The organism is Nonomuraea sp. NPDC005730, assembly GCF_040630865.1.
Lineage (GTDB): Bacteria > Actinomycetota > Actinomycetes > Streptosporangiales > Streptosporangiaceae > Nonomuraea.
The window spans coordinates 1-56,243 of sequence record NZ_JBEXYK010000001.1; the positions used below are offsets into that span (position 1 = coordinate 1).

52 protein-coding genes and 1 pseudogene (1 of these 53 running past the window's edge) are annotated in these 56,243 nt (G+C 71.8%); 28 read left to right on the forward strand and 25 right to left on the reverse strand.

Annotated elements, in window-relative coordinates; genetic code table 11:
* Together ABZ444_RS00005 and ABZ444_RS00010 are read right to left on the reverse strand one after the other, a co-directional pair.
* A pseudogene (locus tag ABZ444_RS00005) lies at positions 1-185 on the reverse strand (IS982 family transposase); the annotation flags it as partial.
* A 372-nt stretch (positions 186-557) separates the two neighbouring features.
* Positions 558-932, reverse strand: a complete 375-nt coding sequence (locus ABZ444_RS00010; protein WP_357990371.1) for a hypothetical protein — start codon at positions 930-932, stop codon at positions 558-560.
* 323 nt (positions 933-1,255) lie between these two features.
* Here ABZ444_RS00010 and ABZ444_RS00015 point away from each other — a divergent pair, with 323 nt between their 5' ends.
* Positions 1,256-1,564, forward strand: coding sequence for a hypothetical protein (locus ABZ444_RS00015; RefSeq protein ID WP_357990374.1), 309 nt, complete (start codon positions 1,256-1,258; stop codon positions 1,562-1,564).
* Positions 1,565-1,760: 196 nt separating this feature from the next.
* Here the strand turns inward: ABZ444_RS00015 and ABZ444_RS00020 are convergent, their stop codons facing one another.
* Positions 1,761-2,408: an ankyrin repeat domain-containing protein gene (locus ABZ444_RS00020; RefSeq protein ID WP_357990377.1), complete on the reverse strand. Its 648-nt coding sequence runs from the start codon at positions 2,406-2,408 to the stop codon at positions 1,761-1,763.
* Between the two features lie 78 nt (positions 2,409-2,486).
* Between ABZ444_RS00020 and ABZ444_RS00025 the strand changes: the two genes are divergently transcribed.
* Positions 2,487-3,170 carry a DNA alkylation repair protein gene (locus ABZ444_RS00025; protein ID WP_357990379.1) on the forward strand — a complete coding sequence of 228 codons (684 nt, stop codon included), beginning with the start codon at positions 2,487-2,489 and terminating at the stop codon, positions 3,168-3,170.
* Positions 3,171-3,270: 100 nt separating this feature from the next.
* Positions 3,271-3,798 carry a DUF4240 domain-containing protein gene (locus ABZ444_RS00030; RefSeq protein ID WP_357990382.1) on the forward strand — a complete coding sequence of 176 codons (528 nt, stop codon included), beginning with the start codon at positions 3,271-3,273 and terminating at the stop codon, positions 3,796-3,798.
* 113 nt (positions 3,799-3,911) lie between these two features.
* Here ABZ444_RS00030 and ABZ444_RS00035 read toward each other — a convergent pair whose 3' ends face one another.
* Positions 3,912-4,370, reverse strand: coding sequence for a hypothetical protein (locus ABZ444_RS00035; RefSeq protein ID WP_357990385.1), 459 nt, complete (start codon positions 4,368-4,370; stop codon positions 3,912-3,914).
* Between the two features lie 214 nt (positions 4,371-4,584).
* Positions 4,585-4,821, reverse strand: coding sequence for a hypothetical protein (locus tag ABZ444_RS00040; protein WP_357990388.1), 237 nt, complete (start codon positions 4,819-4,821; stop codon positions 4,585-4,587).
* A gap of 473 nt (positions 4,822-5,294) precedes the next feature.
* Between ABZ444_RS00040 and ABZ444_RS00045 the strand changes: the two genes are divergently transcribed.
* Entirely contained in the window at positions 5,295-5,957 is a 663-nt protein-coding gene (locus tag ABZ444_RS00045) for a hypothetical protein (protein WP_357990390.1), read from the forward strand.
* 74 nt (positions 5,958-6,031) lie between these two features.
* Here the strand turns inward: ABZ444_RS00045 and ABZ444_RS00050 are convergent, their stop codons facing one another.
* The 5 genes from ABZ444_RS00050 to ABZ444_RS00070 form a co-directional block, all read right to left on the reverse strand.
* Positions 6,032-6,745 carry a DUF4097 family beta strand repeat-containing protein gene (locus ABZ444_RS00050; protein ID WP_357990393.1) on the reverse strand — a complete coding sequence of 238 codons (714 nt, stop codon included), beginning with the start codon at positions 6,743-6,745 and terminating at the stop codon, positions 6,032-6,034.
* Between the two features lie 118 nt (positions 6,746-6,863).
* Complete coding sequence (locus ABZ444_RS00055; protein ID WP_357990396.1) at positions 6,864-7,703, reverse strand: LLM class flavin-dependent oxidoreductase; 840 nt, start codon at positions 7,701-7,703, stop codon at positions 6,864-6,866.
* Positions 7,700-8,530, reverse strand: a complete 831-nt coding sequence (locus tag ABZ444_RS00060) for a GNAT family N-acetyltransferase (protein WP_357990399.1) — start codon at positions 8,528-8,530, stop codon at positions 7,700-7,702. The genes ABZ444_RS00055 and ABZ444_RS00060 overlap by 4 nt, the downstream gene beginning before the upstream one ends.
* Positions 8,531-8,639: 109 nt before the next feature.
* The gene (locus ABZ444_RS00065; RefSeq protein WP_357990402.1) at positions 8,640-8,987 is read right to left on the reverse strand and encodes an STAS domain-containing protein; all 348 of its coding nucleotides are present in this window, start codon (positions 8,985-8,987) and stop codon (positions 8,640-8,642) included.
* 34 nt (positions 8,988-9,021) lie between these two features.
* On the reverse strand, positions 9,022-10,464 hold the full coding sequence (locus tag ABZ444_RS00070; RefSeq protein ID WP_357970144.1) for an LCP family protein: 1,443 nt from the start codon (positions 10,462-10,464) through the stop codon (positions 9,022-9,024).
* Positions 10,465-10,546: 82 nt separating this feature from the next.
* On the opposite strand from ABZ444_RS00070, the gene ABZ444_RS00075 reads away from it, so the two are divergent.
* Complete coding sequence (locus ABZ444_RS00075) at positions 10,547-11,563, forward strand: glycosyltransferase family 2 protein (RefSeq protein WP_357990405.1); 1,017 nt, start codon at positions 10,547-10,549, stop codon at positions 11,561-11,563.
* On the opposite strand, the gene ABZ444_RS00080 is transcribed toward ABZ444_RS00075, so the two are convergent.
* Both ABZ444_RS00080 and ABZ444_RS00085 read right to left on the reverse strand, forming a co-directional pair.
* Positions 11,564-13,297: a CDP-glycerol glycerophosphotransferase family protein gene (locus ABZ444_RS00080; protein ID WP_357990408.1), complete on the reverse strand. Its 1,734-nt coding sequence runs from the start codon at positions 13,295-13,297 to the stop codon at positions 11,564-11,566.
* Between the two features lie 69 nt (positions 13,298-13,366).
* Positions 13,367-14,101 carry an IspD/TarI family cytidylyltransferase gene (locus ABZ444_RS00085; RefSeq protein ID WP_357990411.1) on the reverse strand — a complete coding sequence of 245 codons (735 nt, stop codon included), beginning with the start codon at positions 14,099-14,101 and terminating at the stop codon, positions 13,367-13,369.
* A gap of 91 nt (positions 14,102-14,192) precedes the next feature.
* Here ABZ444_RS00085 and ABZ444_RS00090 point away from each other — a divergent pair, with 91 nt between their 5' ends.
* The 6 genes from ABZ444_RS00090 (at position 14,193) to ABZ444_RS00115 (ending at position 19,988) form a co-directional block, all read left to right on the forward strand.
* Positions 14,193-15,608: a CDP-alcohol phosphatidyltransferase family protein gene (locus ABZ444_RS00090; protein WP_357990414.1), complete on the forward strand. Its 1,416-nt coding sequence runs from the start codon at positions 14,193-14,195 to the stop codon at positions 15,606-15,608.
* Between the two features lie 58 nt (positions 15,609-15,666).
* Complete coding sequence (locus ABZ444_RS00095) at positions 15,667-16,290, forward strand: DUF5941 domain-containing protein (RefSeq protein WP_357970156.1); 624 nt, start codon at positions 15,667-15,669, stop codon at positions 16,288-16,290.
* 77 nt (positions 16,291-16,367) lie between these two features.
* Positions 16,368-17,102: a phosphocholine cytidylyltransferase family protein gene (locus ABZ444_RS00100; protein ID WP_357990416.1), complete on the forward strand. Its 735-nt coding sequence runs from the start codon at positions 16,368-16,370 to the stop codon at positions 17,100-17,102.
* A gap of 29 nt (positions 17,103-17,131) precedes the next feature.
* On the forward strand, positions 17,132-18,172 hold the full coding sequence (locus tag ABZ444_RS00105; protein WP_357970668.1) for an iron-containing alcohol dehydrogenase family protein: 1,041 nt from the start codon (positions 17,132-17,134) through the stop codon (positions 18,170-18,172).
* The gene (locus ABZ444_RS00110; RefSeq protein ID WP_357990419.1) at positions 18,150-18,917 is read left to right on the forward strand and encodes a CDP-alcohol phosphatidyltransferase family protein; all 768 of its coding nucleotides are present in this window, start codon (positions 18,150-18,152) and stop codon (positions 18,915-18,917) included. Before ABZ444_RS00105 ends, ABZ444_RS00110 begins: the two co-directional genes overlap by 23 nt.
* Positions 18,918-19,103: 186 nt before the next feature.
* Positions 19,104-19,988: a glycosyltransferase gene (locus ABZ444_RS00115; RefSeq protein WP_357990422.1), complete on the forward strand. Its 885-nt coding sequence runs from the start codon at positions 19,104-19,106 to the stop codon at positions 19,986-19,988.
* Here ABZ444_RS00115 and ABZ444_RS00120 read toward each other — a convergent pair.
* The 5 genes from ABZ444_RS00120 to ABZ444_RS00140 all read right to left on the reverse strand — a co-directional run bounded on the left by ABZ444_RS00120 (position 19,985) and on the right by ABZ444_RS00140 (position 26,444).
* Positions 19,985-20,692, reverse strand: coding sequence for an acetoacetate decarboxylase family protein (locus ABZ444_RS00120; protein WP_357990424.1), 708 nt, complete (start codon positions 20,690-20,692; stop codon positions 19,985-19,987). The genes ABZ444_RS00115 and ABZ444_RS00120 overlap by 4 nt on opposite strands.
* Positions 20,693-20,730: 38 nt before the next feature.
* Positions 20,731-21,693 carry a glycosyltransferase gene (locus ABZ444_RS00125; RefSeq protein WP_357990427.1) on the reverse strand — a complete coding sequence of 321 codons (963 nt, stop codon included), beginning with the start codon at positions 21,691-21,693 and terminating at the stop codon, positions 20,731-20,733.
* 56 nt (positions 21,694-21,749) lie between these two features.
* Complete coding sequence (locus tag ABZ444_RS00130; RefSeq protein WP_357990430.1) at positions 21,750-22,949, reverse strand: acyltransferase family protein; 1,200 nt, start codon at positions 22,947-22,949, stop codon at positions 21,750-21,752.
* Positions 22,950-23,121: 172 nt separating this feature from the next.
* Complete coding sequence (locus ABZ444_RS00135) at positions 23,122-24,747, reverse strand: LCP family protein (protein ID WP_357990433.1); 1,626 nt, start codon at positions 24,745-24,747, stop codon at positions 23,122-23,124.
* Positions 24,748-24,890: 143 nt separating this feature from the next.
* Positions 24,891-26,444 (reverse strand): hypothetical protein, encoded by a 1,554-nt coding sequence (locus ABZ444_RS00140; RefSeq protein ID WP_357990436.1) that lies wholly within the window; start codon positions 26,442-26,444, stop codon positions 24,891-24,893.
* 65 nt (positions 26,445-26,509) lie between these two features.
* Here ABZ444_RS00140 and ABZ444_RS00145 point away from each other — a divergent pair, with 65 nt between their 5' ends.
* From ABZ444_RS00145 to ABZ444_RS00160, 4 genes are read left to right on the forward strand one after another with little or no spacing between them, the layout of a single operon-like run.
* Positions 26,510-28,534: a glycosyltransferase family 39 protein gene (locus ABZ444_RS00145; RefSeq protein ID WP_357990439.1), complete on the forward strand. Its 2,025-nt coding sequence runs from the start codon at positions 26,510-26,512 to the stop codon at positions 28,532-28,534.
* 33 nt (positions 28,535-28,567) lie between these two features.
* Entirely contained in the window at positions 28,568-29,395 is an 828-nt protein-coding gene (locus ABZ444_RS00150) for a hypothetical protein (protein WP_357990442.1), read from the forward strand.
* A gap of 58 nt (positions 29,396-29,453) precedes the next feature.
* Entirely contained in the window at positions 29,454-30,383 is a 930-nt protein-coding gene (locus ABZ444_RS00155; RefSeq protein ID WP_357990445.1) for a glycosyltransferase family 2 protein, read from the forward strand.
* A 3-nt stretch (positions 30,384-30,386) separates the two neighbouring features.
* On the forward strand, positions 30,387-31,451 hold the full coding sequence (locus ABZ444_RS00160) for a glycosyltransferase family 4 protein (RefSeq protein ID WP_357990448.1): 1,065 nt from the start codon (positions 30,387-30,389) through the stop codon (positions 31,449-31,451).
* Here the strand turns inward: ABZ444_RS00160 and ABZ444_RS00165 are convergent.
* On the reverse strand, positions 31,352-32,311 hold the full coding sequence (locus ABZ444_RS00165) for a lysylphosphatidylglycerol synthase transmembrane domain-containing protein (protein ID WP_357990451.1): 960 nt from the start codon (positions 32,309-32,311) through the stop codon (positions 31,352-31,354). The genes ABZ444_RS00160 and ABZ444_RS00165 overlap by 100 nt on opposite strands.
* Positions 32,312-32,401: 90 nt before the next feature.
* Between ABZ444_RS00165 and ABZ444_RS00170 the strand changes: the two genes are divergently transcribed.
* The 7 genes from ABZ444_RS00170 to ABZ444_RS00200 all read left to right on the forward strand — a co-directional run bounded on the left by ABZ444_RS00170 (position 32,402) and on the right by ABZ444_RS00200 (position 41,852).
* Entirely contained in the window at positions 32,402-33,229 is an 828-nt protein-coding gene (locus ABZ444_RS00170) for a class I SAM-dependent methyltransferase (protein WP_357990454.1), read from the forward strand.
* Positions 33,226-34,134, forward strand: coding sequence for a lysylphosphatidylglycerol synthase domain-containing protein (locus tag ABZ444_RS00175; RefSeq protein WP_357990456.1), 909 nt, complete (start codon positions 33,226-33,228; stop codon positions 34,132-34,134). Before ABZ444_RS00170 ends, ABZ444_RS00175 begins: the two co-directional genes overlap by 4 nt.
* Before the next feature lie 97 nt (positions 34,135-34,231).
* Positions 34,232-35,350: a glycosyltransferase family 1 protein gene (locus ABZ444_RS00180; protein ID WP_357990459.1), complete on the forward strand. Its 1,119-nt coding sequence runs from the start codon at positions 34,232-34,234 to the stop codon at positions 35,348-35,350.
* Positions 35,351-35,370: 20 nt separating this feature from the next.
* Complete coding sequence (locus ABZ444_RS00185; RefSeq protein WP_357990461.1) at positions 35,371-36,462, forward strand: NDP-sugar synthase; 1,092 nt, start codon at positions 35,371-35,373, stop codon at positions 36,460-36,462.
* Between the two features lie 63 nt (positions 36,463-36,525).
* Positions 36,526-37,419 (forward strand): DNA-3-methyladenine glycosylase 2 family protein, encoded by an 894-nt coding sequence (locus tag ABZ444_RS00190; RefSeq protein WP_357991592.1) that lies wholly within the window; start codon positions 36,526-36,528, stop codon positions 37,417-37,419.
* 51 nt (positions 37,420-37,470) lie between these two features.
* Entirely contained in the window at positions 37,471-40,023 is a 2,553-nt protein-coding gene (locus ABZ444_RS00195; protein ID WP_357990464.1) for a bifunctional FO biosynthesis protein CofGH, read from the forward strand.
* Positions 40,024-40,139: 116 nt separating this feature from the next.
* The gene (locus ABZ444_RS00200) at positions 40,140-41,852 is read left to right on the forward strand and encodes a substrate-binding and VWA domain-containing protein (protein WP_357990467.1); all 1,713 of its coding nucleotides are present in this window, start codon (positions 40,140-40,142) and stop codon (positions 41,850-41,852) included.
* A gap of 32 nt (positions 41,853-41,884) precedes the next feature.
* Here the strand turns inward: ABZ444_RS00200 and ABZ444_RS00205 are convergent, their stop codons facing one another.
* The 4 genes from ABZ444_RS00205 to cofD all read right to left on the reverse strand — a co-directional run bounded on the left by ABZ444_RS00205 (position 41,885) and on the right by cofD (position 45,377).
* Positions 41,885-42,310, reverse strand: a complete 426-nt coding sequence (locus tag ABZ444_RS00205; protein WP_352349226.1) for a DoxX family protein — start codon at positions 42,308-42,310, stop codon at positions 41,885-41,887.
* A 16-nt stretch (positions 42,311-42,326) separates the two neighbouring features.
* Entirely contained in the window at positions 42,327-43,070 is a 744-nt protein-coding gene (locus ABZ444_RS00210; protein WP_357990471.1) for a lytic polysaccharide monooxygenase, read from the reverse strand.
* A gap of 100 nt (positions 43,071-43,170) precedes the next feature.
* Complete coding sequence (locus tag ABZ444_RS00215) at positions 43,171-44,442, reverse strand: coenzyme F420-0:L-glutamate ligase (RefSeq protein ID WP_357990474.1); 1,272 nt, start codon at positions 44,440-44,442, stop codon at positions 43,171-43,173.
* Positions 44,439-45,377, reverse strand: a complete 939-nt coding sequence (cofD, locus tag ABZ444_RS00220) for a 2-phospho-L-lactate transferase (protein ID WP_357990477.1) — start codon at positions 45,375-45,377, stop codon at positions 44,439-44,441. Before cofD ends, ABZ444_RS00215 begins: the two co-directional genes overlap by 4 nt.
* A 181-nt stretch (positions 45,378-45,558) precedes the next feature.
* On the opposite strand from cofD, the gene ABZ444_RS00225 reads away from it, so the two are divergent.
* The 4 genes from ABZ444_RS00225 to ABZ444_RS00240 all read left to right on the forward strand — a co-directional run bounded on the left by ABZ444_RS00225 (position 45,559) and on the right by ABZ444_RS00240 (position 52,981).
* Positions 45,559-48,183, forward strand: coding sequence for a hypothetical protein (locus ABZ444_RS00225; RefSeq protein WP_357990480.1), 2,625 nt, complete (start codon positions 45,559-45,561; stop codon positions 48,181-48,183).
* A gap of 321 nt (positions 48,184-48,504) precedes the next feature.
* The gene (locus tag ABZ444_RS00230; RefSeq protein WP_020546325.1) at positions 48,505-48,765 is read left to right on the forward strand and encodes a WhiB family transcriptional regulator; all 261 of its coding nucleotides are present in this window, start codon (positions 48,505-48,507) and stop codon (positions 48,763-48,765) included.
* A gap of 104 nt (positions 48,766-48,869) precedes the next feature.
* Positions 48,870-51,677 (forward strand): glycosyltransferase family 2 protein, encoded by a 2,808-nt coding sequence (locus tag ABZ444_RS00235; RefSeq protein ID WP_357990483.1) that lies wholly within the window; start codon positions 48,870-48,872, stop codon positions 51,675-51,677.
* The gene (locus ABZ444_RS00240; RefSeq protein ID WP_357990486.1) at positions 51,674-52,981 is read left to right on the forward strand and encodes a DUF5719 family protein; all 1,308 of its coding nucleotides are present in this window, start codon (positions 51,674-51,676) and stop codon (positions 52,979-52,981) included. Before ABZ444_RS00235 ends, ABZ444_RS00240 begins: the two co-directional genes overlap by 4 nt.
* Before the next feature lie 8 nt (positions 52,982-52,989).
* On the opposite strand, the gene ABZ444_RS00245 is transcribed toward ABZ444_RS00240, so the two are convergent.
* From ABZ444_RS00245 to ABZ444_RS00255, 3 genes are all read right to left on the reverse strand, one after another.
* On the reverse strand, positions 52,990-53,349 hold the full coding sequence (locus tag ABZ444_RS00245) for a metallopeptidase family protein (protein WP_357990489.1): 360 nt from the start codon (positions 53,347-53,349) through the stop codon (positions 52,990-52,992).
* Between the two features lie 141 nt (positions 53,350-53,490).
* A complete protein-coding gene (locus tag ABZ444_RS00250) occupies positions 53,491-53,979 on the reverse strand; it encodes an SRPBCC domain-containing protein (protein WP_357990492.1) in 489 nt (162 codons plus the stop codon).
* The gene (locus ABZ444_RS00255; RefSeq protein ID WP_357990495.1) at positions 53,976-54,314 is read right to left on the reverse strand and encodes a metalloregulator ArsR/SmtB family transcription factor; all 339 of its coding nucleotides are present in this window, start codon (positions 54,312-54,314) and stop codon (positions 53,976-53,978) included. Before ABZ444_RS00255 ends, ABZ444_RS00250 begins: the two co-directional genes overlap by 4 nt.
* Positions 54,315-54,521: 207 nt before the next feature.
* Here ABZ444_RS00255 and ABZ444_RS00260 point away from each other — a divergent pair, with 207 nt between their 5' ends.
* Positions 54,522-54,890 carry a DUF3499 domain-containing protein gene (locus tag ABZ444_RS00260; protein WP_352323386.1) on the forward strand — a complete coding sequence of 123 codons (369 nt, stop codon included), beginning with the start codon at positions 54,522-54,524 and terminating at the stop codon, positions 54,888-54,890.
* A 42-nt stretch (positions 54,891-54,932) separates the two neighbouring features.
* Positions 54,933-56,243: the 5' portion of a phosphomannomutase/phosphoglucomutase gene (locus ABZ444_RS00265; RefSeq protein ID WP_357990498.1), read on the forward strand. The gene runs 39 nt beyond the window's last position; only the first 1,311 of its 1,350 coding nucleotides appear in the window; it begins with the start codon at positions 54,933-54,935; its stop codon lies off the right edge, out of view.

Sequence of the window (56,243 nt, forward strand, 5' to 3'; positions counted from 1 at the left end):
TGCTGAGGCAGGCAGGGGAACATGCCGCGCAGTTCGGCGTGCGCGTACCGCAGCCAGCGGCGCTCGCAGTGGTAGCCCAGCAAGGCCGACAGCACTGCCAGTGTCACCAACTCGGCATCACTCAACGCAGGGGCGAACCCTAGCCGCGGCCTCCATGGGGCCAGTTCCGGCGCGCTCTTCAGCAGGTCGTCGACCCTCGCATAGAGTGCGGTTGCGAGGGTGGCCAGTTCGGTCGTCACAACCCGAGAATGGACATCCTCGCCCTATCTCCGCAGCTACGCCTTGGACTCATTCATCTAGCCTGGCGTAGCTTGCTCCAAGCACGGTTTGGTCTCCTGGCAGGGGCTTGCTGCTGTAGGGTCTCCGGTCCTGAGGCCTGCCAGCCCTGCGATGCGAACCCGCATCATCGGGGGACGTGGTGCTCTCCCGCTCGGGCTGAGGACATACAGGAGACGATCTTCTCCGATATGGACTGCCCCTACGCCGTTAGCCCAGCTCAACATGTCTGAAGAGCTGAAGAAGCGCACGCTCTCCTAAACCGGTTGTCTTCGAGCCGGTCATCTCCGCATGAAGGAGACCGCGTAGGAAGGCGGCTGGCCGTTCATCGCCTCCGTCAGGTCGTCCTCGGTCAGGCGGAGAGTAAAGGCGTTGCCTGTTTGGTGTGGATCCCAGCCGTGGTCGAGAGCTTTGCGGATGGCCGCCGACACGAGTGCGGGTCGTACGGCCATCGCCCGTTCCCCGAGCCGGGCGTCGGGCCGGGAGCAGGGAAGTAACACCAGGAGAACGCGCCGCGGCCCATCGGTCGGCTCCACCGCGAAGGTCAACGGTCCCCAGCTGTTCGCCTGGCAGTACGTGGGCTTGCGGCGGATCCGCCAGCGGTAGGTGACGCCGTCGACCGTGTTGAGCCGCGAGCCCTTCTTGGGGATCGACATGAGGGCGGCCTCCTGCTCTGTTCCGTCGCTGTTCCGTGGGAGAGGCGAAACCAGTGACAAGTGACGCGAGACGTCCGCAAGCGTAATCCCTGATCAGCGACATGATCGAGCTGTTTTCGCAGGTAGTCAGACATGGGGTCGGAGATCACCCAGATCTACGAGGGCACCAACCAGATCCAGCGCATGGTGATGGCCCGCCAGCTCCTCAAGTAGGCATCCGACCCGCAGAACCCGAGACCGTGGGGGTGCGGTCCCGGGTTTTCGCGGGGGAGGCGGAAGAGCCGCCGGACGGTCGCAACTCGATGGACGGCTCCGCTTCAGGGGTGAGCAAGCACGACCTCGAACTGGTCGACGAATCCCTTCTGCGCTGCCAGGTGACGACGTGGACCGATGGCGAGACGTACGAGCTCCGGCCGAATCGCGCGGGCGCTTCGTCGATCAGGGTTCGCTCGTCGGCCGACTTCGAAGACGCGTTGCGGCGGCTGAGAGCAGAGCTGGAGCGGCAGAACCTGCTGTTGCTCTGCACCAGGTACCGTCGCGATGCGTTCGTCACGTCGAATGAGCGAGGGCCTTTCGTGCTACGTGGCGTCGCCGGGGAACCCGTATCGCCGGAACTGCTCGTCAGTTTTTGAACGGTGTTCAGCCGAGTAGGTGCTTCCGGCAGCGATAGGCGTGGCGGTGATGAGTCGCGAACCCTTTTTTCGGGATCGCCATGAGAGACCTCCTGCCCCGTTCCGTCGCTGTTCCGTGGGAGAGCCGAGAACGGCGGGAGTCGCGCCGCGAGCTGTGGCGACCTTGGATTCTGGGTTTTGTCGGTCAGACGAAGCCTTAGGCGACGAGACGTGTGCCGTGTTCGTCGATGATGTGGCGTTGGCCCGAACCTCCGGCGATGCGGCACCAGCTCTCCACGGTCAGCTGGGTCTGCTCCAGTCGGTAGTTGAAGCCGCCGTACATGCCGGGGACGGCGAACCAGCAGGCCGGGTGCCGTTGCTCGGTGAGTGGTTCCAGTTCGGGCAGGCGTAGCCGGTGTTCGGTGACCAGGTCGTCGGCGCGTTCGTGGATCAGCGCGTGGAAGTGGCGCTGGATCGACCTCAGGGTTTCGGCCGGCAGGTGGTGATGGATGACCGGGGTGAGTGGCGTCAGGAGATGGAGGTGTCCCCGGCGGGTGGCGATGTCGATCGCCCGCTCTCCTTGAGCCGTGCGGAGCGTGCGCCAGGCGCCGCGGGCGGTCAGCCGGTGCACGACGTCGGCGTCGGCGCCGTGCCAGGCGGCCTGATGGAGTGGGGTGTATCCGCTGGTGCCGCCGACTCTGCCGCCGTTGACCCGGTCGGGATGTTCTTCGAGCAGCTCGAAGACTGTGGACCAGGCGCCGTCACGTGCGGCGTCGGCCAGTTTGTCGCGTCCTTCGACCAGCCGGTCCTGGTAGGTCGACCGCAGAGTGACGCCGTCCCACGTCGAAGCCTTGTCCTGGTCCATGCAGCCCCTGTCCGCTCGGTCACGGAGACACACCAAGGTACGTCACGACGCGTCTAGGCTGGAGCTGCTTCCGAGGAGGTGGCCGGGGTGACGTTGACCGAGGTGCTGGCCGAGCTGGCCGGGCTGGAGGATCCCAAGGCGCGCGAGGTGAACGAGAGACACGGCGACGATCACGGCGTGAACCTCGGCAAGCTGCGTGCCCTCGCCAAGCGGCTGAAGACGCAGCAGGAACTCGCGCGCGGCCTCTGGGAGACGGGTGACACCGCGGCGAGGTTGCTGGCGACGCTGGTCTGCCGTCCGAAGGCGTTCGAGCGGGACGAGCTGGACACGATGGTGCGCCAGGCGCGTACGCCCAAGGTGCGCGACTGGCTCGTGAACTACGTCGTGAAGAAGAGTCCGTACGCCGAAGAGCTGCGGGTGGCCTGGTCGGCCGATCCGGATCCGCTGGTCGCCAGCGCCGGGTGGGCGTTGACCGTCGAGCGCGCGGCTAAGAGGCCGGAGGGGCTCGACCTGGTGAGGCTGCTCGACGTCATCGAGGCGGAGATGAAGGACGCCCCCGATCGTCTGCAGTGGGAGATGAACAACTGCCTGGCGCACATCGGGATCGAGCACGCCGAGCACCGCGCCCGTGCGATCGACATCGGCGAGCGCCTGGAGGTGCTCAAGGACTATCCGACCTCGCCGGGGTGCACGTCGCCGTTCGCGCCGGTGTGGATCGCGGAGATGGTACGCCGGGAGCAGGGCGGGGCGGCGGCTCCTTAGACGACGGGCCTCAGGCGGTCTTCATGCTGCTTCGCGCGGGTGTCAGCATGGCTCACCATGGACATCGACGGCTTCCGGGAACTGATCCGCCCATTGGTTCGTGTTCGGCAGTGGTTCGCTGGACGGGTTCGAATACTTCGTGAGCTGGCTCATCGGCCTCGGGCGAGAATCGTTCGAGAAAGTCGCCGACTGCCCCGACCTGCTCATCGAACTGCCTCAGGTGTCACGTTACCTGGATTTCAAGAGGGAATATTCCAGCTCGAAGAGGGCTCGCTCGCGGGACATGCGGCGTCGTCTTGAGGAGGAGTGGCCGGAATTCGAGCTGCCGGCCTACGTCGCGCACGAAGCCTACGAGAGGATCACCGGCTCAGGTTCGGGGGCATTGTACGAGGCCGTTCATGGGCACGGCGTTTTCAGCGGCTTCCCTTTGATTCCGGCGCTCGGCGGCGTCCCGGACGGCGAGCAATGGGATTTCGACGACCCGCGGGAATTTGCGCGGAGAGTGCCGCGCACGGCTCGTCATCGTCAGGCGGGCCCGCCGGCGTTCCTCGCGGCCGCCGTCGCCCTGCCGGTCGGCCGGTGTGGAACCGAAGGCGGGTCTGACGTCGGCGAGCGCGGCCGGCCGTAGTTCGCGCCGGAGCGGCCAGTCGTCGGGCTCCAGGATGCGTATTCGACCATTTTTCGACCTCGCCCGCCGACGGCGGGGACGGGCAACGGGATTCGCCGCCGGAGGGAGCCGGGTTACGGCGTGCGGTCGGTGCCGGCGCTTTCGCGGCTCCAGATCTGCCTGGCGCGGGGGAGGTCCCTGATGGTGCCGCCTTCCGGGATCATGCCCCAGAGGAAGGGGATCAGGTAGGCGGGCGGGCCGCCCAGGAGTTCGGTCAGGTCGTGCTCGGTGACGGCGAGGGTGAACCGGGGGCCCGGTCGTGCGGGGGCCCAGCCCTGTTCGAGTGCGCGGCGGACGCATGCGGCGACGAGCGGCGGGCGGATCGCGATCGTCCGGGCTCCCCGCCAGTTGTCCGGCCGGGCGCAGGGGAGTGACACGAGCAGGACGCGGCCGGGGGCCTCGTCGCGTTCGACGACGAAGGTGAGCGGGGCCGCGGTACTGCCGTCGCCGAAGGCGGGTCGGTGGCTGACCCGCCAGCGGAAGGCGGTGCCGTCGACCATGATGAGCCGCGAGCCCTTCCTGGGCATCGCCATGGGGGCCTCCGGATGCTGCTTTCGCGACAAATGCGTGCGGGTCGGTCGCCAGCGTAGCCCGCCGCCGTCTGCGGGCAGGTGCGGTCCGGGGGAGGTGTGGACCGGTGCGGGGTCTCCGACCGGCCCTCGGTGCGTTCGCCGTCCGTGCGGTTGCGGGACGTGCCGGGGTGCGGGGGTGTGCGGTTGCGGGACGTGCCGGGGGTGCGGGGCGGGGTCAGCCGCTGGTGTCCTCCGAGGGGGTCTCGGGCTTCTGGGAGTTCAGCCAGGTGTGCACGGCCGAGGTGCCGGTGATCCAGAGCGCCGCGAAGCCGCCGGAGGCCGTCGCGCCCGCCATGATGGCGCCCGCGACCGTGCTGCCGTTCCCGGTGGCGAGCAGGCCGGCGACGACACCCACGAGCAGCGCGAGCAGGGCGCCGCTGACCGCCGACCAGATGAGGGTTGCCTTGCTCATTCATGTCCCCTTGCCGTACGGGCTTGTTCGTTGACGTAGGAGTACCAGCGGGACTTGGGGGCGCGTCCGCGCAATTGATCGTTCCGGCCATGATCGCGCTTGCCTCGGACGTATTCGGACGACATCGGATGGATTCGGCTGAGAAGGGCTGAAGGGGCGGATGTGAGTGATGCGCCTGGCACCCCGACAAGACCGACTTATGGCACTATGGCTGCTTATCTCAACGCAACGAGAGGGTGGCGCCTGCCCGCCTTCTCGAAATGCCACTTCCACTCTTAAACCGGACAACGGTGTCCGAACCGGGGCGGCTCATGAAAGATGTCGATCAGGGCGAAGATCACCTTGCTGTGCTCGTGACACGTCTGAACAGATTGCGTGAAATCGAATGCGGAAACCCCTCGCTGAAACGGATCGAAAAAGTCGCGCTCGCCCTTTTGGCCGAAGACCCCGAACGGAACAGATGGTGCCGGCCGTTGCCGAAGTCGACCGTGTCCGACCTGCTGAACGGCAGGTCGCAGAAAGTGCCGGATTTCATGCTGATGCGGACCATCGTCGAGGTGTGTCAGGTGATCGCGGTGAAGTCCGGCATGCCCATCGAGCCCGTGGAGGAGCTGACCGCCGAGTTCAGCGCCCTGTGGCAGGCCGCCAAGGCCGAGGAGGGGGAGGCGGCGCGACGCCGGAACGGGTCGCCGCCCGCCGCCCGGACCGGCGGGGACGTCCTGGAGCCCGCGCCCGGCGAGCAGTCGTCCTGGCGGCCCTCGCCCACGGAGCTGCGGGTTCCGCTGCATTGGGGACGTCTGGGCATGTTCCGGTTGCGCTCGGCGGAGAGGGGTGACGCCAGGGCCGCCCACGAGCTGGCCGTCCTGCTGGCCTGCGAGGCGTGTGGCGCGGGCGGGAAGGAGGCCGAGCACTGGCGGCGGCTGGCCACGTACTGGAACCACCGGGCGCTCGGCGCGGTGCCGGAGGCGGCGGGCTTCCAGCTCCGCGGACGCCGGCTGGTGGTGATGGCCAGGGCGCTGGCCGAGAAGTACGCCGAGGCGGGCAAGCCCAGCTCGACGTACTTCTGGAAGGCCGTGCGGCAGGCGGAGACGTCCGTGCGGACGGTGGAGGCGCGGCAGGAGGCGGAGGTCGGCTGACGCCCCCGGGAGGCCGGCGCGCCTCTTCAAGCCGGCGCCTCCGGAAGATCGACGCGCCCACGGCCGGAGGGTGGTCAGCGGGTCAGGACGCGCACGTTTCCATACGTGCTGCGGGCGAGGATGGTCCTGGAGCTGGACTTCGTGCTCTTGATGTCGGAGTGTTCGGAGCCGTCCGCGCTCTCGACCTTCACCTGGTAGGAGTCCTTCGGCACGCGGACGGTCACGCCGCCCTCGCGCGACTTCAGGTCCAGGTCCGCGGGCGGCGCGGCGAAGGCCAGGGAGATCGAGCCGTCCAGGGTGCGTCCGCGCACGCTGGGCGACCGCAGCCCGACGCCCTGGATCGTGCCGGAGTCGGTCAGCAGGCGCAGCTTGCCCGAGGTGTCCTTGACCTCGATGCGGTCGCCGCTGGAGACGTCGACGTCCTGGGTGAGGCCGTTCAGGATGACGCCGTCGGGGGAGTCGACCGTCAGCCGCACCCCGGCCGGGACCCTCACGTGGTAGCGCGCGCCGCAGTCGCCGACGATGAGGGTGCAGTCGGCGCTGAGCCGCAGCACGCCGTCGCGCAGCGACCAGGAGGGGCTGGTGGACGCCTTGCCGCGCGTCCAGCGCCGCACCTCGACGGCCGGGCTGGTGGCGGGCAGCACCCGCACCCCGCCCAGCGAGGACGTGATCTTCAGTTCGGCCCCCGTGAACGGGAACGTCCGGACGGCGGGCACCTCATCGCTGTCGAAGCGCACACTGCACCCGGTGACCGCCAGGATTGCCACGATTACCAGCAAAAGCCTCATGGAAACGATCGTGGCGAAGCGACGGCGCAGGCCCATCGGCCGTTCGACCGATGGGCCTCCGCCATTCGGCCATTGGACCCGCAACCCCGACGCCCGCGCGCCGGTGAAACGACAGCCCCTACAGCGCCGACAGCAGGGCGTGCACGTGCGGCAGGGGATCGCGCCCCAGCGGCCGGACGACCACCGTCCGCGCACCCGCCGCCCACATGCTCCTGACCTGGTCCGCCGCCTGCTCGGGGGTGCCGGCCGCCATGACGACGTCGTGCGGCGACACGCCCAGGAACGCCGCCTGGTCCCGGACCACGGGATGGGCGAGCCGGTCCGCCTCCTCGCCGATGTGCAGGAAGGTGAAGACGCCCAGCTCGTGGTCGTCGCCCCCGGCGATCCGCTCGACGATGCCGGGCAGCTGCGCCGGGCCGACGCCCTCCGGCACGATCGTGCCCTGCGCGACGCGCCCCGACAGCGCCAGCGAGCGCGGCCCCTTCACGCCCGCCAGGACGGGCGGCGGCACGGCCGGCGGATGCACCAGCGACACGCCGTCGAGGTGCACCGCCTTGCCGTGCAGGGTGACCGTCTCGCCGCGCAGCAGGGCGCGTACGGCCGTGATCGTCTCCTCCAGCAGGGCGAGCGGCGACGGCACGGCGGCGCCCGCCTGGCGCATCCACTCCTGCACGCCGTGCCCGATGCCCGCGGCCAGCCGGCCGGGATGCACCCGGGCCAGGTTGCCGATCTCCATCGCCAGCAACATCGGGTTGCGCAGCGGCGCTGGGGTGATGCCGATGCCGACGCGCAGCCGGGACGTGACGGCCAGCGCGGTGGCCGCCGCGGAGACGCCGCCGGTCCAGCCCAGGTCCTCCACCACCCACAGGTCGTCGACGGCGGTCTCGTCGAGCGCCCGGGCGAACGGGATCAGCTCCTCGGGCGGCAGGTCCCGGTCGAACATCACGCCAAGTCTCACGAAGCCCTCCAGTAGTAGCGGAACAGCCGGCCGACCTCCGAGTATCCGGCACGCAGGAAGGCGTTCGCGGTGGGCGTGTTGCCCACGTCGGTCCCGGCGACGATGCGCCGGACGCCGGCCTCGGCCAGCGTGCGTGTGCCGTGCGCGAGCAGGTCGTCGACGTAGCCGCGGCCGCGGTGCTCGGGCACCACGCCGATGTAGGCGATGGAGTGGTCGTCGGGCGCGACCAGGCCGACGGGCGAGCCGCCGAGGTGGCCGATGACGAACCAGTCGGGCTTGGCCTTGCGGTTGACCAGGTCGTCGTACATCCAGCGGGCCTCCTGCGCGGCGCCCGCGGTGGCCAGCTCGACCTGGGTGTCGTGGTCGAGTGAGCCCTCGGAGATGCGCATGAGCAGGGCGAGCACCTCGTCCGGATGCAGGTCGCGGGCCGGCCGGTACGTCAGCCGGCCCGGATCCGGCGGCACGTCGGTGCCGGCCGTCCAGGCGAGCGTCAGCCGTTCGACCTCCATGACGAACCCGGCCTCGGTCAGCGCCTCGTGCTCCACCGCGCGGTCCACGACCGGGGTCAGGCCGGGCGGGAGCGAGATGTCGTGCATGATCTTCCCCAGGCCCGTCTCGCGCAGGCCGCGGCGCAGCAGCGCGGCCGCCGCCGCGGGGTCGGGGCCGGGCTCGAACTGCCAGACGATCACCGGGTCCGCGCCCGCGAAGGGGGCCCAGAACGCCAGGCGCGCCCGCCCTTCCGCGAAACACCACTCCGGCCGGGTCCTGCCCTCGGCGAAGGCCGCGGCGAGCTGGGAGCGGGCAGGCTCGGGGAACTCATCGAACAACGTGCGGGCCTCCGGACGTGAGAGGGATCTTCCCGCGAGCCTACGAGCCGACGGCTCCGGGAAGATGTGCCCTCAATGACATCACGTCCATGATCCGGGCCGAACGCCGTCAGGCGGCCGGATCGAGGGCGGCACGGGCCTCGCCGAGCGAGGTGCTGGTCTCGAAGTGCCGGTCGAGATTGGTGATCGTCAGCAGGTGGCGGAGCATGCCGGGCCCGAGGACGAGGATCATGCGTCCTCTCATGTCCTGGACGTGGCTGAGCGTCGCCACCAGGACGCCGAGGCCCACCGAGTCGCAGAAGGGCACCTCGGTCAGGTCCATCACCAGATTGAACGGATCAGCCGCCGCCAGCGCCTGATCGAGTTCGGCGCGAAGCCGAGGAGCGCCCGCCACGTCGAGATCGCCGACGACGTGCAGGACGGTGCAGGGGTCCTCCCGCCATGACTTGACCACCATGACAATCACGTGCCCTGGCTTTACCTAGTTATGCCTATTTCTTGCATATGTTCTCCATGGCGGTCTTGGTGGTCGGCGTGGCGCTCGGCTTGCTCGCCGGGGTGTCGGGCTGCTTGAGTTTCTTGATCTTCGGCTGGTCGCTGCCGGCGATCACCTCGACGCCCTCGACGTCGGCCTGCCGCAGCTCCGCCCCCGGGATGACGGACGCCACCAGGCGCGCGGCCGCCTCCTGGCCGGCGGCGTACCGCACGAGGGTCTGCTTGTGGTCCTTCTTTCCGGTGTTGCCCGGCTCGCCGGGCACCTTGAACCCGGAGGCCACCAGCGCCGACTTGGTACGCGCCCCCAGCCCCGTGATGAGCGTGCCGTTCATGACCTTGACCGTGACGCTCTCCGGCGGGACCACGGTCTTCACCGGCGACGGCGTGGCCGTCTTGGTCGGCACGGGCTTGGCGAGGTCCTGGTCGGCGTCGATGCGGCGGAACATGTCGCGGGCCGCCGGCCGGTCCCACAACACCGCCGACTCGCCGGTCGGGGCCTTGAAGTCGACGTTCGCGAGCGGCACGTCGGCGAAGCGGACGTCCTCCAGCGAGACGTCGCGCAGCTGGGTGGCCAGCCCGATCAGCCCGTCGTCGGGGTCGACCTTCACCGTGCTCAGCGTGGAGTTGACGAACGCGGCGAGCTTGGCCGGGTTGGCCAGCGTGTCGGCGCTCAGCGCCCGGTTGAGCAGCGCGGAGATGACCTGCTGCTGCCGGTCGATGCGGTCGAGGTCGGAACGGGCGGTGGCGCGGGTGCGGGCGTAGCCGAGCGCCTGGGCGCCCTGGAGCTGGTGGGTGCCCGCGAGCAGGTTGAGGCCCGTCTTGGGATCGTTGATCGGGATGGGCGTGCAGACGGTGACGCCGCCGAGCGAGTCGACCACGTCGATGAAGCCGAGGATGTTCACCTCGATGTAGCGGTTGATCTCCAGCCCGGTGGCGGCCTTGACGGTCTGCATGGTGAGCTTCGGCCCGCCGAACTGGTAGGCCGAGTTGATCTTGTGATCGCCCTTGCCGGGGATCGTCGTCCAGGTGTCGCGCGGCAGGCTCACGACGGTGACGCGCTGGTGGTCCTCCGACAGGTGGATGACCATCATCGTGTCGGTGCGCTGGCCGGACTCGCGGCCCAGCTTGAGCTGGTTCTGCTGCTGCCGGGTCAGGTCGTCGCGCTTGTCGACGCCGACCAGCAGGATGTTCTCGGCCCCCTGGGACTTGGGGGCGGTCACGCCCGCGTCGACCGTGCCGATCTGGCGCGGGGTCGCCCACACCACGCCGGTGGTGACCAGGATGCCCGTGGACAGCAGGCCGGCGACGATCACGTTGCGGCGGCGGGCCTTGGCGCTCCGCACGGGCCTGCGTGGACGGGTGGCAGGAGTGAGCTTGACGCCGCCGTAGGCGTCGCCGCCCACCAGCACGCCGCCGTCCTCCTCGCCCGCTTCGCGCATGCCCTCCTCCTCGGATCCGCCGGGGACACCGGGGCTTTCGATTGCCCTTCTCCCCTGGTCGTACAGTAGCGTGAGCCCCGCCATGAAGCAGTTCCCCGACTCGCCGCACGCGCCCGCGGAGACGCGCGGCTGGCCCCCCATCTCCGTCGTCATGCCGGTCCTCAACGAGGAGCGGCACCTTCGCGAGGCCGTCGACCAGGTCCTCGCCCAGAGCTACCCCGGTGAGATCGAGGTCGTCCTCGCCGTGGGTCCGTCCCAAGACCGCACCCAGGAGGTCGCCGACGCCATCGCGGCGGCCGACCGCCGGGTGACCGTGGTGCCCAACCCGACCGGTCGCACGCCCAACGCGCTCAACGCCGCCATCGCCGCCGCACGCAACGGCATCATCGCCAGGGTCGACGGGCACGCCATGCTGCCCTCCGACTACCTGCGCGTCGCCGTCGAGACGCTGGCCGAGACCGGCGCCGACAACGTGGGCGGCGTCATGGCGGCCGAGGGCGTCACACCGTTCGAGCAGGCCGTGGCCTGCGCCATGACCTCCAAGATCGGCGTCGGCGCCGCGGCCTTCCACGTGGGCGGCACCGCGGGCCCGGCCGACACCGTCTACCTCGGCGTGTTCCGCCGCTCGGCGCTCGACCGGGTCGGCGGCTACGACGAGCACTTCCAGCGGGCTCAGGACTGGGAGATGAACCACCGCATCCGCCAGACCGGCGGGCTGGTCTGGTTCCAGCCGCGGATGCGGGTCACCTACCGTCCGCGGCCCAACGTCAGGGCGCTGGCCAAGCAGTACTTCCACTACGGCCGCTGGCGGCGCGTGGTCGCGCGCACCCACGAGGGCACGATCAACCTGCGTTACCTGGCGCCGCCCGCCGCGGTGCTGGCCATGGCGCTGGGGCTGGTGCTGTCGCCGTTCCTCCCGCTCACGCTCGTCGTCCCCGGCGGCTACGCGCTGGCCATCGTGGCCGGCTCGGCGGTCACCGGCAGCGGGCTCCCGGGCGCGGTCAAGCTGCGGCTGCCTCTCGTCTACGCCGCCATGCACGTCTCGTGGGGGTGGGGCTTCCTCACCAGCCCGCGGAGGTTGTCCAGGCCGCCACACTGATCACGAGCCCGCGAAGACCCGCTCGACGGCCGCGTCGAAGCGGGTCAGCGCGTCCGGGTACTCCGGCCCGAGCAGGTAGCTCCTGAGCTTGATCCTGGCTCGGGCCAGGGTGTCCTCACCGTCCAGGAAACCGGCGAGGGCCGCGAGGTCCTCGCCGAGGAGCACCCCCGCCTCGGTGCTCGGGTAGCGCTCGTGGAAGGCGCGCTCGGGCAGCCCGGCGACGTTCGTCACGGCGTACGGCTTCTCGCTGGCCAGGAAGTCGGCCACGACGCTGGAGATGTCGCTGATCAGCAGGTCGCACTCGTTGAAGCAGTCGTACAGGTGCGGACTGTCGCCGGTGACGATCAGGTGCCTGATCTCCGGCGCCCCGCCGGGGCTCGACGGATGCCTGGCCTTCGACTTCGCCAGCTCGGCCGCCTCGATCATCGACACGATCCTGCGGTGCGCCCGCGCGGCGCTCTTGTCGCGGTGGCCGGTCAGCGGGTGCGGCTTGTAGATGATCCGCAGCTGCGGGTCGTGGTCCAGCAGGGCGCGCACGATGCGCGGGCCCATGGTGATCAGCGACGTGTGGAACAGGTCGTCGTTCCAGCCCTCCCAGGTGGGGGCGTAGAGCACGGTCCGGTACGGCAGCCCGGGGCCCTCGGTCGAGATGCCTTCGAGCTGCGGGCGGCCGACCTCGTGGATGCTCTCGTCCCGGACGCCCACGCGGGCGCGCCGGTAGCGGTCGCGACCGGCCGGCCCGGCCACCCACACCTCGTCGTACACCCGCGAGAACGGGTTGAACGACGCCTCCTTGTCGCTGTCGCCGTGGTTGAGGAACACGCTGCGCAGGGTCGGGATGCGCAGCATGTGGACGTTGCGGCCGACGTTGGAGACGTACAGGCAGAGCTTGGCGCCGAACAGGGCGCGGAAGCTCATCAGGTCGGCCGAGGACGGGATGCAGACCATCGGCAGCGTGGTCGACTCCAGGTGCCTGGCCATGCCGCGCTCGCGCAGCACGACGATGGCCCGCCTGCCGATGCGCTCCAGGGTGGGCAGCCACATCCTGGCCTGGTAGGCGGCGGCCGTCGCGCCGGAGAAGTACAGGATGACCTCCGGGTCGTAGGCCCTGACCTGCTCGCCCACGACCTCCAGCACCCTCGCCCGGTCACCGAGCGGCCGGGTGCGGCGCACGTACGGGAGGAGCGCCAGCACGCCCGCCACGCCGAGCAGCAGCGCCACGCCCGCGCCGGCCGCCCCGGCCGCCGCGCCGAACGTCGCGCCGAGCACCGGCAGGGCGTCGAGCCCGAGGAAGCGCACGCCGCGGTGGCCGCCCAGGAACGGGGGCGGCATCTTGGGGATGCGCAGCGCGGACACGTCGAGGTTGCGGGTGGTCACCGGCATGCTGCTCAGCGTCTGCCGCAGGCGGATGGCCAGGCACGAGTGCGCGGCCCGCGCGCCGTGCAGCGCGAACAGCCCGGCGGCCAGCGCCACGAACCACGGCGAGTCGGCTCCCGACACCCGCGCCACCAGCAGCAGCGCGGCCGTCTCCCTGGCCGCGAAGCGCAGCGTGGTCCCCAGGTGCATCCGGCCGAGCAGCTCGATCAGCCCGCCGTCCAGGCGTCCCGCGGCGAACTCGATGGCGTAGGAGACCACGGCGACCAGCCCGAACAGCAGCGGCGCCGGCCACAGCGCCGACGCCAGCAGGACGGGGTAGCAGCCGAGCAGCGCGCCGATCGCCAGCAGTCTTCTCATGCGACCGCACGGTAACAACCCGCAGGTCAAGGGCCTTCCACGCGAACGTCTACGACATGCCCGGACACGTCAGGAGATGGACCCCCTGATCGCGAAGAGCTGCTCGGCGATCCGCAGGTCGTCCGGATGGGTGACCTTGATGTTGCGCTCGCTGCCGGGGACCAGGTGGATGGGCACCTCGGGCAGGTAGCGCAGCACCACGCCGCAGTCGTCGGTGGCCGGGCGCTCGGCGAAGCCCGGGTCGGCCAGGGCCCGCTCGTACGCCTCGCGGATCACCGAGAGCCGGAAGCACTGCGGCGTCTGGCTGCGGCGCAGCCGCGAGCGGTCGAGGACCTCGCCGATCACCTCGCCGTCCGGGCCGGGCACGGCCACCAGGACCGTGTCGGAGCTCGGGATCGCCACGTTGACGGCCCGGTGGGTACGCAGCGCCGCCACGCACTCGGTGATGATCCGCGGCTCCAGAAGGGGCCGTACGGCGTCGTGCAGCAGCACGTCGCACTCCTGCGTGCCCAGCGCCCGCAACGCCCGCCACGTGCTCTCCGTACGGCTCCGGCCGCCCTCCACGATCTGGGTGACCTTGCGGTGGCCGCCGTTCGCCACGATCTCCTTCACCCGGTCGGTGTAGCCGGGCGTCATCAGCACCACGATCTCGTCGATCTCCGGCGCCTGCTCGAACACCGCGATCGAGTGCTCCAGAATCGTCCGCCCGGCTACTTCGATGAGTTGTTTGGGTATCTCATGTCCGACCCGCTGCCCCACGCCTCCCGCGAGGAGCACTCCGACCGACCGCAGCGCTGCATCCATGTCGGCAGCGTAACGGTCCTGTTCCGTGATATCGCGCGCCCCTGTCGCTACGCTGTGTCCACGCACTCCCTACCGGGAGGAGACCTGCGCTTTGCCCGACTCACTCACCCGCGAGGGCACGACCACCTCGGTGGTGCTGCTCGCCACGACCCCGGCGTGCCGGCTCTCCTGCGCCGACGGCACGCTGCTCGACCGGCTGAGCGACCAGTTCGCCGCGCTTCCCGTCCGTGACGTCCAGGTGGTGACGCCCGGTGGCGGGCTCGGGGCCGACCTGCGCGGGGTGGCCAAGATCGCCCGGGTCTCCTCGGGCACGGTCGTGGTGCTCCCCGCCGACCTCGTCGCCCACACCGAGGCGCTCGCGCTGCTGCTCGAACATCCCGCGCGCGACACCGGGGCGCTGGTCTCCCACGACGACGCCGCCGCCCCGATGCGGCCGCCCGTACGCGTCGAGTCCGGCCGGGTGGTCGCCGCCGGCAGCTCGTTCCACACCGTCCCGGAGGCCAACGCCACCTTCAGGGGCGTGCTCCAGACCGGCGAGGCCGACCTGGCGTCCCTGGCCGACCTCGCCGAGGAGCTGGCCGAGCTGGCCGACCTGGGCAAGCTCGGCCCGGTCACCCCCGTCGAGGCGGTCGACCTGCTGCTGGTGGGCCTGGTCAGAGCCGGCGTACGGGTGCGCGCCGCCTCGATCGGCCCGCTGCACGCCGACCGCGTGACCGGCCAGCACGCCGCCGACAGCGCCCTGACCAGGCTCGCCGAGGTCGACGAGGCCAGGGTCCGGCTCGACACCTCGGTCAAGGAGGACGACGGCTTCTTCGCCACGTTCTTCGTCTCGACCTGGTCGCGCCACCTGATCAGGCCGGCCGTCAGTCTCAAGCTCACCCCCAACGCCGTCACCGGCGTCTCGATCGGCCTGGCCGCGCTGGCCGCCGTCTGGTTCTCGGCCGGCACCCAGGCCGGGCGGGCGGCCGGGGGCGCGCTGTTCCTGATGTCGTTCGCGCTCGACTGCCTCGACGGGCAGCTCGCCCGCTACACCCGCACGTTCTCCCCGCTCGGCGCCTGGGCCGACGGCATGGCCGACCGGCTGAAGGAGTACCTGGTCTACGTCGGGCTCGCCTTCGGCTACGGCGGGACCGCGATCTGGTACCTGGCCGCCGCCGCGATGATCACGCAGGTCGTCCGCCACTCCATCGACTACTCCTACGCCGGGGCGGTGGCCGACGCGGGCCGCGTCGGCGCGCTGTGGGCCAGGCCCGCCCGGTCGCTGCTGGAGCCGGCCGACGCGCGGCACGCCCACGGGATGCTCGGGCTCGCCCAGCGGCTGGAGCGCGACTCGCTCGCCCGCTGGCTCAGGAAGATCGTCGTGCTGCCCATCGGCGAGCGGACGGTGCTGATCGCCGTCACCGCCGCCGTGTGGGACGCCAGGGTGACGTTCGTGGCCCTGCTGTGCTGGGGCGGGGTCGCCGCCCTCTACCAGCTCGCCGGGCGCCTCGCGAGGTCGGCGCGGTGAGGGTCGCCGGGGCCGGCGTGCCGAGGGCGGCGGTTCGCCGGATCGGGAGGTGGGCAGCGTGATCTCCGTGCACATGACCCCCGTGCCAGAGAGCAAGGTCGTCGCCTACCGCGACGACGGGCCGCTCTCGCGCGCGATGGGCCTGCTCGTGGCCGGGCAGCTTCCGCCGCTGCCGCCGGTGATCGCCGGCACGTTCGTCACCGGCGTGCTGCTGCTGATCGGCGTGGCCGGGTCCGACGGGCTCGCGGTGTTCGCGCCCGCCGTGACGCTGCTGCTGGCCGGGCCGGGCAGCACCCACCCGCACGACGGCCGCTTCGACTGGCTCGTGCCGCCGATCCTGCGGCTCATCGAGTACAGCTTCGTCGCCGCCTGTGGCTTCGCTCACGGGCTGCCGCCGGTGCTGACCTTCCTGCTGCTCGGCGCGCTCGCCTTCCACCACTACGACCTGGTCTACCGGCTGCGCCAGCGCGTCTACCCGCCAGCCTGGCTCTCGACGCTCGGCCTCGGCTGGGACGGCCGGATGATGGCGGTCTCCCTGGCCGCCCTGGCCGGCTGGATGACCGCCGGGTACGTGCTGCTGACCCTCTACCTGTGGGCGCTGTTCGGCTGGGAGAGTGTCACGTGCTGGCTGGCCGCGCCCCGATCGGGCGCCGAGGCGAGCGAGATGGGAACGCAAGACTAACGCCGGATTACCCGCGAAGGGGCCAAAGGCAACTAACCTTTGGGCACACGTAGTCATGCTCGACCGAGGAGTGCACGTTGCTGGGAATGGTTCTGGCCGCCGGGGCCGGACGACGCCTGCGGCCGTACACCGACACGCTGCCCAAGGCGCTCGTGCCGGTTGACGGCGAAACCACGATCATGGACATCTCGCTGCGCAACCTCGCCGAGGTGGACCTGCGGGAGGTCGTGGTCGTCGTCGGTTACGCGGCGCAGGCCGTGCACGACCGCAAGGAGGAGCTGGAGAGGCGCCACGGCGTCAAGCTCACCCTCGTGCACAACGACAAGGCCGAGGAGTGGAACAACGCCTACTCCCTGTGGTGCGCCCGCGACTACTTCGCCCAGGGCGTGCTGCTGGTCAACGGCGACACCGTCCACCCCGTCTCGGTCGAGAAGACGTTGCTGGCCGCCCCTGAGACGAGCGACGTCCTGCTCGCGGTCGACGACGTCAAGAAGCTGGCCGACGAAGAGATGAAGGTGACCCTCTCCCCGGAGGGCTCGCTGCGCCGCATCACCAAGCTGATGGACCCGGCCGAGGCGTACGGCGAGTACATCGGCGCCACGCTCATCAGGCCCGGCGCGGCCGAGCGGCTGGCCGACGCGCTCAGGACGACGTTCGAGCGCGACCCCCAGCTCTACTACGAGGACGGTTACCAGGAGATGGTCGAGCGCGGTGAGGCGATCCACGTCGCGCCCATCGGCGACGTCGACTGGGTCGAGGTGGACAACCACGACGACCTGGCCAAGGCTCGCACCATAGCCGTTCGCTACTAGAGGGAGCGCGCATGCCGCTTCTAGCGAGGATGCTGCCGGCGCCCCTGACCATGGAGGTCAGGCGTGGCGCCGTCGCCGAGCTCGGCGCCCTGCTGGCCGACAGCCGCGTGGCCACCTCCGGCCGGGTGGCCGTGGCCGTCGGGCCCGGCCAGGGCGACCACATCGAGCGCCTGATCGCCCCCACCCTCGACGAGGCCGAGGTGTTCAGGGTCAGCGACGGGTCGGTCGAGGCGGCCGTCTCACTCGGCGCCGACCTGCGCAAGGGCGCCTACGAGGTCGTCGTCGGGGTCGGCGGCGGCAAGACGATCGACGCGACGAAGTACGCCGCCTCCCTCGCGGGCATCCCGATGGTGGCCGTGGCCACCAACCTCTCCCACGACGGCATCTGCTCGCCCACCGCCTCCCTCGTCTACGAGGGGGGCAAGGGCACGTTCGGCGTGCCGATGCCGCTGGCCATCCTGGTCGACCTCGACTTCGTGCACAACGCGCCCAAGTCGCTGGTCAGGGCCGGCATCGGCGACGTCGTCAGCAACCTGTCGGCGATCGAGGACTGGCAGCTCGGCAGCGTCGAGCGCGGCGAGCCCATCGACGGCCTGGCCTGCTCGATGTCCCGCACCGCCGCCGAGGCGCTGGTCGGCCGGAGCGACGGCATCGAGTCCGACGCGTTCCTGACCGTCCTGGCCGAGTCGCTCATCCTGTCCGGCATGTCGATGGTCGTCGCCGGGTCGTCGCGGCCCGCGAGTGGTGGAGATCATGAGATCCTTCATGCCGTGGATCAGCTCTTCCCCGGCACCTCCAACCACGGCGAGCTCGCCGGCATAGGTGCCGCCTTCTGCTTCTTCCTGCGGGAGGACGCCGCCAGGGTGGCCCAGGTCGTCGACTGCCTGCGCCGGCACGAGCTCCCGGTCGTGCCCGCCGACATCGGGCTGACCGGCGAGCAGTTCGCCGAGGTCGTCGCGCTGGCGCCGTCGACCCGTCCCGGCCGTTACACGATCCTGGAGCACCTGCGCATGCAGGACTCCGAGATCCGCGATCGGGTGGGGGACTATGTCCGGGCCTTCGGTAGCTGAGCTGCGGCGGGTCGCCCAGCCCGAGGGCCATCTCGACCGCAGGAACGGCGAGCACTGGGCAGGCGTGCTCTACATGCGCCGGCTGTCCATCTACGTCACGTGGCTGACGAGCAAGACGTCGATCACGCCCAACCAGCTCACCTGGGTGATGACGGTCGTCGGGGTGGCGGCGGGCTTCGTGCTGGCCCTGCCGGGGCTGTGGGCGGCCGTGCTGGCCGCCCTGCTCGTCCAGGTCTACCTGCTGCTCGACTGCTCCGACGGCGAGCTGGCCCGCTGGACGGGCAAGACGTCGCCGGCCGGGGTCTACCTCGACCGCGTCGGGGCCTACTTCACCGAGGCCGCCGTGCTGGCCGGGCTCGGCTGGCGGGCCTCGGCCGTCCTGCCCGACTGGTACACCGTGCTCGGCTTCGCCGCCGCGCTCGGCGCCATCCTCATCAAGGCCGAGACCGACCTGGTGGAGGTGGCGCGGGCCAAGGGCGGGCTGGGCGCGTCCTCCGAGGCGTCGGCGGTGCAGTTCCGTTCGGGGCTGCTCGGTCTGGGCAGGAGGGTGCTGGCGGCGACGAAGTTCCATCGGATCATGCAGCCGATCGAGCTGTCACTGCTCGCGGTGGCGGCCGCGGTGATCGACCTGGCGACCGGCACGCTCGGGGCCTCCCGCGTGCTCATCGTGGCCTGCGCGATCGCCGCCGCGCTGCAGACCGTGCTCCATCTGATCAGCATTATGGCGTCGAGGCGGCTTGGGTGATCTCATGTCGGAACCGGAGGAGCTTCCCGTCCGTCGTATTGATCGGACGTCCGCCGTTCGGTGGGGGTTCACCATCGGTTCCGATACGCTTAGCTCCACCATTGTCAACAAGATGCAGACCAGCAGACTCGGTGATCATGAAAGAATGCTCCGCTCGTGTCCTCAACGCGTCAGGACGATGACCCGTTGAAGATCTCGTGCGTCATCCTCACCATGGGCAACCGGGTCGCGGAGCTGAACCGGGCCGTCGAGTCCGCGCTCCACCAGGTCGACGGCGACGTCGAAGTGGTGATCGTGGGCAACGGCGCCGACGTGCCCCAGGTGTCGGCCACGCCACCCGAGGGCTCGGCCGCGGTCGTGAAGACGATCCGGCTCGACCACAACACCGGCATTCCCGCCGGCCGTAACCGCGGCGTCGAGGAGTGCTCCGGCGACGTCGTGCTGTTCCTCGACGACGACGGCTGGTACGCCAACCAGAAGGTCGTCGCCCACGTGCGCGACCGGTTCGCCACCGAACCCGACCTCGCGGTGATCTCCTTCCGGGTGATGGACCCCGAGGGCGGCGTCGGCCAGCGGCGGCACGTGCCCCGGCTGCGCGCGGGCGACCCGCAGCGCTCCTCGCCGGTCACCACGTTCCTCGGCGGCGCCTCGGCCGTGCGGCGTTCGGCCTTCCTCCAGGTCGGCGGCCTGCCGGAGCGGTTCTTCTACGCGCACGAGGAGACCGACCTGGCCTGGCGCCTGCTGGGCGAGGGCTACCGGATCGAGTACGACGCCGAGACCGTCATGTACCACCCGCAGGTCCCGCCGACCCGCCACGCGCAGTTCTACCAGCTCAACGCCCGTAACCGGGTCTGGCTGGCGCGGCGCAACCTGCCGTGGCCGCTGGCGTTCCTCTACCTGACCAACTGGGTGGTGCTCACCTTGATCCGCGAGCGCCGTTCGGGGGTCGCGATCAAGGCGTGGTTCTCCGGCTTCTTCGAGGGGCTGCGCACGCCGGCGGGCGAGCGCCGTCCGATGGCCTGGCGCACCGCCTGGCGCATGGTCAAGCTCGGCCGCCCGCCGATCGTCTAGACCGCCTCCGCCTCGCCGAAGGTCATCGAGGCATGGGAGACGGTCGAGGCGAACAGCGCCCGCCTGGGCAGCCCCAGCTCGCTGAGCTCCTTGGCGATGGGGTGGTTGCCCAGGCGGATCAGCGCGCCGCCCGGCCGCACGCGCGTGCCCCCGGCCCGTACGGACCAGGGGATGCGCCGGGTGACGCCCTCCAGATGGGTGAAGGCGTCGAGCGGCGCCATGGCGGCCGGCGCCGGCACGCCGGGCCTGATCAGCAGGTCGAGCACGAGCCTGCCGTCCTTGCGCAGCACACACCGCTTGTACGGCGACCCGAGCCGCAGCTCGATGTCGGCCAGCTCCTTGGGGAAGCCCCAGATCGTCCGCCCCGCCTCCAGCGTGAACCGCTGGTCGACGGGCAGCCAGTGGACGAAGACGCCCGCGCCGCGCAGGTCACCGAGCCCGACCGAGCCGGCCGCCCCCGGCCGCCGGATCAGGAAGGCCATCCCGAACTCGTGGTAGGTGTCGAGGTCGCCCCTGCGGTAGTCGACGAACAGCAGCACGCACACGGCCTTGCCGGGGAACACCTCGGCCACGTCGAGGCCGGAATAGGCGATCACCGCCCGCGCCGCGTCGGCCCGCACCGCGTAGAAGGCGCTGCAGACCTCCGCGTCCTCCACTCGCACAGGCATGCCCACCGTCCGGCCCTGGATCAGATGCGATGCCATGGGTCCAGTACATCAACCCGGGAGCCCGCTGGCCATTCCTACACCGCCAGCGCGTGTTCGGGCAGGCCCGCCCACGACTCGGCCAGCCTGACGAAGTCCGCCGCCCGGTCGGGCCAGTGGTGGCGCAGCCGGGCCTCGGCGTGCCCGACCGCGCCCAGGTCGGCCCGCCGCACGGGGTCCTCCTTGAGGTCCAGGACGGCGTCCAGCAGCGCGTCCACGTCCCGGGGCACCACCAGGCCGCAGCCGACGGCCCGCACCAGCGAGGCGGCCTGCGGGGTGGCGATCACCGGCAGGCCGCGGCCCATGTAGTCGAGGATCTTCGTGGGCGGCTCGGTCACGGTGTCGGCGGCCAGGGACAGCCCGGCCAGCGCGCCCTCGGACATGCGCAGGGCGTGCCGGTTGGGCACGTACCCGAACCAGTCGAGCAGGCCGACGCGCTGGGCGTCGCGCAGCAGCGGGCGCACGTCGCGGTCGGCGGCGCCGATGAGGTCCATCCGGATGCCGTGCGGCGCCAGGCGTCCGGCCAGGGCGATCAGCTCGGCCACGCCGCGCTCGGCCGACAGGCGGCCGATGTGCACGACCCTGGTGTCGCCGGGAGGGGGCGGGCTGGGCGACACCAGGGTCGCTTCGGGCACCTCCGCGGAGGTGATCACGTGGTGCCGCCTTTCCGCGCGAGCCCGCCGCCTGGGCGAGACGTCCTCGCGGACGTCCCAGACGACCCGAGGGCGCCGGTGGGGCAGCGCGCGCAGCAGCCGGTGGTCGTGCACGATCAGCAGGTCGGCGTCCCGCACGCCGCGCCTGAGCGCCGCGCGGGCCTTCCCGTACGGGGCCTGCCGGGCGACGTCGACGGCGGTGAGCCCGACGGCCGGGGTGACGTTGTAATAGGTGAACGGCGCGACGTAGGTCACCTCGTGGCCCGCGTCGAGCAGCGCCCTGATCTGCCGGTGCATGATCCGGGCGTCCTCGGGATGATGGACGGTGGTGGCGACACATGCGCGCATGCGTCGATGCTCCGCGCCCACCAGGTCAAGGGCGTTAACTCAGGTGGAAGGGCCGCTTAACTTCCAGAGGGGCGGCGATAGAGCCAGGTCAGGCGGGGTTCGAGCACCCACTTGAAGACCGTGCGCGTCTCCGGCAGGCACAACACGATCGCCAGTGCGAACGAGCTGCACGCGATGGCGAGCACGCCGAGCGGCCCGTGCAGCCACGGCAACGCCAGCCAGCCCTGGTCTTTGGCGATCAGGACGGGGATGCCGTGGAGCAGGTAGCAGTAGAGCGTGCGGGTGCCGAGGTCGGAGTACCAGGTCTCGCCGCGCGGCACCAGCGCCAGCACCGCGAAGGACATCGCCAGGGCGCAGACCAGCAGCCCGGCCTTGAGCAGCAGGCCCATCCACCAGGACAGGTCCATGTCCTGGAAGCTGTTCTTGAAGTAGAACGGCGCGAGCGGCGCCTTGGGCGCGATGACGATGGCCACGGCCGCCGCGCAGAGCAGCGTGACCCCCGAGACGATCTTGATCCACAGCTTGTTGAGCATCTCGAAGTGCTCGGGCTGCATCACCAGGCCGATCACGAAGAACGGCAGCAGGCCGAAGAAGCGGTCCATGCTGAAGTCGCCCGCGATCTGCGAGAACCCGGCGAACATGTAGATCACGATGGCCACCGGGACCGGGTGCTTCATCCGCTTCCACACCGGTGTGGACAACCGCCAGAACAGCAGCGCCAGCAGGTACCAGTTGAGCCACGCCGGATCGATGATCGTGAGGCTCCACTTCTGGCCGAGCCCGTAGCGGACGGCGGCGTAGCCGATCTCCACGATCACGTACGGCACGACGAACGTGTCGACGAGCTTGTTCGTCTTCGCGTTGGAGTTCCAGAAGTTCCTGGACAGGTAGCCACTGATCAGCACGAACAGCGGCATGTGGAACATGTAGATGTAGATGTAGAGCGCTCTGGAGGAATGGGCCGAGAGCGTGGGCACCAGCGAGTGACCCAGCGGCACCAGCGCGATCAGGATGAACTTGACGTTGTCGAGGTAGGGGTCGCGCCGGCGCTTGGGCGGCTCGGGCTCCTCGGCGGGCTCCTGCCGCTCCTCGGGGCGCTCGGCCGTCGCGATGCCGTGAGGGTCGGTCTGGTTGCCCCAGGCGGACTCTTGGGGCAGGGGCCAGCGAGCTCCAGTGTTCGCCGGCCCGCCTTCCTCGACGGGGCCGTCAGGGCTCCGCGGGGTCGTGACCGGTGGGGAGAACTTTGTGTCAGACACTGGGGAGCTCAGCTTCGCTAGGGGCCGGGGTGCACGACGCAACTCTGACATTTCATGCTTACAACCGCCTTAACAGCGGCCGTGTCGCGCTGCGTCGCCGACCCGCAAACATTATCCCGATCTAGTGGTCCCTGTCTCACGAGAGGTCCGGTTCCACAGGGAACTTGGAGCCTCAGGTGCACACGTTCTTCTGGTCGGCGGCGGTGATGGTGCTGTTGTTCACGCTGTCAGGAAGCTTGGTCACCTTGACCGACTTGAAGTCGGCGCCGACGACGAGCTGGATCACCGGGGCGCCCTTGCCGCCCGCGCCGGCGGCCGTGCCGGTGGTGCCGGAGGTGTAGGGCTGCGGGTTGGTCGCGGTGACCTTGCCCGCCGTGGGAGCCGGCTTGGGCAGCACCGCGCCCGACAGCACGGCCGCGTAGTCGGCGCCGGTGGCGGCGCCCTTGGCGTAGTGGATCTCGCTGGAGGGCAGGCTGGCGCCGTCGGCGGCCTGGTAGTTGCCCACGCCGACCACGTTGAAGCCCTGCTTGGCCAGCTCGTCGGCCACCAGGCGGGCCTTGCCCGGCGTGGTGGTGCCGTTGAGCACCTGGACCTTCACCTGCTCGGGCTTCGGCGTGACCTTGGGCTTGGTGCTCGCGCTGGCGCTCGGCGAGGGGCTCGCGACCTCGGTGTCGCTGATGATCGAGGCCCACAGCGCGGAGGCGTCGGGCTCCTTCCAGATCACCCGGTTGGTGTTCTGGGGGTCGGGCAGCCACGGGATCGTGGTGAGCTGCACGCCGCCCGCGGTCAGCTCCTTGGCGCTGGTGGCGATGTCGATGAGCTGCTGGGTGTCGTTGGCCAGCTCGGGGTCCATGGTGACCGAGCCCGCCGCCGCCTTGATGAAGCCGGTCAGCTTGCCGATGTCGGTGAGCAGCTCGCTGCTCGTGGCCTTGGCGATGACCTTGCTCAGGAAGATCTGCTGGCGCTTGATGCGCTGGATGTCGCTGCCGTCGCCGTAGTGGCGCAGACGTACGTAGCCGAGCGCCTTCTCGCCGTTGAGCAGGCTCTTGCCCGGAGGCAGGACGAGATGGGACGCCTTGTCGTTGACGCCGGACTTGAGGCAGATCTCGATGCCGCCCAGGGCGTCGACGATGTTCTTGAAGCCGCTGAAGTCGACCTCGACGAAGTGGTTGATGCGGATCTGGGTGAGCGTCTCGATCGTGGAGATCGTGCACGCGATGCCGCCGGAGTTGTACGCCGAGTTGATCATGTCCCGGCGGGGCGGCATCTCGGCCTTGGTGGTCTCGTTCTTGCACTTCGGGATCTGCACCATCGAGTCGCGCGGGAAGCTGATCAGGCGCGCCTTGTCCCGGTTGGGGGAGATGTGCATGACGATGATCGTGTCGGTGCGCTTGCCGCCCGCGTCGGCCGTCCTGGCGAGCTGCTGGCCGTATTTGGAGTTGCCCTTGCCCGCGCGGGTGTCGGAGCCGACGAGCAGCACGTTGAGCGCGCCCGTGTCGCGCGGACGCGGGTTGATGATGTCCTCTTTGACGCTCTTCTGGGTGATGTTGCCGAAGGCGTCGCGGTAGACGGTGTAACCGGTCAGCGCGCCGGCCACCATGACCGTGGTGGCGGCGATGCTGACCCAGGCCAGCACCCGCATCTTGCCCTGACCGCCGCCGTCGCCGCGGTGGCCGCGCGTGGGCCGGTCGTCGGGCGGGGGAGGCGGGGCGCCCGCGGCCCTTCGCGCCATCCGGCTGCCCGGAGCGCTGGGGGCGACCCTGGCGTCCTGGACGGACGCGCTCCTGTAGTCACTCATACGCCCCCTAGCCTCGTTCCTTGCGCCAACGCGCCGGCTTGGTCGCTCCGCGCCACGAGATTAGGTCACGTACGGCGTGCCCGGTGCCATGACCGCCGGAAACGACCGTGACCCGGGCGTGATGTTTCCGCGGCACAGCATACTCAGAGCCGGACATTTCGTGGAATATCATTGCCAAAGTCTTTCCCGCCTTCTGACCGTCTCCGCAGGTCAGGCCGGATACTCAGGGCCCCCGCGAGGCAGGCCAGAGGCACGGCCGGGAGCACGTACCGGTAGTCGAACTCGGCCACGGCGGGCGGTGTGACGAGCAACACAACGGCTGCCGCCCAGGGCACCGGCCACGTCGGCGGACCGGCGTGCCGCAGGCCCCGCGCCCGTCGCACGGCGGCCGCGACGGGCGGCGCGAGCAGGAGCGCCAGCAGCACCGGGCCGGGCAGGCGCACCACGCTCTGGTAGCCCCGCAGCCATCCGGCGTAGGGCTCGACGATCTCCGTACCGATCGCACCCTGCTCGTAGAGCTTGGCATAGTCGGCGCCGACCTGCGCGGGATAGCGGCCAGGTGGTCCGGGCGGGGTCACCGGGAACTCGTAGTAGGCGTAGACCTCCGCGTCGGGGTAGACCGGCCGCCCCCACGCGAACGTGCGGGCCAGCTCGGCCAGCACCGAGCCCGCGTAGTCGAGCGGCTGGCTGGTGACGGCCAGGGTCGCAAACCTGGAGGCCAGGTCGTCGTTCGCCGTCGAGAACGTGATCCCCGGCAGCTTCACCAGCGGGGAGTCCTTGCTCCAGATGTACTCCTGCGACGGCGGGCGCAGCTCCGGCGGACGGGGGTCGCACAGCACCCGCAGGTCGGCCGGCGGGTTCATCCTGGCGCAGTCGGCGAAGGACATCGTGCGGGCGTAGAGGAAGACGCCGTTCGCGCCCACCAGGCCGACGCGGTGGTAGGTGGCGTAGAACCAGCCGCCGTAGGCGATGACCGGGACCAGCGCGGCGGCGAGCAGCACCCCGGCCAGGCCCACGCGCCTGCGCAGCACGAACCACGCGGCCAGGACGACGATGAGCGGCTGGCCGACGGTCCTGGTCAGGGTGGCGGCGGCCAGCAGCAGGCCGACGGCGGCGACGGTGGCGCGCTTCTCGGTCAGGCTCAGCGTCACGGCGGCCACGACCAGGAACAGGAACAGCGTGTCGGAGACCAGCAGGTGCTCCAGCTCGATCTGGTACGCGTCGAGCAGCACGGGGACGGCCGCGAGCGTGCGCGCCCAGCGCGGGGCCCGGCGTGCGGCCACGTAGACGAGAACGCCGGTGGCCAGGCCGAGCAGGTGTTGCGCAGCGGTGACCGCCCAGAAGCCGTGGAAGGGCTCCAGAAGCTTCATGAACATCGAGTAGCCCGCCGGGCGCACCAGGTCGGGGCGCGGCCGGAAGACGGTGACGACGTAGGTGTAGGAGTCGGGGAACCACAGGGCCGGGCGGTAGCCGAGCATGGCGAGCGCGCGCAGGGCCGCGCCGACCGCCAGGACCCCGGCGAACCAGCCGTGCCGCCGCCACCATCCGGGCTCCCGGACGCGCGCGGCGAGCCGCCACCAGGAGGACTGCCGGACACGGGAGGGAAGCCGCCGCCCGCCGGAAGGCGTGCCGTCGCGGGTGGGCGTCCCCGCGCGCGGCTCCGGATTCACCCGCTGGTCATCCCGCTCCTCCTGCACCTCGCGTACGCTACCCGCGTTTCCGCGGACGTCGTGACTGCGGTGTTGGATACGCTCGCTCACCGATGGAACGTGATCGATCGGGCCGCGTACTGGCCGCGTTGTCGGTGTCGCCCGCGCTCGCCCTGGCCGGCTGGCTGCTCGTGGGCCTGCCGCTGCTGCTGGCCGGCCGGTTCGCGCCGCTGCCCGCGCTGCTGCTCGGAGTGCCCGCGGCGGCGCTGTCGTGCTGGGCGGGCACGCGCGGCGTCCTGCGCGGGACGCGGGGCGCGGGCCAGGGCGTCCAGGCCACGCCCTGGCAGGTGGCGGGGGTCGTGGCGGTGGCCGCCGGGTCGGGCGTGTTCAACGTCGTCATGCATGCCGAGCAGCTGCTCGTCCGGCGCGACCCGGCGACCTACGCCCAGTACGCCGCCTGGATCGCCGGGCACGGCTCGCTGCCGATCCCGGACCAGGCGGCGGCGTTCGGCGGCCACCACTCCTCCCTGTACTTCGACAGCGTCGGCACGTACCCGGTGGACGGCGGGGTGGTGCCGCAGTTCATGCCGGGGCCGCCGCTGGTGTTCGCGATCGGCGACTGGCTGGGGGCGCCGTTCGCGGTCCCGGCCGTGCTGGGGGCGCTGGCCGTGCTGACGGTGGCCGGCGTGGCGGCGCGGCTGGCCGGTGGCCGGTGGGCGGTGCTCGCGGCGGCGGCGTTCGCGGTGAGCCTGCCGATCCTCTACACCTCGCGCACGACGTTCAGCGAGATCCCGTCGCTGATCCTGCTGTTCGGCGGGCTGGCGCTGGCCCAGGACGCGGTCGAGGCCGAGCGGCCCGGCTGGCGGCAGGGGCTGCCGGCCGGGCTGGTCCTGGGGCTGGCGGTGCTGGTCAGGGTCGACGGGCTGCGCGACGTGCTGCCGGTGCTGGCCTATGCGGGGCTGCTGGTCGCGATGCGGCGCTCCGGCCGGCCGCAGGGCGCGGTGGGGGTGCCGCTGCTGGCGGGGCTGGTGGCGGGGGCGGGGCTCGGGCTGCTTGCGGCGTACGTGCTGGCCCGGCCGTATCTGGAGTATCTGTCCGGGTCCGTGCGGCCGCTGCTGCTCATCTGCGCGGTCGTCCTCGTGCTCACGCCGGTCGGCGTGGCCGCCGCGCCCGCGCTGGCCAGGTTCCGGCCGCCGCGGTGGTTGCCGACGGCGGGGGCAGTGCTGGCCGTGCTGGTGATGGCCGGTCTGTACGCCCGCCCCTGGTTCCAGACCGTGACCAGGAAGGCCACGAACGTCGAGGACGCCCGCACGGCCGAGTTCATCGCCCAGATCCAGCAGGCGAACGGCCTGCCCGTCCAGGCGGACCGGCTCTACTTCGAGCTTTCGCTCCACTGGGTGACCTGGTACATCGGCATCCCGGCCGTCGTCCTGGCCACGGTCGCGGCGGCCGTGCTGCTGCGCAGGCTGCTGCGCGACGGCAGGCCGTTCGTCTGGCTGCTGCCGCTGGCGATGATCGGCTGGACGACGGTCACCACGCTGCTGCGGCCCGAGATCACCCCCGACCAGCCATGGGCCTCCCGGCGGCTGGTACCGGTCGTGATCCCGGGCCTGATCGTGCTGGCGGTGTGGGGGCTCGGCTGGCTGCGCGAGCGGTCGTGGCCGCGGGAGCCGGTCCGGCGGTGGGCGACGGTCGCGGGGGTGCTGCTGGTGCTCGCGCCGCCGGTGGTGACCTCGATCGGCACCGCGTTCACGCCGGTCGAGCGGGGGGAGGCGGCGGCGGTCCGGTCGATGTGCGCGGCGCTCCCGGCCGAGGCGTCGGTGCTGTTCGTCGAGCGGGTGACCGGCGACCGTTTCACCCAGCTCGTCCGCGGGATGTGCGGGCGTCCGGCGGCGCAGGTGGCGCGGCCCCCATCGCGTGACCTGGCGGCGGAACCGGAGGTCCGGGCCGCCGTCGAGAGGGTCAGGGCGGCCGGCCGGGTGCCGGTCGTGCTGGCCGCCGACCCCGGCCAGGTGGCGCCCTACGGAACGCCGCGCCAGATCATGGCCCTGGTGACGCGCCAGGACGAGCGCTCGCTCGTCGACCCGCCCAATGGCACCTGGTCGTTGCGGGTGAACGTATGGATGGCGGTGGGTTGACCCCGGTCCGGGAAGATCGCGATAGTTCTGGACATGTCTGACACCGACGAGCTGTCGTTCGGCGACGACCGGGAGCCCTGGTTACGGCCCTGGATCAGAGCCCACCAGAGGACGGCGGCGATGATCGTGGCGGCCGTCCTGCTGGTGGCGGCGCTCGGCGGGGGCGGCTGGTACCTGCACCTGCGCTCGCTCCTGCCCTCGCCTCCGCCCGAAGGAGCGCTGCCCGTCGTGGACGGCTTCACCGTCACGCTGTGCACCGAGGGCACCCAGGGCTGCCCGCGGGGCACCGCCGAGCGGGTGCTGGCACTGGTCCGGCGGATCCCCGAGGCGGTCGCGCCCACGCTGCTGCCCGCCGACGAGATCGAGCGGCGCTGGGCCCAGCAGGCGATCATCACCGAGGGGCTGACGGGGCTCCGCGCCGGGAGCTGGGTCCCCCAGATCGAGGGCGGGGTGCGCGGCCCGGCCGACTACGACGCCGTCCGGCGGGGGCTGGCCGAGGAGAAGGGCGTCCTGCTCCTGCCCCGGGTTCCCGACTTCTGGCGGGGCAAGGCGGACCTGAGCGTCGCGATGTGCAGGCAGTGGGGAGATGGGGCGACCTGCCGGATTCCGGCGACCGCGGCGCAGCGCGACGCCGTCGTGGCCCGGCTGCGCGAGCTGGACGGCGTGGCCGAGGTGTTCCTCCAGGACAAGCCGTTCGGGCTGCGGCTGGCCCGGCTCTACCAGAGCGGGGCACGGCACATGACGCTCGGCGACATCTCCGAGGTGCTGTACGTGCGCTTCGACGACCCTGCCAGGGCCAAGGCGGTGGGTCAGGAGATGCTCAGGATGCCCGGCGTAGGATGGTCACAGCTGATCAAGTGAGTGTAAAGCCCGTCGATGTGGACTCGGCTTCCAGCGGGGCAGAGTACCCTCGACCCCCGTGAGCACGCTTGAGACCCCCAAGAGTGGACCTGCCGTGGAAGAAGCGCCGTACGTCACGATCGTCCTGCCCTGCTACAACGAGCAGGACCACGTCATCGACGAGGTCGAGCGCATCACGCGGGCGATGGACTCCAGCGGCTACACCTACGAGCTGGTCGCCGTCGACGACTGCTCGACCGACCAGACCCTGGCCCGGCTCGAAGAGGCCGCGCCCGAATACCCCCACCTGCGCATCCGCGCCTTCCACCGCAACGGCGGCTCGGGCACCGTGCGCCGCATCGGCACGCAGGAGGCCAGGGGCGAGATCGTCGTCTGGACCGACGCCGACATGACCTACCCCAACGAGCGCATCCCCGAGCTGGTCCAGATCCTGGAGAAGGACCAGACGGTCGATCAGGTCGTCGGCGCGCGCACCAGCGAGGAGGGGTCGCACAAGATCCTGCGGGTGCCGGCCAAGTGGGTGATCCGCAAGGTGGCCGAGAAGCTCGCCGGGCAGAAGATCCCCGACCTCAACTCGGGGCTGCGCGCCTTCCGCAAGTCGGTGGCCCGCCCCTACCTGCGGCTGCTGCCGCCCGGGTTCTCCTGCGTCACGACGATCACGCTGTCGTTCCTGTCCAACCAGCACGACGTCTACTACCTGCCGATCGACTACGCCAAGCGGGCCGGCAAGTCGAAGTTCAGCTTCGTCTCCGACGCCTACCGCTACATCCTGCAGGTGCTGCGGATGATCATGTACTTCAACCCGCTCAAGGTCCTCATGCCGCCCGCGCTCTGGCTGGTGGCGATCGGGTTCGTGAAGGGCGTCTGGGACATGGTCCGGCAGCCGTTCTACTTCCCGGCCAACACGGTCATGATCTTCCTGTCGGGCCTGCTGATCGGCTCGGTGGCGCTGCTGGCCGACCTGATCGTGCGGTCGCGGGGGGAATAGCGCGTGCGGATCGCGATCGTCGGCCCGGCCCATCCGTACAAGGGGGGCGGGGCGCAGCACACCACCGAGCTGGCGCACCGGCTGGCGGCCCAGGGCCACGACGTGGTGATCGAGTCGTGGCGGGCCCAGTACCCGTCGTTCCTCTACCCCGGGCAGCAGACGATCTCCGAGCCCGAGGGCACGCCGTACCCGAGGACCGCGCGGCGGCTCGACTGGCGGCGGCCCGACGGGTGGTTCGCGGCGGGGCGCCGCTTGCGCACGGCCGATCTGGTGGTGCTGGCGGTGTTGAGCTCCGTCCAGGTTCCTCCGTATTTGGGGATCCTGTCCGGGATCGGGCGGAAGGCCCGGACGGTCGCGCTCTGCCACAACGTGCTGCCGCACGAGCGCAAGCCGTACGACCAGCCGCTGATGAGGGCGCTGCTGCGGCGGGTCGACGGCGTGCTGGCCCACTCCGAGCAGCAGGCCGAGCTGGCCAGGGGGCTCGCGCCGGGCAAGCCGGTCGGGGTGGCGGGGCTGCCGCCGCACCTGCCGTCCACGTCGGCCGAGAAGTCCGGCGGGGTGCGCCGGCGGTTGTTGTTCTTCGGGATGGTACGCCCGTACAAGGGGCTCGACCTGCTGCTGCGGGCGTTGCCCGAGGGGATCTCGCTGACCGTCGCGGGCGAGTTCTGGGGCGGGCTCGACGGGACGAAGGCGCTGATCGACGAGCTGGGCCTGGCCGGCCGGGTGGAGCTGCGGCCCGGGTACGTCCCCGCCGCCGACGTGCCGAAGCTGTTCGCCGCGGCCGACGCGCTGGTGCTGCCGTACCGGAGCGCCACCGCCAGCCAGAACGTGTGGCTCGGCCACGAGCACGGCGTGCCGGTGATCGCCACCCGGGTGGGCGCGCTGGCCGACCACGTGACCGACGGCGTCGACGGCCTGCTGGTCGAGCCGGGTGACGCCGGGGCGCTGCGCGCGGCGATCGAGCGCTTCTACGCCTCGGGCGAGCCGGAGAGGTTGCGGTCGGGGGTCAAGGCGGTCGATCCCGAGCCGTTCTGGGCGGCGTACGCCGGCACGCTGCTCGGCATCTGACGGGCGAGCACGAACGCCACCCCCGCGGCGACGGCGTCGGCCAGCGTGAACGCCAGCCGCGACACGATCGCCACCGCGATGGCCGGAGCGGTGCCGACGACCGGCCCGAGCACCAGCACGAGCGCGCCCTCCCGCACGCCCACCCCGGCGGGCACCACGAAGGCCAGGATGCCGGTGCACCAGGCGAACGCGTACGCGCCGGTCGCCACCAGGTAGAGGTCGGGGCGGCCGGACAGCAGCCAGGTGTGCAGGCCGTAGACGAACCAGCCGAGCGCGGTCCAGGCGACCGTGACGACGACCGTGCGGCCGGGCAGCACGCTCTCCAGCGGCTCCTTGCGGGCGATGCGCAGCGCCAGGTTGAGCCCCCAGGTGAGCACCTTGGGATGCAGGCACACGATGATCACCGGCACCAGCAGCACCACGTACCAGGCCCGGCGGATCGCCTCGTGCGAGCTCAGCGTGGCGGCGGCGATCGAGATGCCGACGCCCAGGTTGACCACCAGCCCGAGCGAGATCGTGGCGAACGTGCGCCGCGGCGGGCTGCCGTGGTCGCGCCCGAGGTCCATCATGGCCGCGTACGCCCACACCGCGCCCGGGATGTACTTGCCGAGCTGGCCCACGAACATGATCCGCCCGGCCACCCGCAGCGGCAGCCGGGTGCCGAGCCCCGCCATGATCTGCCGCCAGGCCACCAGCATGCAGACCTGCCCGGCCAGCACCGCCCCGAACGCCCCGAGCACCGCCCACGGCGACAGCCTGGCCAGGGCCTGCGTGGTGTCGTGCCAGTTCCGCGCCAGGCCGTAGCCGAGGAAGGCGAGGGCGACCAGCGCGAGCAGGACGCGCAGCAGGCGGCGCAACATCAGCCCAGGCTACGCGGGAGCCCGGGGGAGAGCCAGCATGTGGGCCAGGTCAGCCTGCCGAGGCCCGCGGCGCGGGTACTGTTGGGCGACGTGGGCAAGCAACGGGTCGCGCAGCTCGAGTACTCCGAATTCCAGTCGGCCATGCTCGACGAGGACAAACGCCGCCGCAAGGCCGCGAAGATCATCGCCGTGCTGGAGCACTTCCAGGGGCCGCTCGGCGGGCTGACGGTGGGCGACGTCGGCTGCTCGGCCGGGTTCATCGCCGACGAGCTGGCCCAGGCCGGGGCCAAGCACACGCTGGGCATCGACATCGACGTGCCGGGGCTGCGCAAGGCCGCCGACCGGTTCGGCGAGCGGGTGGCGTTCGTCTGCGGCGACGGCACGGCGCTGCCCTTCCCCGACGGGTCGATCGACGTGCTGGTGTTCAACCACATCTACGAGCACGTGGTCGACCCCGACGCCGTGGTGGCCGAGATGCACCGCGTGCTGTCCGACACCGGGGTGCTCTACCTCGGGCTCGGCAACCGGCTGGGGGTCGTCGAGCCCCACTACAAGCTGCCGTTCCTGTCGTACCTGCCGCCCGCGCTGGCCGACCGTTACGTGCGCGCGTCCGGCCGCGCCGACCACTACTACGAGCGGTTCAGGACCCGGCGGGGGCTGCGCCGGATGCTGCGCGCCTTCCACGTGTGGGACTACACGTTCCCGGTGCTGGCCACGCCGACCAGGTTCGCCGGGTCGGAGCTGTTCCCCGGCCTGCCGGGCCGGCTGGTCAAGGCGGTGCTGGCCCGCGCGCCGCGCGAGGTGCTGCGGCTGCTGCTGCCCGTCGTGCCGACGTACCTGTGGGTGGCCACCAAGACGCCGCGCAGGCCCGCCGGGCCGGCGCTGCCGCAGCCGCCCGAGCGGGTCCTGCCGCTGTGAGCCTCGTGGACGAGACCGGCGCGAGCGCGATCCCCAAGCGGTCGCTGCCGCGCCGGCTGCTGCGTCTCGGCTTCCTCGCCGTCGCGCTCGCCTTCGGCGCGTGGGCGGTGGCCAGGCAGTGGGACGCCGTGGTGGCCGGGTTCGCCCGGCTGTCGTGGCCGGCGCTGGCCGGGTCGCTCGTCGCCGTGGTCGCCGCGCTGCTCGGGGCCATGCTCACCTGGCGCACGCTGCTGGCCGACCTGGGCTCGCCGCTGCCGCTGCGGCCGGCCGCCAAGGTGTTCTTCGTCGGCCAGCTCGGCAAGTACATCCCCGGCGCGGTCTGGCCGGTGCTCGCCCAGATGGAGATGGGCCGCGACCTGGGCGTGCCGCGTCCCCGCAGCGCCGCGGCGTTCTTCCTGATGATGCCCGTCCAGATCGCCAGCGGTCTGCTCGTCACGCTGGTCACGCTCGGCTGGCAGCGGTTCGGCTGGGTGCTGCTGTTCATCCCGCTGCTGCTGGTGCTGCTGGAGCCCAAGGTCGTCAACGGCGTGATCGGCTTCGGCCTGCGCAAGCTCGGGCGCGAGCCCCTGGAACGCCCGCTCACCCGCCGCGGCATGCTCACCGCGCTCGGCTGGGCGCTGGCCGGCTGGACGGCCTACGGCGTGCACTTCTACTTCGTCGCGCCGCAGGGCGGCCTGCTGTTCGCCGTCGGCGCCTTCGCCCTGTCGTGGTGCCTGGGCATCGTGACCTTCGTCGTGCCGGCCGGGGCCGGGGTGCGCGAGCTGGCGATGGTGGCGGTGCTCGCCCCCGTGCTCGACAGCGGCGCGGCCATCGCGGTGGCCCTCTGCTCCCGCATCGTCATCATCATCGGCGACCTGATCTGCGCAGGTTTGGCGGGAATGGCCGCACGTCGCGACTCGGTGTGATTTGGCCCACGATTTGGGGGAGGGTGGTCATAAGCTGAATCAAAGAGGGGGGACTTGCCAGGTCCCACGTCGATCTTGAGGGGAGAAGATCCACGTAATGCCTCGAGTGCTCGTCGATGCCGCCGCGGTCCCCGCCGACCGTGGCGCGTTGATCCGGTACGTGGACGGGCTCGTGGCCGCGCTCCACCAGGCAGGGACCGATCTGGTCGTGGTCTGCCAGCGTGCGGAAGCGGAAAGGTACCAGTGGCTGGCGCCTTCGGCCCGTGTCGTCCCCGGCCCCGTCGCCATCACCAACAGGGCCGCCCGGCTCGCCTGGGAGCAGACCGGCGTGCCGCTGCTCGCCCGCCAGACGGGGGCCGAGGTCATCCACGCCCCCTACTACTCCATGCCGCTGCGCTCCGGCGTGCCGACCGTCGTGACGGTGCACGACGTGACCTGGTTCACCGAGCCCGAGCAGCACAGCCCGGCCAGGGCCGCGTTCTTCCGCTCGGCCACGCGCACCGCCGTCCGGCACGCCCGGCGCGTCATCGTGCCGTCCAAGGCGACCAGGGACGAGCTGGTCCGCGTGTTGTCGGCCGACCCCACCCGCATCGACGTCGCCTACCACGGCGTCGACGTCGCCCAGTTCCACCCGCCGAGCGAGGACGAGGTCCGCCGGGCGGCCATCAGGTGCGGCCTGCACGGCCAGCCGTACGTGGCCTTCCTCGGCAACCTCGACCCCCGCAAGAACGTGCCCAACCTGATCCGCGGCTTCGCCGCCGCCGTCAAGCGGCTGGAGACGCCGCCCGCGCTGGTGCTCGGCGGCGGCGTGCACGAGGACGACGTCGACGCCGCCTGCCGTGAGGTCGAGGCCACCGTCCGGGTGATCAGGCCCGGATACCTGCGCGCGCCCGATCTGCCGGGGTTCCTGGGCGGGGCGCTCGTCGTGGCGTTCCCCTCGCGGGGCGAGGGCTTCGGCATGCCGGTGCTGGAGGCCATGGCCTGCGGCGCGGCCGTCCTCACCAGCCACCGCACCTCGCTGCCCGAGGTGGGCGGCGACGCCGTCGCCTACACTGAGCCGGACGCGGACAGCATCGCCGACGCCCTGGGCGAGCTGCTCGCCTCCTCCGATCGGAGGAGGCAGTTGCAGGAGGCCGGGCGGGCGCGGGCTCGCGAATTCACCTGGGAGGCCTCGGCGGAGGCGCATCTCAACTCTTATCAACGCGCAATCGAATAGTTCGCTACTCTCACGGAGTGATGGAGAGCTCTTTGCCAGACCTCGAGGCGATCCTCCTGGTCGGGGGGCAGGGCACACGCCTGCGTCCGCTGACACTGGGCACGCCCAAGCCGCTGCTGCCGACCGCCGGAGTGCCGTTCCTGGCCCACCAACTCGCCCGTGCCCGGTCCTTCGGCGTACGCCGGATCGTGTTCGCGACCTCGTACAAGGCGGCGATGTTCGAGCCCGCCTTCGGTGACGGGTCGGCATTCGGGCTCTCCCTCGAATACATGACCGAGGAGACGCCGCTCGGCACCGGCGGGGCCATCCGCAACGCCGCCGAGGCGCTCACCTGCGGGCCCTCCGACCCGGTGCTCATCCTCAACGGCGACATCCTGTCCGGCCACGACATCGGCGACCAGGTGCGCACCCACTGCGAGCGCGGCGCCGCCGTGACGCTCCACCTGACGGAGGTGGACGACCCGACGCGGTTCGGCTGCGTGCCGACCGACGAGTCCGGACGGGTGACCGCGTTCCTGGAGAAGACCCCCAACCCGGTCACCAACCGCATCAACGCCGGCTGCTACGTCTTCACCCGCTCGGTGATCGACTCGATCCCGCGCGGCGAGGTCGTCTCCGTGGAGCGCGAGACGTTCCCCGGGCTGATCGACTCCGGTGAGCTGGTGCTGGGCTACGCCGACCGCACGTACTGGCTCGACGTGGGCACTCCGGCCGCGTTCGTGAAGGGCTCGCGCGACCTGGTGCTCGGGCGGCTCGACTCGCCGGCGCTGCCCGGCCCGCAGGGCGAGCACCTCGCCCTCGACGGGGCGAGGATCTCGGCCGAGGCCAAGGTCCAGGGCGGCACCGCCGTCGGCGCGCGGGCCGTCGTCGAGGCGGGCGCGTCCGTGGTGGGCTCGGTGTTGTGCGACGACTGCGTCATCGAGGCCGGCGCCACGGTGAGCGACTCGGTCGTGGGCAAGGGCGCCCGGATCTGCGCCGGCACGGTCGTGCGCGACGCGGTGATCGGTGACCGCGCGGTGGTCGGGCCGGGCAACGAGTTGCAGGGCGGGGTGCGCGTCTGGCCGGGCATCGAGCTGCCCGAGCGTGCGGTCCGCTACTCCAGCGACGTGTGACCCGCCCGCCGGGGCCGCGCGGGTGAGCGACCACCCGCCGCCGCGCGGCAGACTGGACGGGTGATGGAACGCAGGTGGGAGCCCGACGGGCCGCTCGACGTGGAGCTGGCCCTCGGCCCCCACCGGCGCGGCACCGGCGATCCCGCCTGGCGCCGCACCCCCGACGGCTCGATCTGGCGGGCCTGCCGCACCCCCGACGGCCCGAGCACGCTGCGGGTGACCGTGACGGCCGCAGCCGTGCGGGCCCAGGCGTGGGGGCCGGGTGCCGGATGGTCGCTGGAGACCCTGCCCGCCCTGCTCGGCGCGCTCGACGACGTCTCCGGCTTCCGCGTCCGGCACGACGTGCTGGCGGACGTGGCGCGCAAGCACGCGGGGCTGCGCATCGGGCGTACCGGGCGGGTCATGGAGGCGCTGGTGCCCGCCGTGCTGGAGCAGAAGGTCGTCGGCCGGGAGGCGTGGCGGGCCTGGCGCTACCTGCTGCGCCACTACGGCGAGCCCGCCCCCGGCCCCGCCCCCGACGGCATGCGGGTGCCACCCGAGCCGGTCGTGTGGCGGCAGATCCCGAGCTGGCACTGGCACCGGGCGGGCGCGGAGGCCGTCCGGGCCCGGACGATCGCCAACGCCGCCTGGCACGCCGCCAAGCTGGAGGCCGCGGCCACCACGGAGGAGCTCGACCGGCTGCTGCGGGCCCTGCCCGGCATCGGCGTGTGGACGTCGGCCGAGGTGCGCCAGCGGGTCTTCGGCGACGCCGACGCGGTGAGCGTGGGGGACTTCCACCTGGCCAAGCTGGTCGGCTACGCGCTGACCGGGGAGAAGACCGACGACCAGGGGATGATGCGGCTGCTGGAGCCGTACCGGGGGCATCGGCACCGGGCGGCGGTGCTCGTCTGGCTCAGCGGTCTGCGCCCGCCCGCGCGGGGGCCGCGGATGGCCGCGCGCGACTACCGGTCCTTCTGACATCCCGCCCTGAGTGCGCGTCACGAACTCAGGGGTGCGTACTGTGCCTCTATGAGTCTTGTCAGTGATTCCGCGCTTCGCCGTGCCCTCGCCCGTGCCCGTGACGGCAAGGCGCTCGACCTCACCGAGGCCGTCGTGCTGCTGCACGCGCGCGGCGAGCAACTCGACGCGCTGCTCGACCACGCCTCCCGCGTGCGCGACGCCGGGCTGAAGGCCGCCGGCAGGGAAGGGGTGATCACCTACAGCAGGAAGGTGTTCATCCCGCTGACCAGGTTGTGCCGGGACCGTTGCGGCTACTGCACGTTCGCGACCGCGCCGCACAAGCTGGAGTCGCCCTTCCTGAGCCCGGACGAGGTGCTGGAGATCGCCCGGCAGGGCGCGGCGATGGGCTGCAAGGAGGCGCTGTTCACGCTGGGGGACCGGCCGGAGGAGCGCTGGCACCAGGCCCGCGAGTGGCTGGACGCGCACGGCTATGACGACACGTTGTCCTACGTGCGAGCCATGGCGATCCTGGTGTTGGAGGAGACCGGGCTGTTGCCGCACCTCAACCCCGGTGTGCTGAGCTGGCGTGACCTGCAGCGGCTCAAGCCGGTCGCGCCGTCGATGGGCATGATGCTGGAGACCACCTCGCGGCGGCTGTTCGAGGAGAAGGGGCAGCCGCACTACGGCTCCCCCGACAAGGACCCGGCGGTACGGCTGCGCGTGCTGGAGGACGCCGGCCGCAGCAACGTGCCGTTCACGACCGGGATCCTCATCGGCATCGGCGAGACCGTCGAGGACCGGGCCGAGTCGATCTTCGCCGTCCGGAAGGTCGCCCGCGAGTACGGCGGCATCCAGGAGGTCATCGTCCAGAACTTCCGCGCCAAGCCGGACACCGCCATGCGCGGCCTGCCGGACGCCGACCTGCACGAGCTGGCGGCCACGATCGCCGTCGCGCGGCTGGTCCTCGGCCCCCGCGTACGCCTCCAGGCCCCGCCCAACCTGGTCGACTCCGAGTACGCCCTCATGATCCGGGCCGGCATCGACGACTGGGGCGGCGTCTCGCCGCTGACCCCCGACCACGTCAACCCGGAACGCCCCTGGCCGCAGATCGACGACCTGGCGGCGCGTACCGCCGAATCCGGCTTCGACCTGCGGGAACGCCTGACGATCTACCCCGAGTACGTGCGGGCCGGCGAGCCCTGGCTGGACCCGCGGCTGTTCGCGCACGTCGAGGCCCTGGCCGACCCCGGCACCGGGCTCGCCCGCGAGGACGCCGTGCCGCAGGGCCGTCCCTGGCAGGAGCCCGACGGCGGGTTCGCCGCTACCGGCCGGGTGGACCTGCACGTCGAGGTGGACACCACCGGCCGGGTGAACGACCGGCGCGACGACTTCGACCACGTGTACGGCGACTGGACGGCCCTGCGCGAACGCCTCGGCCCGATCGCCGCCTCGACGCCGAGCGACGTGCGGCAGGCGCTCAGGCGGGCCGAGGCCGACCCCGCCGGGCTGACCGACGCCGAGGCCGTCGCGCTGCTGGGCGCGGAGGGCGGGGCGCTGGACGAGCTGGCGGCCATCGCCGACGCGCTGCGCGCGCAGGCCGTCGGCGACGAGGTCACCTACGTCGTCAACCGGAACATCAACTTCACCAACGTCTGCTACACCGGCTGCCGCTTCTGCGCCTTCGCCCAGCGCAGGACCGACGCCGACGCGTACACGCTGAGCCTGGACCAGGTGGCCGACCGGGCCGAGGAGGCGTGGGCGGCGGGCGCGACCGAGGTGTGCATGCAGGGCGGCATCCATCCCGACCTGCCGGGGACCGCGTACTTCGACATCGCCAGGGCGGTCAAGGCCAGGACGCCCGGCATGCACGTGCACGCGTTCTCCCCGATGGAGGTCATCAACGGAGCCTCCCGGACGAACCTGTCCATACGCGACTGGCTGGAGGCCGCCAAGGAGGCCGGGGTGGACTCGCTGCCCGGCACGGCGGCCGAGATCCTCGACGACGACGTGCGCTGGGTGCTGACCAAGGGCAAGCTGCCGGCCAAGGAGTGGATCGAGGTCATCACCACGGCCCACGAGGTCGGCATCCCGACGACGTCCACGATGATGTACGGCCACGTGGACCACCACCTGCACTGGGTCAGGCACATCAAGCTGATCAGGCGGCTGCAGGAGCAGACCGGCGGGTTCTCGGAGTTCGTGCTGCTGCCGTTCGTGCACACCAGCGCCCCGATCTACCTGGCCGGCATCGCCCGGCCCGGCCCCACCGCCCAGGAGAACCGCGCGGTGCACGCCCTGGCCAGGATCCTGCTGCACGGCGCGATCCCCAACATCCAGTGCTCGTGGGTCAAGCTCCAGGACGACCTGTGCCGCCAGGTGCTCGGGGGCGGCGTGAACGACCTCGGCGGCACCCTCATGGAGGAGACGATCAGCCGGATGGCGGGCTCGGAGAACGGCTCGTACAAGACGATCAGCGAGCTGCGCGAGATGGTCGAGGTCACCGGCAGGCCGGTACGCCAGCGCACCACCGAGTACGGCAGCCCCACGGCCGAACGGCTGGCCGCCGCGCAGGCGAGCGACGGGGTGTGCCAGAGCGTGAGAAGGGTCTTGCCGATGGCGTAGTTATAACAAGTTCTAACAAGGGTTGCGCCCGGTATGGGAGGCACTGGAAGAATCATCACTCCACTGGAGAGAGGTTCATCGTGCGGTTGGGTCGACACCGTGCCGCGCTGCCTCCCGTGCAGCGACGCAGGAAGGCGCTCCAACGTGGCATGCTGGCCGGCCTGGCCGCCGTGGCCGTCGCCGCCGGCAGCCTGTACGTGGTGCTCGGCGGCGGTCCCGCCCTGTGCGTGTCACGAGAGCCTGTTCTGGTCAGCGTGGCCGCCGCCGTGGACGTGGCGCCGGCGGTCATGGAGGCCGCCGGGCGCTTCAACGAGACCAAGGCGTCGGTCGGCGGGCGGTGCGTGCTGGTCCAGGTGACCGAGCAGCCGTCGGCCACCGTGCTGCGCACGCTGATCGGCGACCGGGCCGGCGTGCTGCGCGAACGCCCCGACGGCTGGATCGCCGACTCCTCGGCCTGGATCAGGCTGGCTCGCAGCCAGGGCGCGAGCTCGCTGCCCGCGGGGGAGACCGTGGTGGCCACCTCGCCGCTGGTGTTCGCCACACGGTCGTCGCTGGCCCGGCGCTTCTCGGTCGGCGGGACCGAGATGAACTGGCGGATGGTCTTCCCGCCGACCGTGCGCGGGCGGCTGACGCCCAACTCGGGCGAGCCCGACGTCGTACGGGTGCCCGACCCGTCGCTGGTGGGCGCGGGGATCGCGACCGTGGCCGCGGCCAGGGACGTCGTGGGCACCGGGCCGGCCGCCGACAAGGCGCTGACCGCGTTCGTCCGGTGGGCGCAGGCCGGGTCGGCGCCCGACTACCGCAGCATGCTCGACGCCGTGGACGACCGCGGGTTCTGGCAGCGGCCGGTGGTCATCGTCCCTGAGCAGTCGGTGTGGAACCACAACCGGGTGCCCTCGCCCGACCCGGTCGTGGCGCTGCACCCGCGCGAGGGCACCATCGACCTCGACTATCCCTACGTCGTCACGGCGGCCGATCCCGACGTCGCGGAGGCGTCCACCGCCTTCGCCGACTGGCTGAAGGGCGGCCAGGCCCAGGAGATCGTCCGGCGGGCCGGGTTCAGGTCGGGCGACGGCCGGCTGGGGCCGCTCTCGCCGGGGCCGCAGCTCCCGTCGGAGGCGCCGAAGACCAGGCCGTCGGTGTCCCAGCAGGACATCGACGAGGCGCTGCGCGCCTGGAGCAGGCTGGCGCCGCCGACCAACATCCTCGTGCTGGCCGACACCTCGAAGCACATGGCCGAGCCGCTGAACGGCAGCACCAAGGTGCGCATCGCGCTGGCCGCGGCCAAGATCGGGTTGCAGCTGTTCCCGAACTCCACGCACATGGGCATGTGGGAGTTCGCCGACAAGGTGGGGAACGTCAGGAGCTACCGGCAGCGGGTCGGCCTCGGCCCGATCAGCGAGCCGGAGTCGGGCCAGGTGCTGCGGCGCAGCGTCCTCGACGAGCTGACCAGCACCATCGCCCCCCACCCCGACCTGGACAGCTCGCTCTACGACGCGATACTGGCCGGGTTCCGCAGGATGAGCGGCGACTACCGCGACGACATGAACAACACGCTGCTGGTGATCAGCGCCGGCAAGGACGACGGCAAGGGCGTCAAACTCCCGCGGCTTCTCGACGCCCTGCGGAACGAGTGGGACCCGGACAAGCCCGTCCAGATCGTCATCATCGCGTTCGGCAAGGACGTGGACCGCGGCAGCCTGTCGCAGATCGCGGCGGCCACGAACGGCTCGCTGCACGTGGCGCAGGAGCCGGGGGAGATCATCGACGTCTTCCTCGGCGCGCTGGCCCGCAGGCTCTGCCATCCCACCTGCAAGCCGGCCGCCTGAGGGGATGCCGGTCGCCCGGCACCCCCTCCGGCCTACATCTGGTGCACGGTGGCGTTCTCGCCGCGGTGGTGGAGGCGGGACACGAGCTTGTCCAGCGACCACGCGCCGCTGCCGAGCAGCGCCAGCATCAGGAACGACCACGAGAACATGGCCGCGGTCTCGCCCCCGTTCTGCAACGGGAACAGGCCCTTGGGCAGGTGGACGGTGAAGTAGGCGTAGGCCATCGTGCCCGAGCAGAGCAGAGCGGCGACGCGGGTGGCGAGCCCGATGAGGACGAGGCCGCCCGCGCCGAGCTCGATCACCCCCGCCCACCAGTCGGGCCATTGGCCTACGGACGGGGTCGTTCCGCCGTACGGGCCGCCGAGTACGCCGAACAGAGTGGCGGCCCCGTGGCAGGCGAACAGCAGGCCCACCACGATGCGGAACAGCGACAGCGCGGCGTCACGAAGCTTGGTCATCGGCCGGTCCAGACCGTCAGACCCGCTGCCAGAGCGCCGGGACGTTCGGCGGCTCCCAGCCCGCGATGGCCGTGTGGGGCTGCAGGCACCGGTAGGAGACGCCGTTGTAGGTGACCGTGCTGCCCGTGGTGTAGGCCGTGCCGGCCTTCCAGGTGCCCGAGGCCGTCGTGGTCGGCGTCGGGGTCGGGGTGGGCGTGGGGGTCACGGTCGGGGTGGGGGTGGGGGTGGGGGTGGGGGTCGGCTGGCCGCCGCCGCCGATCTGCAGGTCGATGCAGGAGTAGAAGGCGTTGGAGGTGTCGGAGATGTTCCAGATCGCCAGGACCTTCTGGCGGCCGGAGTAGCCGGAGAGGTTGACGGTGTGGGAGATCGTCGACGGCGGCTGCTGGCCGTTGCCGTTGAAGACCGCGACCCGGTTTCCGCCGATGTAGTACTCGTAGTTGAGCGTGGCGTGCCTGGCGGTGAACGTCCAGGTGAAGGTCACCGAGCTGCCCACCGAGGTGGCCGGCCACGGCTTGCTCTCGTCGCTGAGCTGAGCGAACTGTCCAAGGTTGGCGTTGCAGCTCCGCAGGCCCTTCGGGCCCTCCACACTCTGTGGCTCGTAGATGATCTGGCCGCAGTCGGGCACCTTGCCCTGGGCGCAGAACGCCTGCCTGCTGGGCGGCGAGTTCACATAACCGTGGGCGAACGCGGGAGAGGTGTTGAACACCGCCGTGGCGATGGTGATCACCGCCACGGCGACTAACGTGAGAGTCCTTCGCATTGAAGTGGCTCCTTTACATGGGGGGATAGTCCAAATGTAAAGGAAAGTTTCCTAACGGTAAACGGTTGGCTTACCAGATTTCCAGACTCTCGTCAGAGGCTCAGCGCGTCACGATGAAATCGCGCGGGTCACGGGGGGCGCGGTCGCGCGGCGGCGCGGCGGCGTGCCCGATCGCCACGCAGCCCATCGGGTCCCATGACTCCGGCAGGTCGAGCACCTGCCTGACCACCGGCCGGCAGAACATCGTGGAGGACACCCAAGCCGAGCCCAGCCCCTCGACCGCGAGCTGGATCAGGAAGTTCTCCACGCCGGCGCCCGTCGCCACGACGAACATCTCCCGCTCGGAGGTGTTGCGCCGGTCGTCGCGGTAGGTGTGCGAGCCCTCCATCACCAGGCACGGCACGACCAGGTAGGGGGCGTTGCGCAGGACGTCGCCGCGTTTGATCCGCTTGGCGATCGACTGTTCGGTGAACCCGTCGCCGCGCAGGTCCTCGATCCACGCCTCGCGCATGGCGTCGAGCAGCTCGGTGCGGGTCTGCGCCGACTCGACCAGCACGAACCGCCACGGGGTCGTGTGGTGCGGAGCCGGCGCCGCGATGCCCGCGGCCACCGCCCTGCGCACCGCCTCGCCGTTGACCGGCCGGTCGGAGAACTCCCTGATCGTACGGCGGGCGAACACGACGTCGCGGGAGCCGAAGCGGAACATGTCCTCGTCGGCCGGGCGGACGAGCGGCCTGACCCCCGGCCCGTCGTCGTCGGTCACCAGATGGGCCAGACCGCGCACGATCGCCGCGGGAACGCCGCCGAGCTTGCCCTTGACCAGCTCGGCCGCGCTCGCGATCTCGTCGGCCAGCGCGGTGACGGTGGCGCCGAGCGCGTTGCCGTAGGAGTCGGAGGAGCCGCGGAAGTCGTCGAGCGGACGCACCCCGGCGGCGCCGATCGCCACGTCGGTCAGCCCGTTGCGCCACGGACGCCCGAACGTGTCGGAGACGATCACCCCCACCCGCGCGCCCAGCCCGGCCCTGATCCGCGCCGCGGAGGCGTCGGAATCCTCGGGCAGCAGCAGGACGGTGCCCGGCTCGGTGTTGGAGGCGTCGACCCCGGCCGCGGCCATGACGAAGCCGTGGCGGGTCTGGACGATCACCGTGTCGCCGCGCCTGGCGACGACCCGCTCGGTCTCCTCCTCGATCGCGCTCGCGCGGTCGGGCGCCTGACGGACGCGGCCCTCGGCCTTGCTGACGATCTTGGAGGTGACCACCACGATGTCGCCGTCGCGCAGGTCGGCGTCCTTGAGCAGGGCGGCCAGGTCGTCGCCCGGCCGGACCTCGCCGATGCCGGTGACGGCGATGACCTCGACCCGTCGCGTGCTCATCGGGCCAGCTCCAGCGCCAGGTCGAGCGCCGTGCGGGCGATGTCGGCCGTCGTCTCGGCGTCGTGCATGAGGATCGGACGGGACACCACGCGCACGCCGTCGAGCGCCACCCCGGAGTCCTCCTCGGCCACCAGCCAGCCGTCGACCAGGTCGGAGCCGTAGAGGTCGAGCACGGCCTGGGCCGTGGTCTCCACCCCGATGGCCGTCAGGCAGGCGTCGGCCATGCCGCGCACGGGCGCGCCGCCGATGATGGGGGAGACGCCGACCACGGTCTTGGCCGCGACCGCCTCGCGGATGCCGGGAACCTGCAGGATCGTGCCGATGCTCACCACCGGGTTGGACGGCGGCAGGATGACCACGTCGGCCTGCTCGATCGCCTCCAGGACGCCCGGCGCGGGCTTGGCGGTCTCGACCCCCACCAGCGCGAACGACTCGGCCGGGACCGAGGCGCGCAGGCGCACCCACCACTCCTGGAAGTGCACGGCCCGCTTGCCGCGCTCGTCGGAGATCACCACGTGCGTCTCGCAGCGGTCGTCGGTCATCGGCAGCAGCCGCACGCCCGGCTGCCAGCGCACGCACAGGGCCTCGGTGATCTGCGAGAGCGGATAGCCCGCCTCCAGCATCTGCGAGCGGACGATGTGGGTGGCGAAGTCGCGGTCGCCGAGCCCGAACCACTGCGGCTCGACCCCGTAGGCGGCCAGCTCCTCCTTGACGACGTGGGACTCCTCGGCCCGGCCCCAGCCCTGCTCCTCGTCGATGCCACCGCCCAGGGTGTACATGACGGTGTCGAGGTCGGGACAGACGCGCAGGCCGAACAGGGTGATGTCGTCGCCCGTGTTGCCGATGACGGTGATCGAGGCGTCGGGTGCGGTGGCGCGCAGGCCGCGCAGGAAACGGGCGCCGCCGATGCCGCCGGCGAGTGACACGATGTGCATGCGTCCCAGTCTTCCATCGGTGTCCGACATCCCCGTGGGGGGAGTGGTTCTGCCCCACTTCGGAGCGAGAAGTTCCAGGTATAGGGGTAAATGGGATGGAAGAGGTTCTTGGGACATCCGCCGCGAAAGTCGGCAATGTGGCAAACTCCCTTCGGGCCAAAGGGTCCGATGGGGGTTACTCATGAGCAAAGTAAATGCCGCCCGACTACGGGAGCCGGCTGCCTGGATCATGCTCGTCACCGGGCTGGTGGACGTCGTCCTGACGATCGGCCACATCCTGATCGGCTCGGGCAGCCCGCTCGGCGGCGGGTTCGCCACCCGTGCCGCCGCGAACCTGCCGGGCCTGACCAGCCCGGTCGTGACCGCGCTGCTCGTGGGCGCCGTGCTGCTCGTCACCAGGACGGGCGAGCGTTCGTCCAAGGCCCGGCTCATCGCCTACGGCTCGGCCGCCGGCCTGCTGCTCGCCGCCGTGTTCGGCGCGCTGGCGCTGGTCGTCGGGCTGTTCGCCGGAGGCGGCTTCCGCGGCGTGGTGGAGTACGTGCTCACGGGCGTCCCCATGCTCGCGCTGACCGCCGTCGGGCTGGTCTACCTGCTCCCCGAGGTCATGCCCGGCCGTTCCCCCATCCCCACCCTCGACGGGTACGGCCGCCCGACCACCCACTACGGCCAGCCCCAGCAGTTCGGCCAGCAGGACCAGCCCCAGTACGGCCGCCCCCAGCAGTTCGGCCAGCAGGACCAGCCCGCCTACGGCCAGTCCGACCAGCCGCCGCACGGCCGGCCCGAGCCCTCGCCCCAGCCCGCGTACGCGCAGCCGCACGCCGCGCCGACCCCCTACGGCCAGCAGCCCGCGCTCGCCCAGCTCCCCCCGGGCCAGGACGCCCAGTCCGCGGCTCCCGACCCCCAGCCCGCCTCCTCCGGCTACGCCCCGCAACCGCCGTCGGGCCAGTTCCCCGCGGGCTCGGGCTACGCGGCCCAGCCCCCCTCGGGCCAGCAGTCCCCGGCCTACGCGCCCCAGCCGCCGTCCTCCGGCTACGAGCCCCAGCCGCCCTCTTCCGGCTACGAGCCTCAGCCCGCCTCAGCCGGGTACGCCCCCCAGCCCCCGTCCGGCCAGCACGCCACCGTCACCTTCGGCCAGCAGGACCCGCAGGCTCCGTACGGCCAGCAGGACCCGCAGAATCCGTACGGCCAGCAGGACCCGCAGAATCCGTACGGCCAGCAGGACTCCCAGGCTTCCTACGGGCAGCAGGACCAGCAGGCCGCCTTCGGGCAGCAGCCGGGTTACGGCGGCGGACAGGCGCCGAGCCCCGGCGCGCAGCCCGGCCCCGGCTACGGCCAGCAGCCCCCGAGCCACAGCGGCCACCCCGACCCCGCCACCCCTGGCTACGGTCAGCCCGAGCCGTCCACTCCCGGCTACGGCCAGCCCGCCCCCGCGTTCGGTCAGCCCGACCCCGCCGGCTACGGCCGGCCCGCGCCCTCCGCGCCCGGCTTCGGCCAGTCCGACGCCCCTGGCTACGGCCACCAGCAGGACACCCCCGTCCCGCACGCGGCCGAGGCGCAGTCCCCCTACGCCCCCCAGACCCCCGACGCCCAGCCCGCCTACGGCCAGGCCCAGGTCCAGGGCCAGCCGCCCGCCTACGGCCAGTCCGAGCAGCCCCCGTTCGGTCAGCCTTCGCACGGTCAGTCCGAGCAGCCCCCGTTCGGCCAGCCCTCGCACGGCCAGCCTGACCAGGCTCCCTTCGGGCAGCCCTCGCACGGTCAGCCCGACCAGGCTCCGTTCGGCCAGCAGCCCTCGCACGGCCAGCAGCCCTCGCACGGCCAGCAGCCCTCGCCCGAGCAGTACCAGCAGCAGCCCTACCAGTCGGCCAGGGCCGCGCTTCCCGCCGCGTCCGCCGACCAGCCCCCGAGCCGGCCCGAGTCGCCGTTCCCCCCGGCCCCCGAGCGCCCGTACGCCCAGACCGACCAGTCCTTCGGCCACGCCCAGGGACCGGCCGGTCAGCCGTTCGCGCAGCCGGACCCGGGCTTCCCGCCGCAGGGCTTCGGCCAGGACCAGGGGTACGCCCCGCCCGCGTACACCCCGTCCGAGACGCTCCCCGACTCCGGCTACCAGCCGCCGGCCGGCGAGTACACCCCCGCGCCGTACGTCCCGGCCGACAGCCAGCCCAGCGCGTACGGCCAGTCCGGCTACCCCACCCCCGAGAACCCGTACGCCCCGAGCAACAGCTCCCCGAACGCCTTCGCCGACCAGGCGTACCCGAGCGGCGAGACCAGCCCGAGCGTCCCCTACCCGCAGGCGGAGCAGCAGCAGCCGTACCAGGACCGCCAGAACGCCTTCGACCAGCAGGGCGGCCAGCCGTTCACCGGCTACTCCGGCCACGAGTACGCCACCCCCGCCTTCCAGGAGCCGGACCCGCCCGTGGACCCGCGTTCCCAGCAGCTCCTGGACGCCTACCAGCAGGCCGAGACCTACCAGAGCTCGACGGCCGCCTCCGGCACCCAGCCCGACCTGCGGGTGCCCGACTACGCCGGCCAGCCGGCCCGGCCGTACGACGACCCGTTCGGCCACCCGCAGCAGGCCCAGCCGTACCAGCAGCAGAACGCGTACGAACCCCAGCAGGGCCAGTACGAGCAGCCCCAGACCTACCGCCCCACCCACCAGGCACCGGCCGGCTGGAGTGAGGCGCAGGGCGAGTCGACGATGCGGCTCGACCCCTCGCAGTTCGGGGACGCCCTGGGCGCCCAGAACCGCCCGGGTGACGACCCAATCGACCCAACGGCCATATACACGCCCAACGAGCCACGCAGGTAACGGACCGGCAAACGACGGCTAGAGAGAAGGTGGCCCAAAGGGCGGGCGTCTACCCCGCCCTGGTACGGTTCCGACCGCTGACAGCGTTGAACGAACCGGGTCGAAGCCTTGCTGTGCAGGGGGCCTCGGCCTGGTGCGAACACCACATGCCGAGCACACCGGGGCGAGAGTCGGTCTTTCCCCGGATACCGTCATGCCGCTTGACGTCACGTACGGCACGCGCGTGTAATTACAACCATGTTGTTACGCCTTCCCTTGGGTGGGTAGGAGGAAGGCGTCCATGGGGGGCTCCATTGCGGGCGGGCGGCAGGGAGGTGTGCAGTGACCGATCCGGTCATCGCACAGGATCAGCTTGACGCTGAAGAACTCGGATGGCAGGAGCGTGCGTTGTGCGCGCAGACCGATCCGGAGGCGTTCTTCCCGGAAAAAGGCGGCTCCACCCGAGAAGCCAAGAAGGTTTGTCGATCGTGCGAGGTCCGTGCCGAGTGCTTGGAGTACGCGCTCGAACACGATGAGCGCTTCGGCATCTGGGGTGGGTTGTCGGAGCGGGAGCGCAGACGGATCAAGCGCCAGGCCGTTTAGGGGATATGAGCGAAAGGGTCACGCGGTAGCCCGCGTGGCCCTTTTTCGCGTGTGACGTCACCTGTAGGGTGGGCGCGCCTGATCAACGCTGGAGTCGCCCGCCCATGTCACGCCCCCTCGTCACCGCGATCGTCGTCGCCCATGACGGCGGGCGCTGGCTGGGGGACACGTTGCGCGCGCTGGCCGGTCAGAGCCGCAGGCCGGAGCGCGTCGCCGGCGTCGACAACGGCAGCAGGGACGGCTCGGCCGACCTGCTCGCGCAGGCGCTCGGCGCGTCCAACGTGCTCGCGCTGCCGCGCTCGGCCTCCTTCGGCGACGCGGTGGCGGAGGTGCTGGACCGGCTGCCGCCGTGCGGCCAGGACGAGTGGCTCTGGCTGCTGCACGACGACTGCGCCCCCGACCGGCGGGCGCTGGAGGCCCTGCTCATGGCGGCCGAGCAGGATCCCAAGGCGGCGGTGCTCGGCCCGAAGCTGCGCGACTGGCTCGACCGCAGGCGTCTGCTCGAACTCGGCGTGACCGTCGGCCTCACCGGGCGCAGGGACACCGGGCTGGAGCCGCGCGAGTTCGACCAGGGGCAGCACGACGGCACCCGGGAGGTGCTCTCGGTCTCCACGGCGGGCATGCTGGTCCGCCGCGACGTCTGGGAGCGGCTCGGCGGCCTCGACCCGCTGTTCCCGCTCTTCCGCGACGACCTCGACCTGTGCTGGCGGGTGCGCAACGCCGGCCACAAGGTGCTGGCCGTCACCTCGGCGGTGGCCTGGCACGCCGAGGCGGCGGCACGCAGACGGCGGCGGATCACGGTCAGCGGCGACCATCCGCGCAGGCTCGACCGGCGCAACGCGATGTTTGTCATCATGGCGAACCTGCCGTTCCGCGTGCTGCTGTGGGCGCTGCTGCGGAACCTGGCCGGGTCGGCCCTGCGCACGCTGCTGTTCCTGGTGGGCAAGCAGCCGGCGAACGCGCTGGACGAGATGGTGGCGCTGGGGTCGATCCTGGCGCACCCGGTCCGGCTGTTGAAGGCGCGCAAGGCCCGCCGCGAAGGCCGCAAAAAGGGATTTTTCCGTATAAAGCGGTTGCTGACGCCGCCGGGGGCGGCCTACCGGCGGCTGACCGACATGGTGCAGAGCTTCCTCGCCGGAGCGGGCCCCGTCGACTCCGCCGGCCGCCACCACCACTCCACCCCCGAGGACGACGAGGAGCGCGCGCCCGCCGACACCGGCGCGGTCAAGGGCTTCCTCCAGCGGCCCGGCGTCGTCCTCATGATCGCCCTGGCGGTGATCTCGCTGGCCGCCGAACGGTCGCTGCTCGGCGGCGACCGGCTGGGCGGCGGCGCGCTGGTCCCGGTCACGGGCGGCGCGGGCGACCTGTGGCGGTTCTACACCGAGGGCTTCCACGACATCGGGCTCGGCTCCACCGACTGGGCGCCGCCGTACGTGGCGCTGCTGGCGCTGGCCTCGACGCTGGCGCTCGGCAAGACGTGGCTGGCGGTGTCCGTGCTGCTGCTCGGCTCGGTGCCGCTGGCGGGGGCGTCGGCGTACCTGGCGACCCGGCACGTCATCCCGGCGGTGCCCGCGCGGGCGTGGGCGGCCGGCACGTACGCGCTGCTGCCCGTCGCGACCGGCGCGATCGCGTCCGGACGGCTCGGCACGGCGGTGGTGTTCGTGCTGGTCCCGGTGTACGCCGCGCTCGGCACCACGCTGCTGTCCGGGGAGCGGCGTCGCGCGCGGCGCGCGGCCTGGGCGCTCGGGTTGTCGCTGGCCGTGGGGACGGCGTTCGTCCCGCTGGTGTACCCGCTCTTCGCGGTGCTCGGCGTGCTGGCCGCCGTCGCGTACGGCGGGGTGCGGCGCGGCGTGGTGACCTCCATGGTGATCGCGCTCGCGGTGCCCGTCGCGTTGCTGCTCCCGTGGCTGGCCGGGCTGGTCACCGACCCGGGCCGGATCCTCCTGGAGGCGGGCCTGCACGATCCCGCCCTGGTGTCGGCCGGGCTCGCGCCGGAGTCGCTGCTCGCGCTCAGCCCGGGAGGGCCGGGGCTGCCGCCGTTCTGGGTGACGGCCGGGCTGGTGGTGACCGCGCTGGCCGCGCTGCTCATGCGCCGCCAGCGGCTGATCGTCGCGATCGGCTGGGGCGTCACGCTGTACGGCGTGCTGGCGGCCGTCCTGGTCAGCCGGATCAGCGTCGAAGGCGGGCGGGCCTGGCCCGGCGTGCCGCTGGCGTTCGCGGGGACCGGGCTGCTGGTGCTCGTGGGCCTGACCGCGCACCGGCTGGCCGAACTGCGGGCCGACGGCGGGCTGCGCAGGATCGGCGCGTCCCTGGTGGTGGCCGCGGCCGTGAGCACGCCGATCCTGGCCGCCGGTTACTGGGTGGCGTACGGGGTGCGCGGCCCGCTGACCGGCCACGCCCCCGACGTGCTGCCCGCGCTGGCCGCCTGGAGCACCCGGCACGGCGAGCGCACGCTGGTCATCAAGGGGGACGCCTTCACCGTGCTGCACGGCCGTACCCCGTTGATCGGCGAGGCCGAGCTGCCGGTCGCGTCCGAGGGACGGGCGAAGGTGGCGGACGCGGCGCGCGGCCTGGTCGGCGGCCGTGGCGGGACCGACGCCGCGACGCTGGCCCAGCACGGGATCGTCATGCTGGCCGTGGCCGCGCCGGTGCCGCCGCCGCTCGCCAGGTCGCTGGACTCCCAGCCGTCGCTGGAACGCATGAGCCTGTCGGAGGCGGGCGGCCTGTGGCGGCTGGCCGAGCCGTTCACCCGGGTGCCCGCCCAGCCGGCGGACGTCCTGCACGCGCCCTGGTTGTGGACCCAGGGCGTCCTGGCCCTGGTCGTGCTGGTCCTGGCCACGCCGGGACGCCGGGGGAGCGGCGCGGTCGAGGGCGTCGAGGCGGCCGTCCCCGTGCCCGCGGGGGTGCGATGAAGGCGTTCGTGGAGAACAGGTTCGGCCTGCTGGTGCTGGTCGTGGTGGCCCTGTCCGCCCTGTACGGCGTCGCCCTCGTCACCCGCCCGGCCGCCGTCCCGCCCAGGGCCGAGAGGTCGCAGAAGGTCGCCGTCGAGTCGGTGACCGCCGTCTGCCCCGGCGCCAAGGGGGCGCGGATGAACGTCTACCTGCCCGGACGCCTGTCCCACGAGAACATGAAGAACGCCGAGCCGTACGTGACGAACGGCCCGGGAGCCCTCGAAGCCGGATACACCACCCGGGTGACCTCGGGCGCGGCACGCGGGCTGTCCGGGGTGCGCTGCACCGAGCCGGCGCAGTCGGCCTGGCTGGCCGGCCCCGGCCCCGCGGCGGCCGACGTGATCCTGCACCTCACCAACGCCGACAAGGCCCCGGCCCAGGCCGACGTCGAGGTGTACGCGGCCGAGGGCCTGGTCTCCGGCGACATGGGCCGCGGCCTGGAGATCGCGCCCGGCGAGCACAAGGAGATCGACCTCAGGACGCTCGCACCCTCGGCCGACGTCATGGCCGTCGGCGTGACCACCGTCTTCGGCCGGGTCGCGGTCGCGGCCAGGGCGTCGATGCGCGGCGGCGGCGTGGACTGGCTGCCGCTCGCCGCGCCTCCGGCCACCCGCGTGGTGGTGCCCGGCATCCCCGGCGGCGGCGGGCGGCGCGAGCTGCTGGTCGCCGCCCCCGGCGAGAACGACGTGTCCGTGCAGGTCAAGGCGGTCAGCGAGGACGCCGAGTACGCGATGAGAGGCCGCGAGACCGTCGACGTGCCCGCGGGCAGCGTGGTCGCAGTGGACGTGACCACCGGGATCGGCGGCGAGCCGGCCGCGCTCGTGCTCACCGCGCCCGCGCCGATCGTGGCCGGGCTGGTCGCCACCGGCACCGGGCAGCGGCTGGACGTGGCGTTCACGGCGGGCACGCCCGCGCTCGACCTGGGCAGCGCGGTCGCCGGCAACGGGCCGGGCACGCGGCTGCTGTTCACCGCGCCGGACGGGCCGGGCGAGGTCAGGGTGCAGGAGGTGCCGGCGAAGGGCGCGGCGGGCAGGCCGTACGACGTGGCGGTGCCCGCCGGGCGGACCAGGGAGGTGCGGCTGCGCGGCAAGGGCGAGTTCGCCGTGGTCGTCACGCCCGTGTCGGGCCAGGTCTACGGCGGCCGGGTCATCCAGGAGCGCGAGAAGGACGGCCTGCTCGTCACCGCCCAGCCGCTCGCGCCCGCACGCGTGTGGACCGTGCTGCCGGCGCTGACCGACAGCGCCCGCGTGGTGCTGCCCGGCTGAGCCGCGGGTCAGCGGCGCTCGTCGTAACCCGGGTCGACGGTCTCGGGAGCGAGGCCGAGCAGGGTGGCGACCTGCTCGACCACAGTGTCGTGCACCATCGCGCCCAGGGTGTCGCGGTCGCGGGCGCGGGCCTCCAGCGGGCGGCGGTAGATCACCACGGCGGCCGGTGACTGGCCGCTGGCCGCGTCGGCCCGGCCGAACGGGATGGGCTCGGTGCCCATGCTCGGGCCGTCGCCCAGCTCGTCGACCGGCGGCACCTCCTCGACCGCGAACTCCACGGCGGACAGCTGTTTGTCCCACCGGGGCCGCAGCCGGTCGACGGCGTCGAGGACGAGGTCGTCGAAGCGCTCGCTGCGGGAACGGGCCATGGGGACGTGGGAGGGGGCGAGGGGGCCGCGCAGGCCACGACCGTGGCGATCGCGCCGTCTGGGACCGCGCTTTGGAGTCACCGCCCAAGTGTAAGGGCACCTGCCCGCGAACCCCCGGAACCCCCGCCCGCGTCGCCGCCGTCAGGGAGCGAGGGAGGGGAGGAGCGCCGCCAGCCGGTCGAACTGCTCAAGGATGCCCTTGGTCATCCCCGTTCCGAGCGCGAAGTCCAGGATGTCCGCCGACGGGAACCTGGCCTCCCAACGCAGCCGGGTGCGCCCGCCGAGGTCCTCGAAGGTGAGCGTCTCGACGGCCGCCGGGCCGGGCGGGCCGACGTCCGGCCGGGACGTGCGGACCAGCCGCTCCGGCGGCACGACCTCCAGGAACTCCCCGGTGAAGGCCATCCCGCCGGGACCCTGCGGAGCGATGCGCCACCGGCCGCCCGGCCGCAGGTCCATCTCCTCCACGACGGCCGTGTTCCCGTGGGGGCCGTACCAGTGGGGGATGTGCTCGGCCTCGGTCATCGCCGTCCAGAGCAGCTCGCGGGGAGCGTCGAAGACCCGCTCCATGAGCAGCACGTCGTCCTGCGCGGTCACGGTCGTGGACTCGTCGCCCAGGTCCTGTCGCGTCACTGTCGCTCACCTTCCTGTAGGCCCCGCACGTACGCGTCGAGGCGGTCGAGGCTCTGCCCGAGGAACTCGCGGTACTGCTCCATCCACGTCAGCACGTCACGCAGCGGCTCGGGCCGCAGCCGGCACGGGCGCCACTGCGCCTGCCGGCCCTGCTCCACGAGCCCCGCGAGGGCCAGCACCTTCACGTGCTTCGAGACGGCCGGCAGCGTGAGGTCGAACGGCTCGGCCAGCTCGCCGACGGTCGCCTCGCCCTCGGCCAGCCGGGCGAGGATCGCCCGCCGCGTCGGGTCGGCGAGGGCGGCGAAGGTGGCGCTCAGCTGATCGTTCCGGCTCATCACTTTCCTTGGTGGTTAATTAACTGATCTGGAAAGTACTACGCGGCCGGTGTGGCGTCAACGGCGAGGGGGCAAGGTTGTCCCTCAGGCGCGCGCATCGGCGCATGTGGGTGGAAAGCCTGCGACAGGTGTCCGAATTGTGGCGACACGCTCGTTAAGAGCGCTCAGATAGTGGCGCCTCGCACTCTTACCAGATACGGTCCCTCCGTGAGCCCCGTCCGCCGCTGTTCCCGCACCGCTTGCAGCCAGCCTGCCGTCTTCACGCTCACGTACGTATACGCCGACTCGACCGCAGTTCTCGGCCCTCTGGCGACGTACGCCGAGCCACACTGTTACGACCTGTGCGCCGAACACGCCGAGCGGCTGACCGCTCCCCGCGGTTGGGAGGTCGTCCGGCTCCCCACCGACGGCAACTCCCCCAGCTCAGACGACCTGGAGGCGCTGGCCAACGCGGTCAGGGAAGCCGCCAGGCCCACTCCGTCCGGCAGCGGCGAGCCGGTCGGCCAAGGCGTCGAGGTCGGGCGCAGGGGCCACCTGCGCGTTCTTCGGTCGGCCCAGCAGCACCGCGACCGGTAGGCTCGTTTCACACGACAAACGACCTAGGGGCGGAGCTGGAGAGTGGGCGACCTCGCCAAGATCTTCAAAGCGTACGACGTTCGCGGGGTGGTTCCCGACGAGCTCGACGAGCCGATCGCCGAGGCCGTGGGTGCGGCGTTCGTCGAGGTGACCGGAGCCGCGTCCGTCGTGGTCGCCCATGACATGCGAGAGTCCTCCGTGCCGCTGGCCGAGGCGTTCATCAGGGGCGCCCGCTCGCGCGGCGCCGACGTCGTGTTCGCCGGGCTCGGCTCCACCGACCTGCTCTACTACGCCAGCGGCAGCCTGGGCCTGCCCGGCGTGATGTTCACCGCCAGCCACAACCCGGCCCGCTACAACGGGATGAAGATGTGCCGCGGCGGCGCGGTGCCGATCGGCGGCGAGACCGGGCTGGCCGAGATCCGCGACCGCGCGGCCGAGCTGCTGGGCGCCCCCGCCACCCCGAGCGGGTCGCTGATCGAGAAGGACCTGCTGTCCGGCTACGCCGCCCACCTGCGCGGGCTGGTCGACCTGTCGGCGATCCGGCCGCTCAAGGTCGTCGCCGACGCCGGCAACGGCATGGCCGGCCACACGGTCCCGGCCGTGTTCGAGGGCCTGCCGCTGGAGCTGGTCCCGCTCTACTTCGAGCTCGACGGCAGCTTCCCCAACCACGAGGCCAACCCGCTGGAGCCGCAGAACCTCCTCGACGTGCAGCGAGCCGTCGTCGAGAGCGGCGCCGACCTGGGCCTCGCCTTCGACGGCGACGCCGACCGCTGCTGGGTGGTCGACGAGCGCGGCGCGTCCGTCTCGCCGTCGGCCGTCACCGCCCTGGTCGCCACCCGCGAGCTGGCCAAAGACCCCGACGGCACGATCATCCACAACGTGATCACCTCGCTCGGCGTGCCGGAGATCGTCCGCGAGCACGGCGGCACGCCCGTGCGCACGCGCGTCGGCCACTCCTTCATCAAGGCGGAGATGGCCCGCACCGGCGCGATCTTCGGCGGCGAGCACTCCGCCCACTACTACTTCCGCGACTTCTGGTTCGCCGACTCGGGCCTGCTCGCCGCGATGCACGTGCTGGCCGCGCTCGGCGAGCAGGAGCGCCCGTTGTCCCAGGTGGTGGCGGCCTACTCGCGCTACCACGCCTCCGGCGAGCTCAACAGCGCGGTCGCCGACCAGGGTGAGGCGCTGGCGCTCGTCCGCGCGGCCTTCGCGGGCCGCGGCGAGGTCGACGAGCTCGACGGCCTGACGATCACCGGCCCCGACTGGTGGTTCAACCTGCGCGCGTCCAACACCGAGCCGCTCCTCAGGCTGAACGCCGAGGCGGCCGACGAGAGCAAGATGAAGGCGATCAAG

What these genes read in the sequence shown, in the direction of transcription:
- ABZ444_RS00120 (WP_357990424.1), bottom strand. Translation starts at nt 20,692, where the DNA reads ATGGCATCGCATCTGATCCAGGGCCGGACGGTGGGCATGCCTGTGCGA.
- ABZ444_RS00070 (WP_357970144.1), bottom strand. Translation starts at nt 10,464, where the DNA reads ATGCGCGAAGCGGGCGAGGAGGACGGCGGCGTGCTGGTGGGCGGCGAC.
- ABZ444_RS00135 (WP_357990433.1), bottom strand. Translation starts at nt 24,747, where the DNA reads ATGAGTGACTACAGGAGCGCGTCCGTCCAGGACGCCAGGGTCGCCCCC.
- ABZ444_RS00010 (WP_357990371.1), bottom strand. Translation starts at nt 932, where the DNA reads ATGTCGATCCCCAAGAAGGGCTCGCGGCTCAACACGGTCGACGGCGTC.
- ABZ444_RS00190 (WP_357991592.1), top strand. Translation starts at nt 36,526, where the DNA reads ATGGAACGCAGGTGGGAGCCCGACGGGCCGCTCGACGTGGAGCTGGCC.
- ABZ444_RS00020 (WP_357990377.1), bottom strand. Translation starts at nt 2,408, where the DNA reads ATGGACCAGGACAAGGCTTCGACGTGGGACGGCGTCACTCTGCGGTCG.
- ABZ444_RS00210 (WP_357990471.1), bottom strand. Translation starts at nt 43,070, where the DNA reads ATGCGAAGGACTCTCACGTTAGTCGCCGTGGCGGTGATCACCATCGCC.
- ABZ444_RS00040 (WP_357990388.1), bottom strand. Translation starts at nt 4,821, where the DNA reads ATGAGCAAGGCAACCCTCATCTGGTCGGCGGTCAGCGGCGCCCTGCTC.
- ABZ444_RS00075 (WP_357990405.1), top strand. Translation starts at nt 10,547, where the DNA reads ATGAAGCAGTTCCCCGACTCGCCGCACGCGCCCGCGGAGACGCGCGGC.
- ABZ444_RS00085 (WP_357990411.1), bottom strand. Translation starts at nt 14,101, where the DNA reads ATGGATGCAGCGCTGCGGTCGGTCGGAGTGCTCCTCGCGGGAGGCGTG.
- ABZ444_RS00150 (WP_357990442.1), top strand. Translation starts at nt 28,568, where the DNA reads ATGTCTGACACCGACGAGCTGTCGTTCGGCGACGACCGGGAGCCCTGG.
- ABZ444_RS00050 (WP_357990393.1), bottom strand. Translation starts at nt 6,745, where the DNA reads ATGAGGCTTTTGCTGGTAATCGTGGCAATCCTGGCGGTCACCGGGTGC.
- ABZ444_RS00255 (WP_357990495.1), bottom strand. Translation starts at nt 54,314, where the DNA reads ATGAGCCGGAACGATCAGCTGAGCGCCACCTTCGCCGCCCTCGCCGAC.
- ABZ444_RS00165 (WP_357990451.1), bottom strand. Translation starts at nt 32,311, where the DNA reads ATGTTGCGCCGCCTGCTGCGCGTCCTGCTCGCGCTGGTCGCCCTCGCC.
- ABZ444_RS00065 (WP_357990402.1), bottom strand. Translation starts at nt 8,987, where the DNA reads ATGGTGGTCAAGTCATGGCGGGAGGACCCCTGCACCGTCCTGCACGTC.
- ABZ444_RS00225 (WP_357990480.1), top strand. Translation starts at nt 45,559, where the DNA reads ATGAGCAAAGTAAATGCCGCCCGACTACGGGAGCCGGCTGCCTGGATC.
- ABZ444_RS00195 (WP_357990464.1), top strand. Translation starts at nt 37,471, where the DNA reads ATGAGTCTTGTCAGTGATTCCGCGCTTCGCCGTGCCCTCGCCCGTGCC.
- ABZ444_RS00145 (WP_357990439.1), top strand. Translation starts at nt 26,510, where the DNA reads ATGGAACGTGATCGATCGGGCCGCGTACTGGCCGCGTTGTCGGTGTCG.
- ABZ444_RS00105 (WP_357970668.1), top strand. Translation starts at nt 17,132, where the DNA reads ATGCTGCCGGCGCCCCTGACCATGGAGGTCAGGCGTGGCGCCGTCGCC.
- ABZ444_RS00205 (WP_352349226.1), bottom strand. Translation starts at nt 42,310, where the DNA reads ATGACCAAGCTTCGTGACGCCGCGCTGTCGCTGTTCCGCATCGTGGTG.
- ABZ444_RS00245 (WP_357990489.1), bottom strand. Translation starts at nt 53,349, where the DNA reads ATGGCCCGTTCCCGCAGCGAGCGCTTCGACGACCTCGTCCTCGACGCC.
- ABZ444_RS00185 (WP_357990461.1), top strand. Translation starts at nt 35,371, where the DNA reads ATGGAGAGCTCTTTGCCAGACCTCGAGGCGATCCTCCTGGTCGGGGGG.
- ABZ444_RS00215 (WP_357990474.1), bottom strand. Translation starts at nt 44,442, where the DNA reads ATGAGCACGCGACGGGTCGAGGTCATCGCCGTCACCGGCATCGGCGAG.
- ABZ444_RS00125 (WP_357990427.1), bottom strand. Translation starts at nt 21,693, where the DNA reads ATGCGCGCATGTGTCGCCACCACCGTCCATCATCCCGAGGACGCCCGG.
- ABZ444_RS00110 (WP_357990419.1), top strand. Translation starts at nt 18,150, where the DNA reads ATGTCCGGGCCTTCGGTAGCTGAGCTGCGGCGGGTCGCCCAGCCCGAG.
- ABZ444_RS00080 (WP_357990408.1), bottom strand. Translation starts at nt 13,297, where the DNA reads ATGAGAAGACTGCTGGCGATCGGCGCGCTGCTCGGCTGCTACCCCGTC.
- cofD (WP_357990477.1), bottom strand. Translation starts at nt 45,377, where the DNA reads ATGCACATCGTGTCACTCGCCGGCGGCATCGGCGGCGCCCGTTTCCTG.
- ABZ444_RS00235 (WP_357990483.1), top strand. Translation starts at nt 48,870, where the DNA reads ATGTCACGCCCCCTCGTCACCGCGATCGTCGTCGCCCATGACGGCGGG.
- ABZ444_RS00180 (WP_357990459.1), top strand. Translation starts at nt 34,232, where the DNA reads ATGCCTCGAGTGCTCGTCGATGCCGCCGCGGTCCCCGCCGACCGTGGC.
- ABZ444_RS00240 (WP_357990486.1), top strand. Translation starts at nt 51,674, where the DNA reads ATGAAGGCGTTCGTGGAGAACAGGTTCGGCCTGCTGGTGCTGGTCGTG.
- ABZ444_RS00035 (WP_357990385.1), bottom strand. Translation starts at nt 4,370, where the DNA reads ATGGCGATGCCCAGGAAGGGCTCGCGGCTCATCATGGTCGACGGCACC.